General features: G+C 73.9%; 39 protein-coding genes. 14 read left to right on the forward strand and 25 right to left on the reverse strand.

All coding sequences use genetic code 11. From position 1 onward, the window contains the following. Positions 1-42: 42 nt before the first annotated feature. The 7 genes from IE330_RS20870 to IE330_RS20900 form a co-directional block, all read right to left on the reverse strand. Entirely contained in the window at positions 43-1,809 is a 1,767-nt protein-coding gene (locus IE330_RS20870; RefSeq protein ID WP_190137630.1) for a DoxX family protein, read from the reverse strand. 135 nt (positions 1,810-1,944) lie between these two features. Further along, positions 1,945-2,886 (reverse strand): 23S rRNA (guanosine(2251)-2'-O)-methyltransferase RlmB, encoded by a 942-nt coding sequence (gene rlmB / locus IE330_RS20875; RefSeq protein ID WP_190137601.1) that lies wholly within the window; start codon positions 2,884-2,886, stop codon positions 1,945-1,947. A gap of 126 nt (positions 2,887-3,012) precedes the next feature. Continuing rightward, positions 3,013-4,416 (reverse strand): cysteine--tRNA ligase, encoded by a 1,404-nt coding sequence (gene cysS / locus IE330_RS20880; RefSeq protein ID WP_190137602.1) that lies wholly within the window; start codon positions 4,414-4,416, stop codon positions 3,013-3,015. A 107-nt stretch (positions 4,417-4,523) separates the two neighbouring features. After that, the gene (locus IE330_RS20885) at positions 4,524-4,928 is read right to left on the reverse strand and encodes a PPOX class F420-dependent oxidoreductase (protein WP_190137603.1); all 405 of its coding nucleotides are present in this window, start codon (positions 4,926-4,928) and stop codon (positions 4,524-4,526) included. Positions 4,929-5,267: 339 nt separating this feature from the next. Further along, complete coding sequence (gene ispF, locus IE330_RS20890) at positions 5,268-5,777, reverse strand: 2-C-methyl-D-erythritol 2,4-cyclodiphosphate synthase (RefSeq protein ID WP_190137604.1); 510 nt, start codon at positions 5,775-5,777, stop codon at positions 5,268-5,270. Continuing rightward, positions 5,767-6,504 (reverse strand): 2-C-methyl-D-erythritol 4-phosphate cytidylyltransferase, encoded by a 738-nt coding sequence (gene ispD, locus IE330_RS20895; protein ID WP_190137605.1) that lies wholly within the window; start codon positions 6,502-6,504, stop codon positions 5,767-5,769. Before ispD ends, ispF begins: the two co-directional genes overlap by 11 nt. A 405-nt stretch (positions 6,505-6,909) precedes the next feature. Next, positions 6,910-7,392: a CarD family transcriptional regulator gene (locus tag IE330_RS20900; protein ID WP_003953493.1), complete on the reverse strand. Its 483-nt coding sequence runs from the start codon at positions 7,390-7,392 to the stop codon at positions 6,910-6,912. Between the two features lie 720 nt (positions 7,393-8,112). On the opposite strand from IE330_RS20900, the gene IE330_RS20905 reads away from it, so the two are divergent. Next, positions 8,113-8,862 carry a copper chaperone PCu(A)C domain-containing protein gene (locus tag IE330_RS20905; RefSeq protein WP_190137606.1) on the forward strand — a complete coding sequence of 250 codons (750 nt, stop codon included), beginning with the start codon at positions 8,113-8,115 and terminating at the stop codon, positions 8,860-8,862. A 165-nt stretch (positions 8,863-9,027) separates the two neighbouring features. Here the strand turns inward: IE330_RS20905 and phoP are convergent, their stop codons facing one another. Together phoP and phoR are read right to left on the reverse strand one after the other, a co-directional pair. Then, the gene (phoP, locus tag IE330_RS20910) at positions 9,028-9,708 is read right to left on the reverse strand and encodes a two-component system response regulator PhoP (RefSeq protein WP_030682312.1); all 681 of its coding nucleotides are present in this window, start codon (positions 9,706-9,708) and stop codon (positions 9,028-9,030) included. After that, positions 9,705-11,018 carry a two-component system sensor histidine kinase PhoR gene (gene phoR / locus IE330_RS20915; protein ID WP_190137607.1) on the reverse strand — a complete coding sequence of 438 codons (1,314 nt, stop codon included), beginning with the start codon at positions 11,016-11,018 and terminating at the stop codon, positions 9,705-9,707. Before phoR ends, phoP begins: the two co-directional genes overlap by 4 nt. A gap of 297 nt (positions 11,019-11,315) precedes the next feature. Here phoR and phoU point away from each other — a divergent pair, with 297 nt between their 5' ends. After that, positions 11,316-11,996 carry a phosphate signaling complex protein PhoU gene (phoU, locus tag IE330_RS20920; protein ID WP_190137608.1) on the forward strand — a complete coding sequence of 227 codons (681 nt, stop codon included), beginning with the start codon at positions 11,316-11,318 and terminating at the stop codon, positions 11,994-11,996. A gap of 657 nt (positions 11,997-12,653) precedes the next feature. Continuing rightward, on the forward strand, positions 12,654-14,465 hold the full coding sequence (locus tag IE330_RS20925; protein WP_190137609.1) for a glycosyl hydrolase family 28-related protein: 1,812 nt from the start codon (positions 12,654-12,656) through the stop codon (positions 14,463-14,465). A gap of 75 nt (positions 14,466-14,540) precedes the next feature. Here IE330_RS20925 and IE330_RS20930 read toward each other — a convergent pair whose 3' ends face one another. The 3 genes from IE330_RS20930 to IE330_RS20940 form a co-directional block, all read right to left on the reverse strand. Beyond that, positions 14,541-14,732 (reverse strand): hypothetical protein, encoded by a 192-nt coding sequence (locus IE330_RS20930; RefSeq protein ID WP_190137631.1) that lies wholly within the window; start codon positions 14,730-14,732, stop codon positions 14,541-14,543. Between the two features lie 65 nt (positions 14,733-14,797). Further along, on the reverse strand, positions 14,798-15,046 hold the full coding sequence (locus IE330_RS20935; RefSeq protein ID WP_190137610.1) for a hypothetical protein: 249 nt from the start codon (positions 15,044-15,046) through the stop codon (positions 14,798-14,800). A 101-nt stretch (positions 15,047-15,147) separates the two neighbouring features. Further along, positions 15,148-16,503, reverse strand: a complete 1,356-nt coding sequence (locus IE330_RS20940; protein ID WP_190137611.1) for an MDR family MFS transporter — start codon at positions 16,501-16,503, stop codon at positions 15,148-15,150. Between the two features lie 222 nt (positions 16,504-16,725). On the opposite strand from IE330_RS20940, the gene IE330_RS20945 reads away from it, so the two are divergent. Next, positions 16,726-17,487 carry a phosphoglyceromutase gene (locus IE330_RS20945; protein WP_190137612.1) on the forward strand — a complete coding sequence of 254 codons (762 nt, stop codon included), beginning with the start codon at positions 16,726-16,728 and terminating at the stop codon, positions 17,485-17,487. Between the two features lie 575 nt (positions 17,488-18,062). On the opposite strand, the gene IE330_RS20950 is transcribed toward IE330_RS20945, so the two are convergent. The 3 genes from IE330_RS20950 to mshA all read right to left on the reverse strand — a co-directional run bounded on the left by IE330_RS20950 (position 18,063) and on the right by mshA (position 20,263). Then, positions 18,063-18,278, reverse strand: coding sequence for a hypothetical protein (locus IE330_RS20950; RefSeq protein WP_229925800.1), 216 nt, complete (start codon positions 18,276-18,278; stop codon positions 18,063-18,065). A gap of 136 nt (positions 18,279-18,414) precedes the next feature. Then, positions 18,415-18,915, reverse strand: a complete 501-nt coding sequence (locus IE330_RS20955; RefSeq protein WP_190137613.1) for a type III secretion system chaperone family protein — start codon at positions 18,913-18,915, stop codon at positions 18,415-18,417. Continuing rightward, positions 18,908-20,263 carry a D-inositol-3-phosphate glycosyltransferase gene (gene mshA, locus IE330_RS20960; RefSeq protein ID WP_190137614.1) on the reverse strand — a complete coding sequence of 452 codons (1,356 nt, stop codon included), beginning with the start codon at positions 20,261-20,263 and terminating at the stop codon, positions 18,908-18,910. The genes IE330_RS20955 and mshA overlap by 8 nt, the downstream gene beginning before the upstream one ends. A 286-nt stretch (positions 20,264-20,549) precedes the next feature. Here mshA and IE330_RS20965 point away from each other — a divergent pair, with 286 nt between their 5' ends. The 3 genes from IE330_RS20965 to IE330_RS20975 all read left to right on the forward strand — a co-directional run bounded on the left by IE330_RS20965 (position 20,550) and on the right by IE330_RS20975 (position 25,081). Beyond that, positions 20,550-21,278 carry a class I SAM-dependent methyltransferase gene (locus IE330_RS20965; protein ID WP_190137633.1) on the forward strand — a complete coding sequence of 243 codons (729 nt, stop codon included), beginning with the start codon at positions 20,550-20,552 and terminating at the stop codon, positions 21,276-21,278. Positions 21,279-21,589: 311 nt separating this feature from the next. Next, complete coding sequence (locus tag IE330_RS20970; protein ID WP_190137615.1) at positions 21,590-22,678, forward strand: C40 family peptidase; 1,089 nt, start codon at positions 21,590-21,592, stop codon at positions 22,676-22,678. Positions 22,679-23,557: 879 nt separating this feature from the next. Next, a complete protein-coding gene (locus IE330_RS20975; protein WP_190137616.1) occupies positions 23,558-25,081 on the forward strand; it encodes a PP2C family protein-serine/threonine phosphatase in 1,524 nt (507 codons plus the stop codon). Between the two features lie 200 nt (positions 25,082-25,281). Here the strand turns inward: IE330_RS20975 and IE330_RS20980 are convergent, their stop codons facing one another. The 3 genes from IE330_RS20980 to IE330_RS20990 form a co-directional block, all read right to left on the reverse strand. Continuing rightward, positions 25,282-25,614 (reverse strand): DUF2516 family protein, encoded by a 333-nt coding sequence (locus IE330_RS20980; protein ID WP_190137634.1) that lies wholly within the window; start codon positions 25,612-25,614, stop codon positions 25,282-25,284. A 165-nt stretch (positions 25,615-25,779) separates the two neighbouring features. Further along, positions 25,780-26,523, reverse strand: a complete 744-nt coding sequence (locus IE330_RS20985; protein WP_229925801.1) for a hypothetical protein — start codon at positions 26,521-26,523, stop codon at positions 25,780-25,782. A gap of 25 nt (positions 26,524-26,548) precedes the next feature. Beyond that, a complete protein-coding gene (locus IE330_RS20990) occupies positions 26,549-27,118 on the reverse strand; it encodes a helix-turn-helix domain-containing protein (protein ID WP_190137617.1) in 570 nt (189 codons plus the stop codon). Positions 27,119-27,351: 233 nt separating this feature from the next. Between IE330_RS20990 and IE330_RS20995 the strand changes: the two genes are divergently transcribed. From IE330_RS20995 to IE330_RS21015, 5 genes are all read left to right on the forward strand, one after another. Further along, complete coding sequence (locus IE330_RS20995; RefSeq protein ID WP_190137618.1) at positions 27,352-27,747, forward strand: MerR family transcriptional regulator; 396 nt, start codon at positions 27,352-27,354, stop codon at positions 27,745-27,747. A gap of 106 nt (positions 27,748-27,853) precedes the next feature. Then, the gene (locus IE330_RS21000) at positions 27,854-28,777 is read left to right on the forward strand and encodes an NADP-dependent oxidoreductase (RefSeq protein WP_190137619.1); all 924 of its coding nucleotides are present in this window, start codon (positions 27,854-27,856) and stop codon (positions 28,775-28,777) included. Positions 28,778-28,906: 129 nt separating this feature from the next. Further along, positions 28,907-29,530: a histidine phosphatase family protein gene (locus tag IE330_RS21005; protein WP_190137620.1), complete on the forward strand. Its 624-nt coding sequence runs from the start codon at positions 28,907-28,909 to the stop codon at positions 29,528-29,530. 116 nt (positions 29,531-29,646) lie between these two features. After that, positions 29,647-30,021 (forward strand): helix-turn-helix transcriptional regulator, encoded by a 375-nt coding sequence (locus tag IE330_RS21010; protein ID WP_190137635.1) that lies wholly within the window; start codon positions 29,647-29,649, stop codon positions 30,019-30,021. A gap of 9 nt (positions 30,022-30,030) precedes the next feature. Then, a complete protein-coding gene (locus IE330_RS21015; protein WP_190137621.1) occupies positions 30,031-30,447 on the forward strand; it encodes a VOC family protein in 417 nt (138 codons plus the stop codon). Here IE330_RS21015 and yczE read toward each other — a convergent pair. After that, positions 30,422-31,018: a membrane protein YczE gene (yczE, locus tag IE330_RS21020; protein WP_308439032.1), complete on the reverse strand. Its 597-nt coding sequence runs from the start codon at positions 31,016-31,018 to the stop codon at positions 30,422-30,424. The two genes, IE330_RS21015 and yczE, sit on opposite strands and share 26 nt — an antisense overlap. A gap of 309 nt (positions 31,019-31,327) precedes the next feature. On the opposite strand from yczE, the gene yczR reads away from it, so the two are divergent. Continuing rightward, positions 31,328-32,773 (forward strand): MocR-like transcription factor YczR, encoded by a 1,446-nt coding sequence (gene yczR, locus IE330_RS21025; RefSeq protein ID WP_190137622.1) that lies wholly within the window; start codon positions 31,328-31,330, stop codon positions 32,771-32,773. A gap of 215 nt (positions 32,774-32,988) precedes the next feature. On the opposite strand, the gene IE330_RS21030 is transcribed toward yczR, so the two are convergent. The 4 genes from IE330_RS21030 to IE330_RS21045 all read right to left on the reverse strand — a co-directional run bounded on the left by IE330_RS21030 (position 32,989) and on the right by IE330_RS21045 (position 38,430). Continuing rightward, positions 32,989-33,786 carry an ABC transporter permease gene (locus IE330_RS21030; protein ID WP_190137623.1) on the reverse strand — a complete coding sequence of 266 codons (798 nt, stop codon included), beginning with the start codon at positions 33,784-33,786 and terminating at the stop codon, positions 32,989-32,991. Further along, complete coding sequence (locus tag IE330_RS21035; RefSeq protein ID WP_190137624.1) at positions 33,783-34,862, reverse strand: ATP-binding cassette domain-containing protein; 1,080 nt, start codon at positions 34,860-34,862, stop codon at positions 33,783-33,785. Before IE330_RS21035 ends, IE330_RS21030 begins: the two co-directional genes overlap by 4 nt. Positions 34,863-35,136: 274 nt before the next feature. Further along, entirely contained in the window at positions 35,137-35,919 is a 783-nt protein-coding gene (locus IE330_RS21040) for a DUF4097 family beta strand repeat-containing protein (RefSeq protein WP_190137625.1), read from the reverse strand. Positions 35,920-36,336: 417 nt separating this feature from the next. Then, positions 36,337-38,430, reverse strand: a complete 2,094-nt coding sequence (locus tag IE330_RS21045) for a HelD family protein (protein WP_190137626.1) — start codon at positions 38,428-38,430, stop codon at positions 36,337-36,339. A gap of 256 nt (positions 38,431-38,686) precedes the next feature. Between IE330_RS21045 and IE330_RS21050 the strand changes: the two genes are divergently transcribed. Then, positions 38,687-39,262 (forward strand): TetR family transcriptional regulator, encoded by a 576-nt coding sequence (locus tag IE330_RS21050; RefSeq protein ID WP_229925802.1) that lies wholly within the window; start codon positions 38,687-38,689, stop codon positions 39,260-39,262. Here IE330_RS21050 and IE330_RS21055 read toward each other — a convergent pair. Both IE330_RS21055 and IE330_RS21060 read right to left on the reverse strand, forming a co-directional pair. Beyond that, entirely contained in the window at positions 39,246-39,986 is a 741-nt protein-coding gene (locus tag IE330_RS21055; protein WP_190137628.1) for a hypothetical protein, read from the reverse strand. The two genes, IE330_RS21050 and IE330_RS21055, sit on opposite strands and share 17 nt — an antisense overlap. Before the next feature lie 171 nt (positions 39,987-40,157). Continuing rightward, a complete protein-coding gene (locus IE330_RS21060) occupies positions 40,158-41,312 on the reverse strand; it encodes a phosphotransferase family protein (RefSeq protein WP_190137629.1) in 1,155 nt (384 codons plus the stop codon). Positions 41,313-41,471 lie beyond the last annotated feature (159 nt).

A 41,471-nucleotide genomic window follows, 5' to 3' on the forward strand; every position in this document is an offset into this window, starting at 1 on the left:
GCGGGGGGGGGGGCCCCTCCCCTCTTGCCTCCGTACGCGCCGTCAGCCCAGGACGCCGCCGAGCAGGCCCGGGCGTCCGCCGCTGCCGCCGGAGCTGTCGCCGCCACCGGTCGTGCCGCCGCCGGAGCCGCCGCCGGTCGTGCCGCCCGAGCCCCCGGTGGTGCCGCCACCGCCGGTCGTGCCGCCGCTGGAGGTGGGCCCGCTGGTGGCGGCCGGCGGGCGCTCCTGGGTCGGCGCGGGCTGCTGCTGCGCCGGGGCCTGGTCGCCGCCCGTGGTGCCCTGGGTGGCGCTCGGCCGGGTGCCTGTGCCGCTGACGCTGCCGGTCTCGGGGGTGGTGCCCGGGGTGCCGGTGGCGGCGCCGCCCTGCGAGGGGCTCGCGCTGCTGCCCTGCGTCGGCGTGCCCGCGGGCGCCGACGGGTCGCGGGGGTCGGCGCCGCCCCGCTCCCGCTTGCGCTCCGGGTCGTCCGGCAGCGGCGAGCCGGTCAGCTCGTTGCGCGGCGCCTCGCCCGGCCCGGGCACGGTCACGCGGTCCGCGTCCCGTACGGCGCCGCCGAGCAGCGAGCCGACCAGCAGCGTCAGACCGACGACGACGGCGCCGACGAGACCGCCCCGGCGCAGCACGCGGCGGCGCAGCTCCCACAGCGCCGCGCGCGGCCCCAGCGTGCGCCACGCCTCCCCGGCGAGCCGGGCGTCGACGGAGTACACCGGGGCGCCCGCGATGATGAGCGGCGACCAGGCGGCGAGGTAGATGATGTCCGGCGCGTCGTAGGCGGGCACGGTCTTCCAGCTCACCGTCACGAGCAGCGCGACGGACAGCAGCATGCCGACCCCGGCGGCCACCCGCTGCCAGAGCCCGAGCACGGTCAGCACGCCCACGATCACCTGGAGGAAGGCGATCACGAGCCCGGCGCCGACGGGGTGCTGGAGCGCCCAGTCGCGCATCGGCTCGGCCAGCGCCCAGGGGTGCAGCGAGTTGAGCCACTTGACCATGGAGCCGCGCTCGCCGCCGTCGAAGTAGACGGGGTCGCAGAGCTTGCCCATCCCGGCGTAGATGGAGATGAAACCGAGGAAGACGCGCAGCGGCAGCAGCACGACGCCGAGGTTGAGGCGGCGCCCGGGGTAGTAGCCGTGCCGCATCCGCGACCTGGCGCCGTGCCGCCCGCCCTCGCGCCCGCCGCCGGTCCCGTCGTCGGCCCCGTCGTCGGCGTCGTCGAAACCGTCGATGCCGTCGTCGTAGGGCGGTTCGTCGAAGTGGTGCTGGTGCTCGTCGTCGGCGCTGCCGGGCATGCGCATCTGCGGGAGCAGCCGGGTGGGCCCGTGCTCGTCGCCGCGCGGTGCGACCACGGCCGGGGTGGCCACGGTGTCGCCGTACGGATCGTCCACGTCGACGCGCGGGATGACCTGCGTGGCACCGCCGTCGTCGTAGCCGGGGCGGGGGCCCTGCGGGGCACGGCCCGTGTCGTCCGCCGTCCGGCGCACCCCGCCGGCGCGCACGGCCTGGAGGAGCTCCCCCGCGCCCGGGTCGCCCGGCGCGGACTTCCCGCTCCAGACGACGGGCGCGCGCCGGCGCGCGGTGGCGCCAGCCGCGCCGACGGCCGGCATGCGCACGGTGTCCTCGGCGGCGCTCACGTGCCGGGCGACGCGGGGCGAGGGGGCCCGCCCGGCCGGTGGGAGCTGGACGCGGAAGCTCGCGTGATTGACGATGACCTGCGCGGGGTCGCAGGGCACCTTCACCATGCTCAGCGCGGGAGCGTCGTCGAACCCTGACGAGCGTCCCCCCGTGGGTGTGCGGGGTGTTCTGGTGTCCACACTCATCTAACCGAGTGACGCGAGGTTAGGACACTGCCTTGACTCCCCCGGATCTGTCCGGACCCCGTCAACCCAGCCCAGGGGCCGCGTCGACGGGGCGCGCCCCGCGTACGGAGCGCGGCGTACCGCCCGGACTCAGCGGCGCCGGCGAGCCGCCTCGTACAGCACGACGCCCGCGGCCACACCGGCGTTGAGCGACTCCGCCCCGCCCGGCATGGGGATCCGCACGCGGAAGTCGCAGGTCTCGCCCACCAGGCGGGACAGTCCCTTGCCCTCGCTGCCGACGACGATGACGACGGGACCGCCGAGCGCGTCGAGGTCGCCGACCTCGTGCTCGCCGTCGGCGGCGAGGCCGACGACCGCGATCCCGGCCTTCTTGTACGCCTCCAGGGCCCGGGTCAGGTTGGTCGCCCGGGCCACCGGCGTCCGCGCGGCCGTACCGGCGGACGTCTTCCAGGCGCCCGCCGACATCCCGGCGGCCCGCCGCTCGGGCACGACGACGCCGTGGCCGCCGAAGGCGGACACGGACCGCACCACGGCGCCCAGGTTCCGCGGGTCGGTCACGCCGTCGAGGGCGACGATCAGCGGGTCCTCGCCGTCGTCGTACGCGGCGGCGGCGAGGTCCTCCGGGTGCGCGTACTCGTACGGCGGCACCTGGAGCACGAGCCCCTGGTGGTTGAGGCCGTTGGTCATGCGGTCGAGCTCGGGGCGCGGCGCCTCCATGAGGTTGATGCCGCCGCGGTCGGCGGCCAGCTTCAGCGCCTCGCGCACCCGCTCGTCGTTGTCGATGAACTGCTGGACGTAGAGCGTCGTCGCGGGTACGCCGTCCCGCAGCGCCTCGAAGACCGGGTTGCGCCCGACGACCAGCTCGGCGGGCGACTTGCCGCCCCGGCCCTTGGCCTGCGTGCGGCCCTGCGCGCGCCGCGCCTTGGCCTGCGCGGCCCGCTGCTTGACGTGTCCCTTGCGCATCTCGGCGGGCGGCGTCGGGCCCTTGCCTTCCAGGCCCCGGCGCCGCTTGCCGCCGCTGCCGACCTGCGCGCCCTTCTTGCCGGACATGCGGCGGTTGTTAGCGGCCATGACCTACCCGTCTGTGTGAAGCGTGGCCCCGTACGCGGTCGGCGTACGCGGCGTGAAGTCTCGTACTGATGTCCTGCATGCAGTGTGCCGCCCGGCGACCCGGGCGGCACATCAGCGGGGTCGCGGCTAGCGCGACCCGAGCGTCCAGCGCGGCCCCGAGGGGCCGTCCTCGATGGTGAGGCCCGCCTGGGCGAGCTGGTCGCGGATGGCGTCGGCGGTGGCCCAGTCCTTGCGGCCGCGCGCAGCCTCGCGCTGGTCGAGCACCAGCCGGACCAGGGAGTCGACGACGGCGCCCAGGTCGTCGCCGGACTGGCCCTCGGTGCCCGCCCACCGCGGGTCGAGCGGGTCGAGGCCGAGGACGCCCAGCATGGCCCGCACCTCAGCGAGGCGCGCCACGGCGGCCTCCTTGTCGTCGGCGGCGAGCGCGGAGTTGCCCTGCCGGACGGTGGTGTGGACGATCGCGAGCGCCTGCGGGACGCCCAGGTCGTCGTCCATCGCGTCGGCGAACGCGGGCGGCACCTCGGCCGCCGGCTCGACGACGCCCCCGGCGAGTTCCACCACGCGCTGCGCGAAGCCCTCGATGCGGGCGAACGCCGCCTCGGCCTCGCGCAGGGCCTCCTCGCTGTACTCGATGGTCGAGCGGTAGTGCGGGGTGCCCAGGTAGTAGCGCAGGACGATGGGGCGCCAGTGCTTGACCATCTCGGAGACCAGCACCGAGTTGCCGAGCGACTTCGACATCTTCTCGCCGCTCATGGTGACCCAGGCGTTGTGCACCCAGTACCGCGCGAACGTGTCGCCGAAGGCCTTGGCCTGGGCGATCTCGTTCTCGTGGTGCGGGAAGACCAGGTCGAGGCCGCCGCCGTGGATGTCGAAGGCACTGCCCAGGTACTTGTGCGCCATGGCCGAGCACTCCAGGTGCCAGCCGGGGCGGCCGGGGCCGAAGGGCGTCTCCCAGGACGGCTCGCCCGGCTTGACGGCCTTCCACATGGCGAAGTCGCGCGAGTCGCGCTTGCCGGTGATGCCCTCCTCGGCGGGCTGCTGCATCTTGTCCAGGTCCTGGCGCGACAGCTCCAGGTACCCGGGCCAGGAGCGCACGTCGAAGTAGACGCTGCCGTCGGCCTCGTACGCGTGGCCGCGCTCGATCAGGCCGCGCATCATCGCGACCATCTCGGTGACGTGGCCGGTGGCGCGCGGCTCGTAGGTGGGCGGCAGGCAGCCGAGGGCGTCGTAGCCGTCGTTGAAGGCGCGCTCGTTCTCGTAGCCGATGGCCCACCAGGGGCGGCCCTGGTCCGCCGACTTCGCGATGATCTTGTCGTCGATGTCCGTGACGTTGCGGATGAACGTCACGTCGTAGCCGCGGTACGTGAACCAGCGGCGCATGATGTCGAAGTTGAGGCCCGAGCGGATGTGCCCGATGTGCGGCGCGGCCTGCACCGTGGCACCACAGAGGTAGATCGAGACACAGCCCTCGGTGAGGGGCTGGAAGTCACGGATCTGCCGGGCGCTGGTGTCGTACAGGCGAATCGTCACCACTCCAGGGTAGTGGGCGCCGGGCAGTGCCCCGCGCCCCTGGGGGATACGGGGCGTCCGGCCGTGCCCGGGCCCCGGCCGGAGCCGCGCCCGGGCCCGGGCCCGGGTCAGAGCCGGCCGACGACCTTGCGGGCGCGGACGCGGACGACGACGCGCGGGCCGTCGTCCTTGGCCGCCGGGTTGAAGTCGGCGTACCTCTTGCCGGTGTACTTCATCGACAGCTCGTCGATGAGCTCCTGGCCGCCCTCGGTGGTGATCTCGGCGGTGCCGCGGATCTCGGCGTAGGTGTAGGGGGCGTCGAAGGGCTGGAGGAGCACGGTCACGCGGGGGTCGCGGCGGAGGTTCTTCTCCTTCTGCCGCCCGACGGTCGTGGAGAAGACGACGTCGTCGCCGTCGCGCTTCACCCAGACCGGGGAGAGCTGGGGGCTGCCGTCGGGCTGGACGGTCGCCACGGTGATGAAGACCGGGGTGTCGAGCAGGGACTTGAGGTCGTCGGAGAGTGTGGCGGTCATGGGGGTCGCTCCTGTGGCTGGTGGTTCCGGTGGGGGGGGTGGTCGTCCCGTGGTCTCCGTCCGCACTGCCGGTCCTGCCGGAAGGCGCCCGGCGGCCCCGACGGCCGGGCGCCTTCCGGCAGGACGCGCGGGCCTGGCTGGCCGTGCGGTTCCGGTGTACCCGGGGGACCGCGCGTCCCCCGTACGTGGCTGACCGCGCGGCCCCGGTCGACCACTGGACGATGCGTACCCCTACCTGATCGCGGGGCCCCGCACCACGGGGCGGGCGGATGTCCGCCCGCCCGCACCCCGTACGGACCACCCGGGCGCCCCCGGCCCCGAACGGGGCCCCGCCCGTCGTCAGCCCGTACGGACCACCAGCGCGGTGGCGATGCCCATGAGGCCCTCGTCGCGGCCGGGGAAGCCGAGGCCGTCCGTGGTGGCGCCGGAGACGCTGACCGGGGCGCCGACCGCCTCCGAGAGGAGCTTCTGGGCCTCGTCGCGGCGCTTGCCGATCTTCGGGCGGGGGCCGACGACCTGGACGGCGACGTTGCCGATGGTGAAGCCGGCCTCGCGGACGATCCGGGCGGCCTCCGTCAGGAGCGTGAGCCCGGACGCCCCGGCCCACTCGGGCCGGCCGGTGCCGAAGTGCGCGCCCAGGTCGCCGAGCCCGGCCGCGGAGAACAGCGCGTTGCAGGCGGCGTGGGCGACGACGTCCGCGTCGGAGTGGCCGGCGAGCCCGGGCCCCTCCCCCTCCCACTTCAGGCCCGCGCACCACAGCTCGCGGCCCTCCTCGAAGGCGTGGACGTCGGTGCCGACGCCGACGCGCGGCAGCGGGTACGGCGGTGCGGGAGCCGGTTCAGAAGCCATCGTTGGCCCTCCTGCGGGCGAGCACGGCCTCGGCGAGCACGAGGTCCAGCGGCCGGGTCACCTTGAACGCCTCCTCGTGCCCGGGCACGAGCACAACCGGCTCGCCCAGGCGCTCGACCAGGCCCGCGTCGTCCGTGGCGCCCTCGCCGACGACGTCCGCCTCGTGGGCGCGCACCAGCGTGGCCCGGTCGAAGCCCTGCGGCGTCTGCACGGCGCGCAGCCGTGCGCGCTCGGGCGTGGCGACGACGGGTTCGGGCTCCCCGGGCGCCCCCGGCTCGACCTCCTTGACGGTGTCCGCCAGCGGCAGCGCGGGCACGACGGCGCGTGCCCCGTCGCGTACCGCCTCGATGACGCCGTCGACGGTGTCCACGGGCACCAGCGGGCGGGCCGCGTCGTGCACAAGGACGATGTCGACGCCGGGCGGCAGGGCGTCGAGGCCGAGCTTCACGGACTCCTGGCGGGTGGCGCCGCCGGGCACGACCAGGAAGTCCGTGCGCTCGGGCAGCGCGTGGTCGGCGAGCAGCGTCTTGACCTCGGCGGCGCCGTCCGGCGGGGCCACGACCACGACGAGCGAGACGGCGCGCGAGGCGGCCAGCGCGCGCACGGCGTGGACGAGCATGGGGGTGCCGCTGAGGGCGCGCAGGGCCTTGGGGGCGCCGGGGCCGAGGCGTACGCCGCGTCCGGCGGCGGGGATCACGGCCGCGGTGCGAGAGGTTACGTCAGACATCGGTTCCGTTCAGGTTTGTGCGCTCGGTTGACATGGGTATGGCCACACCGTGCCGGGCGCGACGCCTTGACCGGACCCTTCCGTGACATCTGGTCGAGCCAGAACTGCCCGAGCCCGGCACGCCAACGTACCGGGGGATCTTTCCTTACCCGCGAACCGCCGGTGAAGACCGGGGGACGCCGCCGGAGAGGACCGGGGGGCGTGCGGGCCCCCGCCCCCGAGCGCCGTCCGGGCGGGCCGCCGCCGCGTTCCGGAGGGGACATGTCGTACACGTGAACATGCCGCAGTGCCCGGCGACACCCTCAGGGGTCGGCGGGCACTGCGGCATGGTGGTTGTACACCTGGTATCCCGGACGCGGGCCCACGCGGGGCACCCGTGTCCGCGCGCGGCGGGGCCGCGGGCGGTCAGGACGCGAGAACCTCGTCGAGCAGGGCCTCGGCCTTGTCCTCGTTCGTGTTCTCCGCGAGTGCGAGCTCGCTCACCAGGATCTGACGGGCCTTGGCGAGCATGCGCTTCTCTCCGGCGGACAGTCCGCGCTCGCGCTCGCGGCGCCACAGGTCACGGACGACTTCCGCGACCTTGATGACGTCGCCGGAGGCGAGCTTCTCGAGATTTGCCTTGTAGCGACGCGACCAGTTCGTGGGCTCCTCGGCGTACGGCGCGCGCAGTACTTCGAAGACCCGGTCCAGGCCGTCCTGGCCGACCACATCACGCACACCGACGAACTCCGCATTGTCCGCTGGCACACGCACCGTCAAGTCGCCCTGGGCGACCTTCAGCACCAAGTAGGTCTTGTCCACGCCTTTGATCTGACGAGTTTCGATGGCCTCGATCAGCGCGGCCCCGTGATGGGGATAGACCACGGTGTCGCCAACCTTGAACGTCATGTGACAGGTACCCCTTCCGTGGCTATCCAGGGTAACACGGATACGGCGTCTTCTGAATGGCGTTTTCGCAGGTCAGGGCATATCTCGGGGCTTGACAACAACGACACGAACGTGCTGCGGACGGGGTGCGGAAGGGGGTATTCGCAGGTCGGAGCCGCTGTCCGGGGAAGGTGAAACGCCCACGTTACACACTCCACGAAGGTGCTCCAAGGTGACGTACGTCCCGTTTTGCCGGGTTCCCCGAGGTGAACTTCCGCTACTCCGTTCGGTGACCGGGGACACGTGCGGCGTCACCGGGCGGGCGAAGTGCGGGCACCCCGGAGTGAATCCGGAATTGATCAAGAAGCGCGAGCCCCGATGCGCCGGAAGCGCGCTCCGACGCGCTTGCGTTGCACACCGTGACCCCTGCACTGATCAATTTCCCGGGCGGCCCCGCATTCCTTACGGGAAATCCTCCGCGACACCACCGCCGGAGATATGCGAATGGGGAAACCTGAGGCCATGGGGAAGCCCGGGGCGCGGGAGGCGTCGCAGGCTCGTGGTCCCCAGGGGCGGGTCGGGTGCGGGCGCGCGGGAACGGCTCGGTAACCTAAGCGCGCTGACACACCCTTAGGGCGGCTTTACGGCCGCCCGCCCGGCTCGACCCGGCCCGGCCCGTCCGCGCCTGCTCGGCCTTGCTCGACCCTCCGTATCGCCCACGTTCAAGGAGTTGCCGCCGCCGTGAGCCGCAGCCTTCGACGCGGCGCCATCGCCGCCACCGCCCTCGCGTTCTCGCTCGCCTCGCTCACCGCCTGCGGTGCCGGAAACAACGCCCAGACGATCGAGATCAAGCCGGACAACGCGGCGACCGCCGTCGGCGACATCAAGATCCAGAACGCCATGATCATCACCCAGCCGGACCGCGAGTCGACGGGTCCCGCCGTGGTCTCCGCCACCGTGTTCAACGGCGGCCGCACCGCCCAGACCCTGGAGTCGATCACGGTCGACGGCACCGGCAAGAAGGCCCAGCTTCGCCCCGCCAAGGGCGACCGGCCGGGCAAGAAGGGCAAGGGCGGCGGCCTGGTCATCCCGGCCGGCGGCTCCGTCGTGATCGGCGGCGAGGACAACGCCGTGGCCCTGCTGCCCAGCAGCCGCGAGTCCGTCAAGGACGGCAACGCGCAGCCGGTCACCTTCGGCTTCAGCAAGACCGGTGACGTCAAGCTGAAGACGTTCGTGGTCCCGGCCGAGAGCTACTTCGAGGAGTGGGGCCCGACCGAGGTCCCGCAGTCCCCCGACGCCAAGCCGTCCGGCAAGCCCTCGGGCAAGCCGTCCGGGAAGCCGTCCGGCGGCCCCTCCGGCTCGCCGTCGGGCTCCCCGTCCGGTTCCCCGTCGGGCTCGCCGGAGTCGCAGCGGTCCGGTGAGGCCCCGGCCAACGGCGCGGAGGCTGATGGTGCCGAGGCCGGCGCCTCGCACGAGGCCGCCGGGCACTGACGCCTCTGCACAGCCGCCGAAGGGCGGGACCCCTCCCGGGGTCCCGCCCTTCGGCGTTCGTCGACACGAGTGCCGCGTCAGCGGGTGGGCTGTGGCTGGTCGCGCAGTTCCCCGCGCCCCTTCGGGGCGCTTCCGCGCGCGCCCCCGCCGTCGGACCGGTCCGGTCTACGGCTCGAACTTGTAGCCGAGGCCCCGCACCGTCACCAGGTAGCGCGGCGCGCCGGGGTCCGGCTCGATCTTGGCGCGGAGGCGCTTGACGTGGACGTCGAGGGTCTTGGTGTCACCGACGTAGTCCGCGCCCCAGACGCGGTCGATGAGCTGCATGCGGGTCAGCACGCGGCCCGCGTTGCGCAGCAGCATCTCCAGGAGGTCGAACTCCTTCAGCGGCAGGTCGACCTTGGAGCCGGAGACCGTGACCACGTGCCGGTCGACGTCCATCCGGACCGGTCCTGCCTCCAGGGCCTGCGGGGTGACCTCCTCCGGCTCGCCGCGGCGGCGCAGCACGGCGCGGATGCGGGCGACCAGCTCGCGCGAGGAGAACGGCTTGGTGACGTAGTCGTCGGCTCCTATCTCCAGGCCGACGACCTTGTCGATCTCGCTGTCCTTCGCGGTCACCATGATAACGGGGACGTTCGAGCGGCTCCGGAGCTGGCGGCAGACCTCGGTGCCGGGCAGGCCCGGCAGCATCAGGTCGAGCAGGACGAGGTCGGCGCCATTGCGTTCGAATTCGTCGAGTCCGTCCGGGCCGGTGGCCGCGATCGCGACCTCGAAGCCCTCCTTGCGGAGCATGTACGACAGGGCGTCGCTGAAGGATTCCTCGTCCTCGACGACGAGCACTCGGGTCACGGAAGGACCTCCGGGGCGGCAGGAATGGGTTCGTATGCGGTGGTGTCGGGCCTGATGCCCTGGTGCGCGTCCTCGTCGCCGAGACCGTGCCCGGATCCGCGGTCGCGGGTCGCGCCCGCCTCCGGCAGGCGCAGGGTGAAGGTGGAGCCCTGTCCCTCGGAGCTCCACACCGTGACCTCCCCGCCGTGCGAGGCGGCCACGTGCTTGACGATGGCGAGACCGAGGCCGGTGCCGCCGGTGGCGCGGGAGCGGGCCGGGTCGACGCGGTAGAAGCGCTCGAAGATGCGCTCCTTGTCCTTGTCGGAGATGCCGATGCCCTGGTCCGTGACGGCGATCTCGATGAGGTCGCCGCCGGGGGCGTTGACGCGGCGTGCGGCGATCCCCACGCGGGTGCGGGCGGGCGAGTAGTTCACGGCGTTCTCGACGAGGTTGCCGAGCGCGGCCGCGAGCTGGCCCCGGTTGCCCCACACGTGCAGGTCGGCGATGCCCTCCCGGCTCCCACCGCCACCCTCGAACGAGAGGCTTCCGGCCCCCCCGATCGCTGCGGCCATGGTGATCTGCTTCGTGCCCGCCTGGTGGCGGCAGCGGTCGATGGCCTCGCCGACGAGCTCGTCCACGCGGACCGGCTCGGCGTCCTCCAGCGGGTCGTCGTTCTGCACCCGGGAGAGGTCGATCAGCTCCTGTACGAGGTTGGTGAGCCGCGTCGCCTCGTTCTGCATGCGGCCCGCGAAGCGCTCCACGGCCTCGGGGTCGTCGGAGGCGTCCATGACGGCCTCCGAGAGCAGGCTGAGGGCGCCCACCGGGGTCTTCAGCTCGTGGCTCACGTTCGCCACGAAGTCGCGGCGCACGGCCTCGATCCGGCGCGCCTCGGTGAGGTCCTCGACGAGCAGCAGCACAAGGCGGGAGCCGAGCGGGGCCACCCGCGCGGAGACGGCGAGGGCGTCGCCGCGGCCGGTGCCGCGGCGCGGCAGGTCCAGCTCGACCTGGCGTATCTCGCCGTCGCGCCGGGTGTCACGGGCCATCTGGAGCATCGGCTCGACGGCGAGTTTGCCGCCGCGTACGAGGCCGAGCGCGTACGCCGCCGAGCTGGCCTTGACCACGCCGTCCGACTCGTCGAGCACGACGGCGGAGGAGCGCAGTACGGAGAGCACGGTGTCGACGCCGGGCGGGAGCACCGGGTCGGTGTGCAGGGAGGTCCGGGTGGGGCGCTTCTGGTCGCGTTCGCTCCAGCGGAACGCCAGCATGGCGATGACACCGGTGCACACTCCGGCGATCGCTGCCGCTGCGGCGACCGCCGCGTTCACGTCCATGCCTCCAGGTTATGCGGGGGCGGAGCACTGCCCACAGCCATCCGAGTGGTCGCTCGAACAGTCGTCGCTCAGAGTTCACCGAGGGGACAGCGATGGTTCATTTCGGACGCCCGGATCGGCGGAGTGATCGCTTCCGGGGTGACGGGGGCGTCGCCCACCGTTCACCTGGAGGACGGCGCCGGTTCACATGGGATGCCGGTAACGGACGCGTCCGCGCCACACCGTGGGAGCGTAGGGGACAACCCCTGATGGACGTAGGGGGCAGCCCCCTGTGACGTACGAGAGAGGGACAGCCAGATGCGTGACGCGTACCACGAGGAACTTGACTCGATCGGCGAGGGCCTGGTCGAGATGGCCCGTCTCGTCGGGTCGGCGATCGGGCGCGCCACCACGGCCATGCTCGACGCGGACCTGAAGCTGGCGGAGAGCGTGATCGCCGCCGACCAGAAGGTCGACGACCTCCAGCACGACCTGGAGGCCCGCGCGATAGCCCTGCTGGCCCGGCAGCAGCCGGTCGCCACCGACCTGCGGATCGTCGTGACCTCGCTGCGGATGAGCGCCGACCTGGAGCGCTCCGGCGACCTCGCCCAGCACGTGGCGAAGCTCGCGCGGCTGCGCTTCCCGGACTCGCCGGTGCCGCGCGACCTGCACGCGACGATCCTGGAGATGGGCCAGCTCGCGCAGCGTCTGATGGCCAAGGCGGCGGAGGTCATCATCACCAAGGACGTCGACCTGGCGCTCCAGTTGGAGCAGGACGACGACGAGATGGACCTGCTGCACCGCACGCTCTTCCAGCACCTGATGGACGACCGCTGGAAGCACGGCATCGAGACCGCGGTCGACGTGACGCTCCTCGGCCGCTACTACGAGCGCTTCGCGGACCACGCGGTGTCGGTGGCGAAGCGGGTCGTGTACCTGGTGACGGGCGAGCACGCCGACGAGATCCAGCCGGGCACCGCCTCGGTCGAGGGGGCCTGACCTCAGGCCCCGGCCTCGCGCACAGGAGTGGGCGCCGCCCCCCCCCCGGGGGTGCGGCGCCCGTTCTTTCACCGGCTGACGCGGCTGTTCACCGGCCGACTCGGCTCTTTCGCCGGCTGACGCGGTTCTTTCACCGGCTGACGCGGCCGGGCCTCAGCCGCAGCCGCCACCGCACTGACAGGGACCGCCGGACTGGCAGCCGCAACTGCATCCGGGACCGCACTGACAGCCGTCGGCACAGGTGTCGCGCTCGGGGGATTCGGCCATGGTCTCCTCCTCGAAGGCGTGAGACGTACTGCTTGCCCTCCATTCCATGCAGCGACCAACGGGGCGCGTCAACGGCGCACGTGTGCGCGCTCGCCACCGGATGCGCCGTGCGGTGCCTCCCGTGTCACCCCCTCCTCGGACGTCGTGGGGGTGGCTTGTTCTGCGCTGTACGGCGGGGGCGCCCGCGTGCGGTGGGGCCGGTCCGCGGCGCGGGACGGCCGGTGCGGGCGGGGCGGCCGGGACGCCCGGCGCGGCGGCGGCCCCGTGCAGCCCGGCCGGAGCCTCCGCCGGACGTCTTCCGCGCGGCTGCGGGTCGTGGCATGCTCCGCCCAACGCGGACGTGAACACCATTCACGTACATAAACGCGACAACGCGAGAGGTGGAGCGTCATGGCCGACCTCAGCAGACGCCGAGTCCTGGGCGCGGCCGTGGCCGTCGCCGCCGGGGGGGCGAGCGGGCCCGCCGCCGCGGCAGCGGGGGCGCGGGCGCGGGCGAGCGGGCGTACAGCCGCGGGGGTGCGGGCGGCCGGGTCCACCACCGCCGGGGTGGGGACGGCCACGGCCGGGTCGCGCGGCGCCGCCCTGTGGCGCGAGTACGCCCGGGCCCCCTACACCCACCCGCAGATCCCCTACGTGGCCCGGGCCGGATGCCGACGGGGAGCGCACCGCCTCCCCCGTCCCGGGCCCGTCGTCGCGGCCCGCCGCTACGGGGTCAGGCCCGGCACCGGCGAGGACGCCGCGCCCGCCCTCAACCGCGCCCTCGCCGCCGCGGGACGGGCCGGTGGCGGCACCGTCCAGCTCGAACCCGGGACGTACCGCGTCGACGGAGTCGTCCGGATCGCCCACGACGACGTCGTCCTGCGCGGCGCGGGCAGCGGGCGCACCACGCTCCTCGCCACCCGCCACCTCACCGACCTCATCGGCCCCTACGGGAGCCGCTACGGCGGGGACAAGTCGAGCTGGTCCTGGGCCGGCGGGCTCATCTGGCTCTGCCCCGAGGCCCGTTGGTACTCCCTCGTCGACGCGGTCAAGGACCGCGACTGGCCCTTCGAGGGGTGGACCGGGAACAGGCGCGACGCGTGGCGCACCCTGGCCACCCTCGCCCCCGCCGCCCGGGGCGACCGGTCCGTCCGCGTCACCGGACCTTTCCCGGGTCCCCGGTCCCGCCCGACCGGGGGAGATCCCGTACGGGTGCGCCGCGGCGACCTCGTCCTGCTGCGCCTGGCCGACGACCGCGACCACACCCTCCTGGAGCACATGGCGGGCGGCGGCCCCGGCCCCCAGGCGTACGCCTGGGACGACAAGACGAAGCTGACCTCGTACGTCCCCTACGAGTGGCCCGTACGGGTCACGCGGGTGGAGGGGCGCCGGATCACCCTGGAACGGCCGCTCCCGCTCGACCTCCGGCCCGCGTGGGATCCCCGCCTCACCACCTGCGTCACACCCCTGACCGGCTCCGGCGTCGAGGGCCTCACCCTGGAGGCCGTCGAGACCCCGCAGGCCCCGCACCTGCGCGACCTCGGGTACAACGGCGTCACCTTCCAGTGCGCGTACGACTGCTGGGCCGACGACGTGCGCGTGCGCCACGTGGACAACGGCTTCGGGCTCGTCGCCGCCTCCGCCTGCACCCTGCGGCGCACCGCCGTCGGCGGGCGGGGCGCGCACCACCCGTACTTCTGCCGCGAGGGGTCGCACGACAACCTCGTCGAGGACTTCCGCGTCGAGCGGCTGGCCGTGCCCCCGCCCGCCGGGACGCAGCTCCACGGCATCAACGTGGAGGGGCTGTCCTCGTACAACGTCTGGTCGCGCGGGCACATGGAGACGGGCACGTTCGACACCCACCGGGGGATGCCGTTCGCGAACGTGCGCACGGAGATCACCGTCCACAACGACGGACGGCACGGCGGCGACGCCGGTGCCGGGCCGCTGTACGGCGCCCGGTTCACCCACTGGAACATCACGGTCACCAACCAGCGGGCCGGACTCGTCAGGATCGACGGCGTCGCGCCGTACAGCGCCACGGTCGGCATCTCCCGCGTACGCGAGTTCGACCAGATCGACGTACCGGACTTCCCGGGGCCGCTGCACGCGCGCGTCGAGGCGTACGGCGCGCCCGGCGCGGTACGGCCGCGGAACCTGTACGAGGCGCAGCGGGCGCTGGAGCGGCGGCGGCCGGGCGCCGGGGACCGGTCGGTGTCCTAGCCGCCCGTGTCCTGGCCGGTCCGTGCCCTGGCCGGTCCGTGCCCTGGTCGGCCCGTGTCCTGGTCGGCCCGTGTCCTAGCCGAAGGGGACGAGGCGGACCACCGTCACCGTCAGGACCGAACCCGACACGTAGTAGAGGACGATGGCGCCGCCGACCGTCGCCTCGCGGCGGTCGCGCTCCGCGTCCACCGCCGCCGAGCCGTGCCCGTACGGGTCGCGGCCGAGCGTGCGGGCCATCGCCGACCGGAACGCGTCGGCGCCGTCCATCTTGGCGAGGGTGTCGTCGGCGGGCGGCGCGTAGGTGATGCGGTAGCTGCGCCTCCGGTGCCGGCTCACGCGATGCTCCGCCTCTCGGCCTCGTCGGCCGCGAGGCGGTCGAGCAGCGCCTCGGCCTCGGGGTCGGGCACGGCCTGAAGCATCCAGTGGCGCATGACCGCGTGGATCTCGTCGACGCCCGCCTGGTTGATGGCCCGGTCGAAGTCCGCGCGTCTGTCCTCGGGGAGGGCGGCGCGGATGTCCGGGATGGTGTTGGGCACCTCGACCTCCTCGCCGCCGATGAAGGTCTTCAGTGGTTCGGCCATGTGCGGGTCACTCTCCCTGGGGTCCCTGGACGGTCCCGGCACCGGGCTCACGGTCCCGGCGCTGCGCTCACGGTAGCGGCCGGGGCCGGAGCCGGGGGAGTTCAGCCGGTGGCCTCGGCCTTCGGGGCGTGGCCGGGCCGGCTCGCGACTGGGTCCAGCGGTTCGGTACGGGGCTTCGCGTCCGGGTCCAGCGGTTCCGTACGGGGCAGCGCGTCCAGGTCCAGCGGTTCCGTACGGGGCTTCGCGTCCGGGGCGGGTTCCGAGAGGCCCCGCATCAGGCCCCAGTACCCGAGCGCCGCGATCGTGCCTATGACCGCGCAGAGGCCCCACAGCCACTCCTGGCCCAGGCGGTCGATGAAGAAGCCGGAGATCAGCGGGGCCGCGAGCGCCGCCACCGACCACGACATGGCGTACATGCCCTGGTAGCGGCCGCGGGCGTGCGCCGGGGAGAGGCGGACCACCAGGGTGGACTGCGTGGGGGCGTTGACGATCTCGGCGAGCGTCCACACGCACACCGTGAGGGCGATGAAGCCGACCGACCCGGCGAACGCGGTGAGGCCGAAGCCGTACCCCGCCACGAGCGCGGAGACCACCAGCAGGCGCTGGGGGTCCCGGTGCTCGATGAAGCGGGTCACCGGGATCTGCAGCAGCACGATCATGACGCCGTTGCAGGCGATGGCCACGCCGTAGTCGCTCGGTGTGAACCCGGCCTCGCCCATCGCCACCGGCAGGCCCACGTACGCCTGTTGGAAGACCAGCGCGACCAGGAAGGAGAGCCCGACGACACCCATGAAGCGGCGGTCCCGCAGCACCGTGCCGAGGCCCGCGTCCGGCGCGTGCGCCGCCGCTCCGTCCGGGCGCTCGGGGCGCGACTCGGGCAGCTTGATGTACACGAGCACCGCGCAGACCAGCGTCATCACGGCTTCGATGAGGAAGCCCGCGAGGTAGCTGTACGCGGCGATGAACCCGGCGCCGGCCGAGGAGATGGCGAAGCCGAGGTTGATGGCCCAGAAGTTGAGCGAGAACGCGCGGACCCGGTCCTCGGGCCGGACGATGTCGGCCATCATCGCCTGCACGGCGGGGCGGGAGGCGTTGCTGGCCATGCCCACCGCGAAGGCCACCGCGGCGATGGCCAACGGGTGCGTCATGAACCCGAGCAGCGCCACGGAGGCCGCCGTGGAGGTCTGCGCGACCAGCAGCGTGGGCCGCCGCCCGAGCCGGTCGGTCAGGACGCCCGCGCCGAGGGAGGAGATGACGCCGCCGAGCCCGTGCAGGGCGGCGACGAGCCCCGCGTAGGTGGCGGAGTAGCCGAGCTCCAGGGTGAGGTAGATGGCCATGAAGGTGGACACGAAGGCGCCCAGGCGGTTCACCAGGGTGCTGGTCCACAGCCACCAGAAGGCAGGGGGCAGCCCCGACACGGATTCCTTGACGGCACGTCTGGCGGCGGTGAGCGGCATTCGGGTCCCCCGGGCGGTACGGATGAGCGAGCTGGCCCTGCTCCGGGCATGTAAGTGCCCAAAACAGTGATCAGACCTTACGAAGCCGTGGTCCGCCCCACCACTCATTTGACGACACCCGTCAATCGTCGGAGCGCACGGCGGGCGGCTCCGCACCCGGCCCCGGCGGCCCCTCCGGCTCCCGGGCGCGACCCCTACGGGGATTCCATTACGCTCGTGGGCATGGCCGACGCACCGTACAAGCTGATCCTCCTCCGCCACGGCGAGAGCGAGTGGAACGCGAAGAACCTGTTCACCGGCTGGGTGGACGTCAACCTGAACGAGAAGGGCGAGAAGGAGGCGGTCCGGGGCGGCGAGCTGCTCAAGGACGCGGGTCTGCTGCCCGACGTCGTGCACACCTCCCTCCAGAAGCGCGCCATCCGCACCGCGCAGCTCGCGCTCGAGGCCGCCGACCGGCACTGGATCCCGGTGCACCGCTCCTGGCGCCTGAACGAGCGCCACTACGGCGCGCTGCAGGGCAAGGACAAGGCGCAGACCCTCGCCGAGTTCGGCGAGGAGCAGTTCATGCTGTGGCGCCGCTCGTACGACACCCCGCCGCCGGCGCTCGAGGACGGCGCGGAGTTCTCCCAGTCGGACGACCCGCGCTACGCGACCATCCCGCCGGAGCTGCGCCCCCGCACGGAGTGCCTCAAGGACGTCGTCGTCCGCATGCTCCCCTACTGGTACGACGGCATCGTCCCCGACCTCCTGACGGGCCGCACCGTCCTGGTCGCCGCCCACGGCAACAGCCTCCGCGCCCTGGTCAAGCACCTGGACGGCATCTCCGACGCCGACATCGCGGGCCTGAACATCCCCACCGGCATCCCGCTCGCCTACGACCTGGACGCCGACTTCAAGCCCCTGAACCCGGGCGGCACCTACCTCGACCCGGCCGCGGCGAAGGCCGCCATCGAGGCGGTCAAGAACCAGGGCAAGAAGAAGTAGACCCACGGGTTCAAAGCCCCCACCCGCGGTTTCCCCGCCGGTGGGGGCCTTGCTGCTGCACCGGGGCCCTGGCTGAGCCCCTGGGCGCTGCGACGCATGCGCCGGACCCGGGCGTCGGGCACGGTCGGCAGCGCCACAGGAAGAGTCAGTTCCTCCGTCGACGCCCCTGCGCATAGGGACCGCGGCGATCATGCTCCCGCCATTCCTCGTCATGAGGGTCGCGGTCTTCGCCACCCGCGTTGTCTCCAGGAGTCGCGATGCGCTCCCCCTCGTTGACCTTGGCCAGCAGCGAGGCGAGGGGATCAGGGGGACCGTCGCTGAAGCGATCGCAGCCGCGCTCGGGCGGCGGCCCCGCCTCTGCCCTGTCGTGACGCGACCCAGATGTATCGCTCATGAGCAGCCCCCTCCGACTCACTGAGATGCGCTGGAGACCCTTCCCTGGAAGGTCGCGGAACAATCGACTCCGACCTTGCCACGATGTGCATGCCGGCGGCCTGGAAGAGTTCGACGAGCGGGGCAGAGCGCCGCGAGGTGCGGCCGTCTTCCCCGTGCTCGGTGGGGCCGTGCGCCGTCCCTCAGGGAGCCCCCGCGTCCGAGATGGTTCTGGCCAGGTCGCCCGTCGTGTCGAGGATTCCCTGGCCCAGGTCCGTGGGGGCTATCAGGACTCCGAAGATGACGGCCACCGCCAGGGTCATCGTCTGGTCGGCCCGGCTTCGGGCCTGGACCTTGCGGCGGATCAGGAGGACGAGGACGACGGCCAGCAGGACCGCCATGTTGATCGTCAGTTTCACGGGGTCGGCCCTCCCCCCGGGCGGAGACGTCCCAGCTTTTCTCTGTAGCAGGGAGCGGGGAGGCGCAGTGAGTCAGTTGGCCGGGGTTGGCGGCAAAGTGCTCAAAGGGGGCCGGATCGGTGCGGGGCCGGCGGGGTCAGCGGGGCTGTGTGAGGTGGGCGAAGGCTTCCAGGTTGCGGGTCGACTCGCCGCGCGAGACGCGCCAGGCGTACTCCTTGCGGATCGCGGTCGCGAAGCCCAGCTCCAGGAGGGTGTTGAAGGAGCCGTCCGAGGCCTCCAGGACGGAGCCGAGGAGGCGGTCCAGTTCGTCGGGGGTGACGGCGGCCAGGGGGAGCTTGGCGGTGACGTAGATGTCGCCGAGGGGGTCGATCGCGTAACTCACGCCGTACAGGCGCAGGTTGCGTTCCAGGAGCCAGCGGTGGACGGCCTCGTGGTTCTCGTCGGGGTGGCGGATGACGAACGCGTTGAGGGAGAGGGAGTGCTTGCCCACGATCAGCGACAGGGTCGTGGAGAGCTTGCGGGTGCCGGGGAGGGTGATCACGTACGAGCCGGGGTCGGGGGACTCCCAGGTCAGCTCGGCGTCGTCGAGGAATCGTTCGATCACCGCGTCAGGCGTTCCGCCGGCAACGTCACCCATGGTGCGAGGGTACGCGACGCCGGTGGTCGTGCATGGCGGCGGTGTACACGTCGGCCGTGGTGGACGCCGCCGTCCCCCAGCCGAAGGACTGCGCGTGCCGCGCGGCCGCCGCGCCCATGCTGTCCGTGAGGTGGGGGCTGTCGGCGAAGTCGCGGAGCACGCGCGCGTAGAGGGCCGGTTCGTGGCCGTGGACGAGGAAGCCCGTCGTACCGTCGCGGACCGCGACCGGCAGGCCGCCGACCGCGGCCGCGAGCACCGGGGTGCCCGCCGCCTGCGCCTCTATCGCGACCAGGCCGAAGGACTCGCTGTACGAGGGCATGACGAGCACGGACGCCGCGCGGAACCAGTCGGCCAGTTGCTCCTGCCCGACCGGCGGCTGGAAGCGGACGACGTCGGCGATGCCCAGGCGGGCCGCCAGCTTCTGCAGGCCCTCCGGCTTCGCCAGGCCGCTGCCGCTCGGCCCGCCCACGACCGGCACGACCATGCGGCGGCGCAGCTCCGGGCGTTCGTCGAGGAGTACGGCGACCGCGCGCAGCAGGATGTCGGGTGCCTTCAGGGGCTGGATGCGGCCCGCGAAGAGGGGGATCAGGGCGTCCTGGGGCAGGCCGAGGCGGTGCCGGGCGGCGGCGCGGCCGTCGGCGGGGCGGAAGCGGTCGAGGTTGACGCCGGGGTGGACGACGGCGACCTTGCCGGGGTCGGCGTCGTAGTGGTGGACCAGCTCGCCGGCCTCCTCGGAGGTGTTGGCGATCAGGCGGTCGGCCGCGCGCACGATCTGCGTCTCGCCGATGACGCGCGCTGCGGGCTCGGGGGTGTCGCCCTCGGCGAGCGCCGCGTTCTTGACCTTCGCCATGGTGTGCATGGCGTGCACGAGGGGGGCGCCCCAGCGCTCGGCGGCGAGCCAGCCGACGTGGCCGCTGAGCCAGTAGTGCGAGTGGACGAGGTCGTAGTGGCCGGGCCGGTGGCCGGCCCAGGCCAGCATGACGCCGTGCGTGAAGGCGCAGAGCTGCGCGGGCAGCTCCTCCTTGGCCAGACCCTCGTACGGGCCCGCGTCCACGTGACGGACGAGGACGCCGGGGGCGAGCTCGACGGCGGGCGGCAGGGCGGCCGTGGTGGCACGCGTGAAGATCTCCACCTCGATGTTGATCTCGGCGAGGCGCTTGGCGAGCTCCACGATGTAGACGTTCATGCCGCCCGCGTCGCCCGTGCCGGGCTGGTGCAGCGGTGAGGTGTGCACGCTGAGCATGGCCACGCGGCGGGGGCGGCGCGGCGAGCCGGACAGGCGGAGCCGGGCCGGTGCCGAGGGGGCCGCTGGGAAACGACGCCCGAGCCTGGTCACGTAGTGGCTCACGTGGCGATCCTCCTTGGCCTCGGCGGCGTCCTGGACCTCGTACGGCGGGCATGGCGATGCGGAGGACGTACGGGGCCTCTGGAGCGGGAACACCGGAACACTCGACTCCATTTCGCTCTTTGCCAAAGCATTACCTTGGAGGTTCGGGGCGGGGGCCTTGCTTACGCTTGCCCTCATGGCCCCCCGCGCCCCCCGAACCCCTCGCACCTCGCCCACCTCGGCCTCCCCGGCCCGCCCCCGGGGGACCGTGACGCGCGGGACCACCAACCCCAACCGGCTGCGGCGCATGGACCGCTGGATCGCCGCCGTCCACGGCGCCGCGCTGCGCCGCGCCGCCGACCCGCTCGCCGTGGACCTCGGCTACGGTGCCGCGCCCTGGACCGCCGTCGAGCTGCTGCTCCGGCTGCGGACCGCCGCCCCACGCGCGCGCGTGGTGGGCATCGAGATCGACCCGGCGCGGGTCGAGGCGGCCCGGCCGTACGAACGGGAGGGGCTCTCCTTCCTGCACGGCGGCTTCGAAGTACCGCTGCCCGCTCGCCCGGTTCTCATCCGCGCCGCGAACGTGCTGCGCCAGTACGACGAGGGCGAGGTCGCCGCCGCCTGGGAGCTGCTGTGCGCGCGGCTGGCGCCCGGCGGGCTGCTCGTCGAGGGGACCTGTGACGAGATCGGGCGGCGGCACGTGTGGGTCGCGCTCGGCGCGCAGGGCCCGCGCACGGTGACGTTCGCGGCGCGCCTCGCCTCCCTCGAGCGCCCCTCCGACCTGGCCGAGCGGCTGCCGAAGGCGCTCATCCACCGGAACGTGCCGGGCGAGCCGGTGCACGCGTTCCTGCGCGACTTCGACCGCGCGTGGGCGGCGGCGGCCCCGTACGCGTCGTACGGGGCGCGGCAGCGGTGGATCCGGGCGGTACGGGAGCTGCGGGCGGACTGGCCGGTGGTGGACGGCGCCACGCGGTGGCGGCAGGGGGAAGTGACGGTGGAGTGGGGGGCGTTGGCGCCGCGCGGGGGCGGGGGCTGAGGGGGCCTGTCGAGGGGCTCTGTCGAGGGGTCCTGCTGAGGGGCTCTGGCGAGAGGGCCTGCCGAGGGGCCCTGCTGAGGGGTCCTGGCGAGAGGGCCTGCGAGAGGTCCTCCTTGCGGGCGCCGGCTGAGGCCAGGGCTTCGCCGTGGGCGAACCCTTGTGCGAGGGGAACGATCACCGCGTGCCGCTCGTCACACGAGTCGGGAGGGGATCGTCCGTCGCCGTGTGGCTCTGTCGTCACGGGCGCGGACGTGGCACCATCCCGGGGAGCCCAGGCGTTACTGACGGTATATCAGGGATCGGTTGTGGGGGTGGCGAGCGTGTCCGGCAAGCGGTGTTCGACGGCGACAGCCGTGGCTCTGGTGTGCGCGGCGGTGCTGGCCGCGCCCGGCACGGCGTTCGCGAGCCCCACCGACCCCGCGCCGCCCGCCCCGCCGAGACCGCCGGCGTCCGTGACGCCCGCCGGGGACACCGCCCTGGAGCATGTCCGCAAGGAGATCGAGCGGCTCTACCGCGAGGCGGGCGCGGCCACGGACGCGTACAACGCGGCGGAGGAGCGGGCCAAGAGACAGTCCAAGGAGATCGCCCGCCTCTCCCGTGACATCGACAGCGGCCAGAAGAAGCTCGACCGGCTCAAGGCCCAGGCGGGCGCCGCGGCCCGCGCGCAGTACCGCGGCGGGAGCATCCCGGACCAGGCCCGCCTGATGCTGAGCCGGAGCCCGGAGCGGTTCCTGGACGGCGCGGGCCGCCTGCGCCAGGGCCACCACGGCGCGAAGTCCCTGCTCACGGAGGTGAGCCGGACCCAGGACGACCTGAAGACGTACGCCAAGGACGCCTCGGCGCAGTGGCGGAAGCTGGAGGCCAACAGGCGGGCCAAGGCCGAGGCGCGCAAGAAGGTCACGAAGAAGATCGCCGCCGCCGAGAAGCTGGAGTCGCGCCTGGAGAAGAGGGAGCGCGACCGGCTGCGCCGGCTGGAGGAGGAGGCCGCCCGCAAGCAGCAGTCGGCCTGGGTGAGCACGGGGATACTGGACGACCTCAAGGGCGGCGCCACCGCCCGCGGCAAGAAGGCCGTCGCCTTCGCCACGGCCCAGCTCGGCAAGCCGTACGTCTGGGGCGCGGAGGGCCCGAAGTCGTACGACTGCTCGGGGCTGACGTCCCAGGCCTGGGCGGCGGCGGGGCGCGGCATCCCGCGCACGTCGCAGGAGCAGTGGAAGCGGCTGCCGCACGTGGACGTGAAGAACATGCGCCCCGGGGACCTGATCATCTACCACAAGGACGCCAGCCACGTCGGGCTGTACGTGGGCAACGGCACCATCGTGCACGCTCCCCGGCCGGGGCGGGACGTGACGATGGCGGGCGCGGGCTCGATGGAGATCCTCGGGGTGGTGCGGCCGGGGTAGGGGGCTTCGGGCTGGGCTGGAGTGGCTTGTGCGGGTGGCGGGGGCCCTGTGGGCATGGCGGGCCCGTGGCACGGCCTGGCGTGTTCCGGCGGGCCCTTGGTACGGCCCGGCGCATTCCGACGGGCCCTCGGCATGGCCCGGCGCATTCCGGCGGGCCCTCGCGCAGGGCAGGCCCGCGCGGCGCGGGGTGCGGCGGGTGCGCCCCGTGCCCGGGCGGGCCGCGCCCTGCGGCGGAGCGGCCCAGCACCTCGAGCCCTAGCGGCCCGTGTCCTGCGGCGGAGCGGCCCGGCACCCCGAGCCCCCAGCGACCCGCTTCCTGCGCGGAGGGACCCGACGCCCCCGAGCCCCGGTGATCCACCCACCACGGCAAAGCCCCTTCGCACCCCAAGCCCCAGCAACCCACGCCCTGCGCCAGAGCCACCCCGCACCTGCAAGCCCCGGCGAACTCCAGGCCCGGGCCCCGGCGACCACCCCACGCCCAGACGTGCCCAGACGTGCCCCTCAAGCGGGACCCGCCCAGGCGCGCCGCACCCGCACGGAAGGGGACGACGCACCCCGGATGAGGCCTCCCCCGCGCCCCGCCCGATAGGGAACGACGCACCCCGGTGGAGGCACGCCCGCACCCCGCAGGGGGAAGGGGCGACAGGGGTGTGACCCAGTGCACCGGGGGCCGGGGCGCTCAACCTTCCGGGCGTGATGTTCGTCATCCCAGGAAGACCCGGTTCGTGCCCTCTTGCGGTTCAGGACACGGCATATGCCGTCTGCCGGGTGCCGCGCCGCGTTCCCCAGGGGGACCGGCTACCGCTATGGTCCCCGTCTGGTGTGGGGCGTGCGACCGTCGCCCCACCGTGCCCTCGGGGGGAGGGAAGGATTCCACGCATGTCCGCACGCATACCGCGGCAGAGGGCGATCCCGGCCGCGGAAGGCGGTCAGGCTCCGCCGACCTCCGCGCCGCACCGCCCCCCTGGCGGCTCCGACGGCCCTCTCGGCCCCGGCGACCGGGGTGGCCGTGACGGCTACAGCCGTACCCGGGACCCCCGCGGCCCCGGCCCGGCCCACGGCGCCGGGCTCACCCTGCTGGTGATCGAGGACGACCCGGGCGGCGCCCTGCGGCTCCCCGAGCTGCTGGCCGCCGACGGCAAGCCCATGCGCATCCGCACCGCCCGCAACCTCACCGAGGCCGAGCGGCTGCTCACGGACGACGTGCACTGCATCCTGCTCGACCTCGCCCTGCCCGACGGCTCCCCCGCGAACGGCGGCACGGGCCCGACGGGCACCCCGCCGCCCACCGGGCCGGGCCCCGTGTACGACGGCTCCCCGCGAACCACCACCGACGGCACCGGCGCCCAGGGCACCGGCACCGGCACCGGCAACAGCACCGACGTCGACGCCGACGAGCTGGCCCCCCTGCGGCACGTGCTGCGCCTCGCGCCCCGCCAGGCCGTCCTCGCGCTCACCACGTCCGGCGACGCCGAGCGCGGCGCGCGGGCGGTGCGGGTCGGCGCCCAGGACTACCTGCTCCGCGACGAGCTGGACAGCCGCGTGCTGAGCCGCGCGATCCAGTACGCGGTCGAGCGCAAGCGGGCCGACGCCGCGCAGCGGCAGCTCCACGAGTCCCGGCTGCGCGCGCAGGAGAACGCCCGCCTGGAGCGGGGGCTGCTGCCGACGCCGCTGCTCGAAGGATCGCCGCTGCGGTTCTCCTCCCGGTACCGGCCGGGGCGGTCGCGCGCCCTGCTCGGCGGCGACTTCTACGACACGGTGCGCACGCCGGACGGCTCGGTGCACGTGATGATCGGCGACGTCTGCGGGCACGGCCCGGACGAGGCCGCGCTCGGGGTGGAGCTGCGCATCGCCTGGCGGGCCCTGACGTTCGCGGGCCTCGTCGGCGACGAACTCCTCGGCACCCTGCAGAAGGTCCTGGAGCACGAGCGGCCCAACGACGAGATCTTCGCGACGCTGTGCACGGTCGACATCGCGCCGGACGGCCGCCGGGCGGGCCTGTGCCTGGCCGGTCACCCGTCGCCGCTGATCGTCCGCCACGGACCCGCGACCACCGCCGGTGCCGCGCGGGAGCAGTCGGCGCCCCGGGCCGAGCTGTTGCCGTACGACAACGGCGGCCCGGCGCTCGGCCTGCTCCCGCGCGCCCGCTGGCCGCGTCGGCAGGTGGAGCTGGGTGGCCGCTGGAGCCTGATGCTGTACACGGACGGCCTGATCGAGGGCCGGGTCGGCGAGGGCAACCAGCGGCTGGGGCAGGACGGCATGGTGGAGATGGTGCGCCGCCAGCTCGCCACGGGCCTGCGCGGCGACGCACTGCTGGAGGCGGCCGTGACCGAGGTGCGGGAGCTGAACGGCGGCGAGCTGACGGACGACGTGGCGGTACTCCTCCTCGACCGCGAACGCTGAGGGGCTCCCCCTCGAACGCTGAGGCTCGCCCACGAACGCTGGGGCTCGCCCACGAACGCCGAGGCGGAGCACCGGACGCCGTCGCCGCCGTGACCGTGACTGTGCTCGGCGGAGCGGTCGGCCACCTGCCCCGGGCCCGAGCAGGGCGGTTCCCGGCGCCCGCCACCGCAGTCGGGAAGGCGCCGGGGGAAGGCTCCTCGCTAGCGCCCGCCGTTGTACGGCCCGTACGGACCGTCGCTGCTGGAGCCGCGGCGGCCGCCGCCCTTGCCCATGACCTGCCGCAGCGCGGGCCGTACGTCGACCATGTACACGATCGTGGCGATGAGGCCGATGATGGGCAGGAACGACAGGATGTTGAAGATCAGGTTCACCACGAAGGCGAGCCCGAGGATGATGAGCCAGAACGGCTTGGTCTTCTTGTCGGCCGCGCGATAGGCGTCCTCACGCCGGACGGCGGCGTCGAGGAGCGCGAATCCGCTGAACAGGATCAGGGCCAGCGACAGCAGCCACATGAAGTTCGCGAACCCCTGCATCAGCACAACGTCCACCACCAGTCTCGGCGTATCCAACGCGACGCACGCGTCCTGCGTACAAAGTCACGGTACCGCTACCCGTACAACGGGCCGGGCACTCCGAGAGTGCCCGGCCGCGTGTACGAACGCCAGCCGGTCCGCGGCTCCCGTCCGTACGTCCCTCGGCTACTTGGTGGACGCCGGGGACGACCCGGACGACGCGGACGAGTCCGTGGAGTCCGACGAGCCGGAGGAAGCCGTGGACGACGTGGACGACGTAGAAGACGTAGAAGACGTAGAAGACGTGGACGCCGCGGACGACTCGGACGCCGGGGTCGACGACGCCGCGGGCTTCTTCGCGGTCGTCTTCTTGGCCGGGGCCTTCTTCGCGGCGGGCTTGCGCGCCGCGGCGCCCTGCTCGGTGCCGGTGTCCCCGGCGGCGGTGGCGCTCGCGGCCCCGTCCGCGGGCTGCTCCGGGTCGGGCTCCACGGTGTCCGCCAGCTCGACGAGCTCGTCGGCGGCCTCGCCGCGCAGGTGGCGCACGGTCTGCTCGCCGTGCTCGGCGACCTTCTCGTACGTCTCGCGCGCCTGGACGGCGTACTCGACGGCGACGCCGACCCCGCGCAGGGCGAAGTCCTGGGCGTTCTCGCCGAGCCGCTTCAGGTCGGTGTCGAGCACGCCGAAGAACTCGTTGACCTTGGACCGGATGACCTGCCGCGCCTCCTTGGCCCGGGCGGTCGCGCGGTCCTGGACCTCCTTGGGGTCGGTGTTGCGGACCGCGTCCAGGCGGGCCGGCGCCTCGGCGGCGAACTGCTCGAGGACGGTCGGCACCTTCTTCGCCTGCTGGTACGCCAGGTCGGCGCCGCCGACGACGAAGTAGAAGGGGGTCGGGTTGGTGACGGCCTTGCGTACCTCATCGGAGATGGGCATGACGATGGTCCTCCCGGAAATCGCGTCAGCTTGAGGGCTGTTGGTCCGTGGGCTCGCCGCCCGCGGGGTCGGCGTCGCCGCCGTCGGCCGTGCGGGGTGCGTCAGCGGTGGGGGCCGGTGCGCCGTTCTCCCGGGCGGTGGCCGCCGCGCTCCCGGGAGCGGCGCCGTTGGTGCTCGGGGACGCGTACGCCGAGGACGGCGCGTCTGCGGGGGACTGCGCGTCCGCCGAGGGCGGCGCCGGCGGTGACGTGAAGCCGTTCTCCTTGCGGAACGACTCGTAGATCTGGAGCAGTACCTGCTTCTGCCGTTCGTTGATGGAGGGGTCGGCGAGGATGACGGCGCGCGTCTCCAGCTCGTCCCGCTCCTTCTCGTCGAGGATGCCGGCCCGGACGTACAGGGTCTCGGCGGAGATCCGCAGCGCCTTGGCCACCTGCTGGAGCACCTCGGCGCTCGGCTTGCGGAGCCCGCGCTCGATCTGGCTCAGGTACGGGTTGGACACCCCGGCGGCGTCGGCGAGCTGCCGCAGCGACAGTTGCGCGTTTCGCCGCTGCTCGCGCAGGTACTCGCCGAGATTGCCGACGTTGAGCGATGCCATGCCTCGATACTGCACAGCTCTCGCTAACTTTTGCAAGCACCTGCTTGCAAAAGTGCGCCACACCACGCCACCCCTTCGCCCGCCGCCAACTGCATACCGATCACGTCGGCCGCGCCAGTGAAACGTGCTCAGCCGTGGAACCGGGAGGACAACCCTGCGGCCGTGGGATGGCCGCGAGCATCCACGACTTGAGGGCGGCCTGGGCCTGGAGGCGCGGGCGTAGGCTCTCCGGGATGCGGATAGGCGAGTTGTCCAGGCGCACGGGCGTGAGTCCGCGCTCGCTGCGGTACTACGAGGAGCAGGGCCTGCTGCGCAGCTCACGCTCCGGCGCCGGCCAGCGCCACTATTCCGACGCCGCGGTCCAGCGTGTGTCACTCATCCGGCAACTGTTCGACGCGGGTCTGTCCAGCCGGGTGATCGCGACTGTGCTGCCGTGTGTGGACTTCCCGGGTGACCTGGGCGTCGCCGAGGAGACGTTCACGGCGATGATGCGCGAGCGCGACCGGATCGACGCCGACATCGCGCACCTGGTCGAGACCCGGGACGCACTCGACGTGCTGCTCAGGGCCAACAGCCGGCACCGGGCGGAGCTGTCCGCGGCCCCGGAACCGGTGGCGCGGTCGGCCTGATGCTGTGATCCGCGTCTCAGCCGGTTGCCCCTCACATCAATGTCAGAGGTGAGGATGGCGACAACGCCCGGGATCACCGGGCCGGTCGTACGAGAGGCGGCGGCAGATGGGGCAGGCGTGGGGTTTCGGCAGGTACGGCGGGCCCGAGGTGCAGGAGTTCTTCGACCGTCCCGATCCCGTCCCCGGTCGCGGCGAGGTGCTGATCCAGGTCGACGTCGCCGGCGTGAACCCCCTCGACCACCTTCTGCGCTCAGGTCTGGTCGACGGGCTCGACGGCGGGCGTCCGTTTCCCCGCGTGCTGGGCATGGAGGCAGCCGGAACCATTCTCGCCCGGGGCGAGGACGTCAACGGGCTCAAGGTGGGTGACGCGGTCTTCGGCTTCGCGCTCACCGGTGGCGGCACCTACGCCGAGACGACGGTGCTGTCCGCGCCGAACACCGCGCGCATCCCGGAGGGTCTGTCCGCGACCGTGGCGGCAACGCTGCCGGTGGCCGGGACGACCGCGGTGGACGCGCTCGACCAGCTCGGCCTCCCGGCCGGTGCCACGGTCCTGGTCAACGGAGTCGGGGGCGGGGTCGGCCTCGCCGTCGCCCGGCTGGCCACCGGGCGCGGGCTGCGTGTGATCGGCACCGGGAGCACGGCCAAACGCGAGCACGCCGAGGCCATGGGGGTGCGGTTCATCGACTACACCGCCGAGGACGTCGCCGCCGCGGCACGCGAGCTGGTTCCGGACGGCTTCGACGGGATCGTCGACCTGGCCGGAGGCACCTCGCTGCGGACGGTCGCTCCGCTGGCCCAGGATCCCCGCAACGTCATCGCTGTGGGTGATATGTCCGTGTCCGATCTCGGTGGGCGTTTCGTCGAGCGTCGCGTCGGCCGCGAGAACCTGGAGCGGTCGGCCCGGCTGGCCCTCGACGGACTCCTCGCCCCCGTCATCACCGCGGTCCATCCGCTCTCCGACGCCCCGGCCGCCCTCGCCACCGTCGAGCACGGTCACGCCTCGGGCAAGGTCCTCATCAAGGTGGCGTGAGAAGTGCCCGGCCGTCCGCCGCGCCTCCCCCGCCGCGCCCCGCCGGGCCCTCGCCGTGGAACCGCGTACGGCCAAGCCCGCGTCCCCTGGTGTTCTGGAAGATCACGCATGGTGGCGGAGGGCCGGGACATGACCGGGGCAGGTACGCGTTATCTCTATCTCGCTCGGCACGGGGAGGCGTCGGCGGACGGGGCGGGGCTGACGGAGAGCGGCAGGCGGCAGGCCCTGCTGCTCGGGGAGCGGTTGCGGGGCGTGCCGTTGTCGGTGGTCCACCACGGGCCGCTGCCGCGGGCGCGGGAGACGGCGCGGCTGATCGGTTCGCGGCTCGACGCCGTGCCCCTGCGCGAGTCGGAACCGGCCGGTGACTACGTCCCCCACGTGCCCGCGCGGGATGAGCTGCCCCCGGACGCGGCCGACGCCGTGCTCCGCTTCCTCGCCCAGGTGCCGGAGGAGGAGCGCGCCCGTGGTCCGGAGCTGGCCCGGGAGGCGCTCGCGATGTTCACCGGGCCGATCGGCGGGGACAGCGCCCGGCACGAACTGGTCGTCACCCACAACTTCCTCATCGGCTGGCTGGTACGCGCCGCACTCGACGCGCCCGCGTGGCGCTGGGTGGGCGTCAACCAGGGCAACACCGCCCTGACGGTCATCCGTTACGCCCCGGGCAGGCCCTCGTCGGTGCTGGTCCACAACGACGTGCGCCACCTGCCCCCGGAGCTGCGCTGGACCGGCTTCCCGCCCGAGCTCCATGTCTGACGGGCAGCGGAGGGGCGCGGGGACTGTCACACCCCCTCGGTAGCGTGGGGTGCGTGACCTCCTCCGGCCGTGTTCCCCTCGACGACCTCGTACGGCTGCGCCGGGCCCGGGACCGGATGGACCGGGACTACGCGCAGCCCCTCGACGTGCCGGCGCTCGCGCGGGAGGCCCTGATGTCGTCGGGCCACTTCTCGCGCAGCTTCCGCGCCGCCTACGGCGAGACGCCGTACAGCTACCTCATGACCCGCCGCATCGAGCGCGCCAAGGCGCTGCTGCGGCGCGGCGACATGTCGGTGACGGAGGTGTGCATGGCGGTCGGCTGTACGTCGCTGGGGTCGTTCAGCACCCGCTTCACCGAGCTGGTCGGGGAGACGCCGAGCGCGTACCGGGCCCGCGACCACGGGGACGGTGCCGCCGTCCCCGCCTGCATCGCCAAGATCCACACCAGACCGGTCAGGAACGGAGAAGCGAAGCCCGCGCCCGGTGCCTAGCGTGGGGGCATGGACATCAGCCTCTCTCAGTGTTTCATCGCCGTGGACGACCACGACAAGGCGCTCGCCTTCTACCGCGACGTGCTCGGCCTCGAAGTACGCAACGACGTCGGCTTCGAGAACATGCGGTGGGTGACCGTCGCGTCGCCGTCGCAGGACGTGGAGATCGTCCTGGAGCCGCCGCTCGCGGACCCCAACGCCTCGGACGCCGACCGGCAGGCGGTGGCCGAACTCATGGCCAAGGGCATGCTGCGCGGCGTGATCTTCCGGACCGACGACTGCGACGCCACGTTCGAACGCATCCGCGCCGCGGGCGCCGAGGTGCTCCAGGAGCCGATGGACCAGCCGTACGGCGTGCGCGACTGCGCCTTCCGCGACCCGGCCGGGAACATGCTGCGCTTCAACCAGCCGCGCGAGCCGAAGTAGCCCCGCCGCTCGGGTCGTACGCCCACCGCGGCAGGAAGTACTGCGCCACGGGCCCGACCGCGACGGCGTACAGGACCGTGCCCACGCCCACCGTCCCGCCGAGGAGCCAGCCCCCGGCGAGGACGGCGAGCTCGATGCCGGTGCGGACGGTCCGCAGCGAGCGGCCGGTGACGGCGGCCAAGCCCGTCATCAGGCCGTCGCGCGGGCCGGGGCCGAAGCGGGCGCCGACGTAGACGGCCACGGCGAAGCCGTTGAGCGCGATGCCCACCGCCAGGAGCGCCGCCCTGGCCGGGAGGCCGGACGGTTCCGGGACGAGCCACAGCCCCGCGTCCGCCGCGCCGCCCACGAGCGCGAGGTTGGCGAACGTACCGAGGGCCGGTCTCTGCCGCAGCGGTATCCACAGGGTGAGGACGGCCGCGCCCACCAGCGCGGTCAGCGTCCCGAAGCTGAAGGGGGTGCGCAGTTCCAGGCCCTGGTTGAGGACGGCCCACGGGTTGACGCCGAGGGCGGCCCGGACGGTGAGCGCGATGCTGACGCCGTACAGGGCAAGGCCGGCGAGGAGTTGAGGCACGCGGCGCAGGGGGCGCTCCGCGAGGGGGAGGTGGGTGAGGGCCGGTGGCTGCCGCCGCCGCTTGCCCGCCGCTTGCCCGTCCGGGGCTGGTTCCCTGTCCGGGGCTGCTCGCCTGTCCAGGCCTGCTCGCCTGTCCGGGGTTGTCCACCTGCCCGAAGCTGTTCGCCTGCCCGAAGCTGTTCGCCTTGCCACCCGCGTTCCTCCTGCTCAGGCGCCCCCCAGCCCCGCCGGAGCCGCGCCACCTTGTCCAGGTGCCGGAGTCTGTACAGTCATTGGCCTGGAAAGCATGGCCAATCTTCGAGGAGTGGCATGGTCGAGCGGAGCCTCGGCGGGGGGCGGCTCGCCGCGCTGCTGCCGGCCGCGTCCGGGGCCCGGCCCGCCTACCGGCACCTGGCGCAGGCCATCGGCGACCTGGTCCTCGACGGCCGGATCGCGCTGCACGTGCGGCTGCCCGCCGAGCGGGAGCTCGCCACGGCGCTCGGCGTGAGCAGGCCCACCGTCACGGCCGCCTACGACCTGCTGCGCGAGAGCGGCTACGCGCACAGCCGCCGGGGCGCCGGCACCTGGACCGCCCTGCCCGAGGGCCGCGCGCCGCACGGGGTCGCCCGCGTGCTCGCGCCACCGGAGTCCGCCATCGACCTGGCCAGGGCCTCGCCGGGGCTGCCGGAGCGCGTCCTCGCCGAGGCCCTCGCACAGACGGCGCCCCGGATCGCCGCGCACACGCACACGCCGGGCTACCACCCGTACGGGCTCCCGGAGTTGCGGGCCGCCGTCGCCGAGCGGTTCACCCGGCGCGGCCTCGCCACCGTGCCGGAGCAGATCCTGGTGACCTCGGGCGCGCAGCACGCGCTGACGCTGGTCCTCGGGCTCCTGTCAGGACCGGGCGACCGGGTCCTGGTGGAGAGCCCCTCGTACCCGAACGCCCTGGAGGCCCTGCGCCGCGCCCGGCTGCGCCCGGTGTCGGTGCCGGTGACCGACGACGGCTGGGACGCGGAGATCGTCGAGTCGACGCTGCGGCAGGCCGTGCCCCACCTCGCCTACCTCGTCCCCGACTTCCACAACCCGACCGGGCTGCTCATGCCGGACGACACCCGGGCCCGCGTGCTGCGGGCGGCCCGCCGCTCCGGCACCTGGGTGGTCGTCGACGAGTCCCTGGCCGATCTCGCCCTCGACGTGCCCGCGCCCCTCCCGAGCGCCGCGCACGCCGCCCCCGGCGGGTCCGGGCAGGTCGTCACCGTGGGCTCGATGAGCAAGAGCTACTGGGGCGGCCTGCGCGTCGGCTGGCTGCGGGCGCCCGCGCGCCTGGTGACGGAGTTCGCCGCCCAGCGGATCGCCACCGACCTCGGCGGTTCGGTCGTGGACCAGCTCCTCGCCCTGCACCTCCTGGGCAGGGAGGCCGAGTTGGTGCCGGCTCGGCTCGCCCTGCTGCGCGAGCGGCGGGACGCGCTTTCCGCCGCGCTCGCCGAGCGGCTGCCGGGGTGGACCTGGCGGCTGCCGCCCGGCGGCCTCTCGCTCTGGGTGGACCTGGGCGCGCCGGTCGCGGCCGCGCTGGCGGAGCGGGCCCTCGGCCACGGCGTACGGATCGAGGGCGGCTCCTGCTTCGCCGCCGACCCGGGCGTCTTCGAGCAGCGGCTGCGGATCCCGTACACCACTCCCCCGGAGACGCTGCGGGAGGCCGTGCGCCGCCTGGCCGCCGCGCTCGCCGACACCCGCCCGCCGCCACCGTCCGGCCACCGGCCGCGGTGGGTCGTCTGAGGCGTACGGGACCAGCGTTCCGGGAGCGGTCCGGCGTACGGAGACAGCGGGCGCGGACGTACAGCGGACGTACGCGGAAGGAGCGGACGTACGCGGAAGGAGCGGCGGCGCCCCGGAGCACGACGGACACACGAAGCGGGCGGCCCCCCGGTGCCGTGCCGGGGAGCCGCCCGCTTCGTGTGCCGCGGGGCCGTCGTACGGCCGCCGCCCGCCGGTCAGCGCTTGACCGCCTTCTTGAACGCGGCCATCGACCACAGGTAGCCGAGGACGGAGATGCCCGCCAGCCAGGCCAGCGCGATCCAGCCGTTGTTGCCGATCTCCGAGCCGCTCAGCAGCCCCCGCACCGTCTCGGTGAGCGGTGTGAACGGCTGGTACTCGGCGAACCAGCGGATCCCGGCGGGCATCGAGTCCGGGGTGACGATCGCGGAGCCGAGGAAGGGCAGGAGGGTCAGCGGCATCGGCGCGTTCGACGCGGTCTCCACCGAGTCGGAGCTCAGGCCCATCGCGGCCGAAAGCCAGGCCAGCGCGAAGGCGAGGAGGAGCAGGAGGCCGCCCGCCGCGGCCCACTCCACGACCGAGGCCTCGGGCCGGAAGCCGACGGCCAGGGCGACGCCCAGGGTGAGGAGCAGGGCGAGCACGGTCTGGATCATGTTGCCCAGGACGTGGCCCACGAGCACCGAGGACCGCGAGATCGCCATGGTGCGGAAGCGGTTGATGATGCCCTCGGTCATGTCGGTGCACACCGAGATGGCCGTGGCGATCGAGCTGCTGGCGACGGTCATCAGCAGGATGCCGGGGGCGAGGTAGTTGGTGTACGCGTCGCGGCCCGAGCCGCCGCCGGGGATCTCGATGCCCTCGCCGAGCGCGCCGCCGAAGAAGTAGACGAACATCAGCAGCATCACGATCGGCATGATCACGACGGTGACGGTCATCGACGGGTAGCGCTGGGCGTGCTTGAGGTTGCGGCGCAGCATGGTCATGGCGTCGCGTACGGGGTACGTGGTGGCGCTCATCGCCGGATCTCCTTCACAGCGGTCGCGTTCACGGCGGTCGGGTCGGCAGCGGTCGGGTGCGCGGCGGTCGAGCCGTACACGGTGGCGGCCGGGGTGCCGTGCGCGTCGGTGGGGGCGGCCCCGGACCCGTGTCCGGTCAGGGCCAGGAACACGTCGTCCAGGTCGGGGGTGTGCACGGTGAGCGCCTCGGCGTGGATGGCGGAGCTCTCCAGGATGTCGAGGACGGAGCGCACGGCGGAGACGCTGCCGTCGCTCGGGACGTGGAGCGTGAGCTCGTCGTCGTGGCGCGTGGCGGTGGAGAGCGCGAGGCGCGAGGCGGCGGAGTGCAGGCTGTCGACGTCGTTGAAGCGCAGCCGGATGTGGCCGCCGGGGATGCGGCGCTTGAGCTCGTCGGCGGTGCCCTCGGCGACGATCCTGCCCCCGTCGAGGACGGCGATGCGGTCGGCGAGCTGGTCGGCCTCCTCCAGGTACTGCGTCGTCAGCAGGATGGTGGTGCCGCCGGCGACCAGGTCGCGGATGAGGTCCCACATCGTGCGGCGGCTGCGCGGGTCGAGGCCCGTCGTCGGCTCGTCCAGGAAGATGACGCGGGGGCGGCCGACGAGCGTCATGGCCAGGTCCAGCTTGCGGCGCATGCCGCCGGAGAAGGACGCCGCGGGCTTGCGCGCGGCCTCCGTGAGCTCGAAGCGCTCCAGGAGCTCGGCGGTGCGGCGCCTGCCCTCGGCGCGGTCGAGGTGCAGCAGGTCCGCGATGAGGAGCATGTTCTCCTCGGCGGTGAGCAGGCCGTCCACGGCGGCGAACTGGCCGGTGACGCCGATGGCCCGGCGGATCGCGTCCGGCTCCGCGGCCAGGTCGTGCCCGGCGACTTCGGCCGTGCCGCCGTCGTGCGCGATGAGGGTGGAGAGGATCTGCACGGTGGTGGTCTTGCCGGCGCCGTTCGGGCCGAGCAGGGAGAAGATCGTGCCGGGGGCGACGCGCAGGTCGACCCCGTCCAGGACGGTCTTGTCGCCGTACGCCTTGCGCAGCCCCTGGGCGGTGATCCCCGCGGCCGCGGCGGTTGAACCGGTGGTGGCAGTCATCGTGCCGCCTCCTTGCTTCGTCGTTCGCTTCGTCGTTCGCTTCGTCGGTGCGTGACCGGGGGCGCGGTCGGGGCGCGCGGTCGGGGTGCTTGGCGGGGGCGCGTGACCGGTCCCGGGGCCCGGGGGCCGTAGCCCGGGGGCTGTGGCCCGGGGGGCTGTGGCCCGGGGGGGGCGTGGCCGGTCCCGTGACCCGAGGTCTGTCCCGTCGCCCGTACGAGGGGTGCCGCGGGGAGGGGGGCGTGGGCCGGGTCGCGGCAGGCGCCGGGAGGGGGCGTCAGGCGCGGCGGATCACGATGTCGCCGTAGCCGGTGTGGGCCCGGACCTCGACGGTCTCGGTGTGGGCGACGGGGTCGCCGACCTGGTCGAGCGCGTTGTGCACGGTGCCGTACTGGGTGTTGACCTCCAGGCGGACCGCGCTCGACTCGCGCACGGCCACCTCCAGGTCACCGGCGCTGGACTCGACCGAGACGCGCCCGCAGGCCACGTCCGCGAGCCGGACGGCGCCCTTGCCGGCCTTCGCCTCGACCCCGGCGTGCGCGACGGCCACGCGGATGTCGCCCTCCTGGGAGTTGGCGCGCAGGGTGCCGTTGATCTCGCCGAGGTCGACCGGCCCCGCGGTCTCCACCTCGACGTCGCCGTCGGCGCGCTCCAGGCGGATGGTGCCGTAGCCGCTCTTGAGGACCGCGGCGTCGGTCTCGGCGAGGAGGATGTCGCCGGCGCTGGTCTCCAGGCGGCAGGTCCCGAGGCGGCCCTCGGCCTGGAAGCTGCCCGCGGCGGTCACGCCCTGCACGTCGGCCCCGGCCGGGAGCTCGACGGTGATGGACACCGAGCCGTTCTTGCCGAACATGGAGCGCTGCTTGGGGCCCCGCACGACCAGTCGCCCGTCGGCGCAGGTGACCTGCACCTGCTCGGCCACCTTCACGTCGGCCTGCGCCCCGGGGTCGCTCGGCTCGACGGTGACGACGGTGTCCAGGCGCTTGCTCGCCACGAAGCGGGCGGTGCCCACCTCGAACTCGACGAGGGCGGAGACGGACTCGGGGGTGTCGAAGGCGGGCATGGCCGTCCTTTCAGTCGGTCGTGCAGCCGGTGCGGCTCCGGGCGTCGCCGCGGGTCGTGTGCCGTGCTGCTCTTCGGTGGTGTCGCTGCCGCGGTGCGGCGTGACGCCAGCATGGCATCACCGTGGCACCAATGCAAGCCCCCTTTGGCGCAGGGGCGGCACCACGGAGCCTTCTCACGGCGGCACGCCCCTCCGCTCGACCGACCCGAACCCAATGTGACCTGTCGAAACAGGAATGATCCTCTGACCGGAAGGCGTGGCACATCAGAGAGCCAGACCAGCCCGACTCCGTTCCCGACCGCAGCCCTCAGAACGCCCGGGTTACACGTGATGCCACCCACGGAGCCACCACGGCACCACCCGGCGCCCCGGACAGGCCACGCACCCGGGCCAGGGACATCACCCCGGCCAGGGACATCACCCCGGCCCGGACCCGGACCCGAGCGCCGACGTCGGCGCGGCGGGGGCCGCACCCCACGGCACCCCCCTGCCGTGCAGCACCTCCAGGCTCGTCACCGCGCGCGTGAGCACCACGTAGAGGCGGTGCGGGCCGCGGGGCTCGGCCTCCGCGATCGCGGCGGGCTCGACGACCACCACGTGGTCGTACTCCAGGCCCTTCGCCAGCGACGCGGGCACGACCGCGACCCGCGCGCCGAGATCGTCCGGTCCGGCCGCGGGCACGTCCGCCCCGGCGAGCGCGGCCCGTACCGCGGGCACCGTCGCGTCGGCGGCGATGACGCCGACGGACCCCTCGCGGGCGAGCGCGCGCCGCACGGCGGCCGGGACGGCGGCCACCGCGTCCGGCACCTCGCGGACCACCAGGTCGCCGTCCTGGCGTAGGGAGCGCGCGGGCGGCACGTCGACGTCGAGCTCGGCGAGCAGGGCGTTGGCCAGCGACACGATGGCCTCCGGGACGCGGAAGCCGGTGGTGAGCGGGGTGACCGCCGCGTCAGGGCGGCCCAGGTGGGCGAGCAGCTCCGGCCAGGAGCGGGCGGCCCACGGCGTGGTGCCCTGTGCCAGGTCGCCGAGGACGGTCAGCGAGGCGGAACCGGCGCGCCGCGCGACGGCCCGGCACTCCATCGGCGAGAGGTCCTGCGCCTCGTCCACGACGATGTGGCCGTAGCTCTCCGGGCGTTCGAGGAGGCCCGCCACCTCGTCGAGCAGGACGAGGTCGGCGGCCGACCACTTCGCCGACCGGTACGAGCGCGGCGGCCGCGGCCAGCGGATCGCCCGCTGCTCCTCGGCGGTGAGCAGACCGTCGGCGGCGGCCGCCAGCGCGCCCTCGTCCGCGAGGAGCCCGTACAGCACCTCCTCCGGCCGGACCCTGGGCCAGGCCGCGTCGACGAAGGCGGAGACGGGCCGGGCCCGCGAGATCTTCTGCACCCAGGCGTTCGTCACCGGCCCGGCGCGCCGCTCGGCCTGGTCCTGGACGTACCGCACGGCGCGGCTGCGGACGCGCTCCCGGCCGGTGTCGTACGGGGGCCGCTCCGCGAGGACGTCGGTGACGATCCGCTCCAGCGCGTCGGCGGGCACCCGCCAGCGGTACGAGCCGTCCGGCACGGCCAGGGAGTCGGCGACGGGCCGCACGCGCGCGTACAGGGCGCGGCGCAGCACCTCCGCCATGCGGGCGTCGTGCTTGACGGCGGCGGCCCGCTCGTCGTCGTACGCGGTCACGGGCTGCCGGGCGATCTCGTCCTGGACCGTGGACTGGCGCACCCCGGTCTCGCCGAGCGAGGGCAGCACCTCGGCGATGTACCGCAGGAAGGTGCGGTTGGGGCCGAGGATCAGCAGGCCGGAGCGGCGCACGCGCCCCGGGTGGGTGTAGAGGAGGTAGGCGGCGCGGTGCAGGCCGACGGCGGTCTTGCCGGTGCCGGGGGCGCCCTGCACGCACACGGTGTCGGTGAGCGGGGCGCGGACGAGGTCGTCCTGCTCGGGCTGGATGGTGGCGGCGATGTCGCGCATCGGGCCGACGCGGGGCCGTTCGATCTCCCCGGCGACGATGCGGCTCGGCCCGCCGGCCGTGCCCGCGGTCAGGTGCTCGTCCTCCAGGCCGGTCAGGTCCGCGGCGTCGCCCTTGCTGCCGGGCGCCCAGCCGAAGCGGCGGCGTACGGACACGCCCTGCGGGTCGCGGGCGCCCGCCTGGTAGAAGGCGCGGGACACCGGGGCCCGCCAGTCGACGACGAGCGGCGGGGCCGCCGGGTGCTCCGTGATGCGCAGCCTGCCGATGTGGTAGCGCTGCCCGCGGTGGTCGCCGGCCTCGGGCGCGTCCGGGTCGAAGTCGAGCCGCCCGAAGAAGAGCGGCGCCTCGGGCAGTTCGCGCATCTCCTTGGCCCTGCTGCGCAGCGCGTAGCCGAGCACTTCGGCGTCCGCGCCGGAGGCGGAGACGTGCTCGCCGCTGATCACGTGCTCCTCGGCGCCCTCGACCATGGCGGCGAGGGCGGCGCGGCAGAGGTCGTGGTAGCGGCGCTCCTCGGTCAGGGCGTCCGTCAGGGTCTCGTGGGGTGGCGTCATGCCGTCGAGCGTAACAAAAAGCGTTACCGAGTTAACTTTCTTACCGTGACTCAACTTGCGGTACGCTGCCCGCATGACCGGTACGACGGACGCGCCCACGACCGGCGCGGCAGGCCCAGGCAGCACGGCGGGCCCTGACGGCGCCGCAGGCCCCGGAAGCACGGCCGACCCCGGGCGCACGGCGGGCTCAGGCAACGCTGCGGGCTCCGGCGGCACTGCGGGCTCCGGCGGGCTGCGGGAGCGCAAGCGGCGGCGGATGTACGCGGCGATCTCCGAGGCGGCCATCGCCCTCTTCCTGGAGCGCGGCTTCGACAAGGTGTCGGTCGCGGAGGTGGCCGCCGCCGCCGAGGTCTCCAAGCCGACGCTGTTCCGCTACTTCCCGGCCAAGGAGGACCTGGTCCTGCACCGGTTCGCCGACCACGAGGACGAGGCGGCCCGCGTGGTCGCCGCCCGTGGCGACCGCTCCCCGCTGCGGGCGCTGCGCGACCACTTCCTCGCCGGCCTCGACCGCCACGACCCGGTGACCGGCCTCAGCGACCACCCGGCCGTGCTCGCCTTCCACCGGCTGCTCTACGGCACCCCGTCGCTGGTCGGCGGCCTGTACGCGTACCAGGAGCGGGCCGAGGCCGCCCTCGCGGACGCGCTCGGCGAGGCCTCGCTCGACGCCCGCCTGGCCGCCGCCCAGATCCTGGCCGCCCAGCGGGTCCTGGCCCTGGAGAACTGGCGCCGCATCGCCGCGGGCGAGACCGCGGCCGCCCTGCTGCCGCGGGCCCGGGACGAGGCGGAGCGGGCCTTCGACCACTTGGGCGCGGGCCTCACCCGGTACGCGTGAGCGGCCGCGCCACGCTCCACAGCGCGTCGAAGAGCAGCCCGCGGGTCCGGATGCGCTCCCGGGCGGCGGCCCCGGCGTCGACGTGCCACCGCGTCAGCACGGCGTCGCGGCCCGCCGCCGGGCGCGGCCGGGGCGCGGCCCTCCCCTCCCCCCGGTCGCGGGCCTCGTCGAAGAGCTGGCTGCGGTCGATGAGGCAGAACGTCACGACCGGCGTCAGGTGCAGGACGCGGAACTCCACGTCGAGCCGGGCCCGGCGCCCGCTGTGCAGCCTGCGGTCGAGCGCGGCCATGTCGTGCGCCAGGCCGACGACCTCGCGCCACAGCTCCCGCCGCAGCTCCGCGTCGTCCCCGGGGCCGTGGAAGGGCCCGGCGTTCCCGGCCCCCGGAGCCCCTGGGTTCCCGGCCCCCGGGGTCCCTGCGTTCCCGGGGTACTCAGGGTCCACGGCGTTCACGGCGTTCACGGCGTCCTCCGTGCCGCTCCCGTCCCTCCGGCAGAGCCCGCTCAGCGGCTGCGTGAAGTCCGGCACGATGACCCGGAGGCGGACGTGCGGGCGGCCGGTCAGGTCACCGCGCTCCAGGCACCGCCTGAGCTGGTCGACGACGGTCCCGCCGGTGCACCCGACGGCGTCGATGCCGGGGTCGCCGGGCAGCGCCTCCCGGAAGTAGCGGCCCAGCTCGCCCGCCACCACCTCCTGCCGCTCCCCCGGCCGCATGGAGTCCGTCACGCCACGCACCTCGCTCCAGGCCCATGGCAGCCGTGTCGGCCCCCGGCAAGCACGTGCAGAGCCATGGTGCCCGCGTACCGGACGCTCAGGAAGGGAGTGGCACCGGGCCGCGCGGGGGCCGGGGCGGGCCGGGGCGGGCACCGCAGCCGCCACGCGGCCCGACCGCGCCGCTCACCGCCCGTCGTCCGCCACCAGGTCGCGCGGCGAGGCGCCGCGGACGTCCGCGTCCCACTCCCGCAGGGCGGCCGCCACCTCGGCCCGGTCCGGCGCCCGGTCGAGCCGCAGCGGCTCGGCGGCGCGGCGCAGCGCCCGGCACACCCGGTCGGCCGCCGCGCCGTAGGCGTCGTCCGTGGCCGCGCCGGGCAGGGCCAGGGCCGCGCGCATGATGTCGGGGAAGACGGACTGGGCGTACTCGAAGTCGACGTACACCCGCAGGTCGGTGTCGAGGCCCGCGGTGAGGTCGCCGAGGCCCGCGCGGCACATCGCCTCCCGCCACAGGGCGCACATCCGCGACCGCTCCTCCTTGTCGTAGCCCATGCGCACCAGGTGCGTGGCGAGGTCGTGCAGCGGGTCGCCGTACAGGGCGAGTTCCCAGTCGATGACGGCGAACGAGCGGTGATCGACGATGACGTTGGCGCGGTGCACGTCGGTGTGCAGCAGGCAGAACGGGCGCGGCGTCAGCCGGGGGCTCGCGCGTTTGAACTCCGTCATGACGTGGGGCCGGATGCCGACGGCCTCGAAGAGGGTGTCGAAGCGGGCCCGGTTCGGGCGGTGCACCCGGCGTTCGGTGAAGTCGATGAGCCAGTCGAGGAACCCCCGGGTGTCGCCGTCGGCGGGCCAGTCGGCGGGCAGCGGCGGCAGCTCGCCGGCCGGTACGGCGGCGGTCCGGGCGAAGAACTCCGCGAGCGCCGCCATCAGTTCGTACGTGACCGGCCCTTCGGGGTTGACCTCCGACAGGGGGCTGCCCGCGTGGTAGGTGTGCATCTGCCAGTCGCCCAGGTCGACCAGGCAGCGCGGGGTCTCCTTGAGGTGCCGGGTGACGACCTTGAGGATCTCGTTCTCGCTCGGCCAGACGCGCGGCACCACCTCGACGGCCTGGAGGGGCGTGCGGCACTTGACCCGCGCGCGGAACGGCATGGTCCGCAGCAGCAGGGCCAGCGTCCAGCCGAGCGGCACGACGTAGTTGCTGTTGTGGTAGCCGGTCACCACTTCGCCGTCGGTGCGGGCGCGGTGCTGCTCGGCGAGGCGGCGTACCCACCGGGCGTGCCGGGCGGCCACGCGGCTCGGCAGGTCCCGGGCGCCGCGCGACAGCGGAGGTGGCGACATGGGCGCAGATGCTACCGATCGCGCAGTACCGTTCCTGCCCCGTGCCAGGATGTGGACACCTGGCTCGTGCGTACGTCGCTCACCTGCGCGTTCCGGCCGCGGGCGCCCCCCGGGCGCGGGGCGGCGCCCGCCCGCCCGGGCCCGCCCTGGCCGGTTCCC

This window comes from Streptomyces longispororuber (genome assembly GCF_014656095.1).
Lineage (GTDB): Bacteria > Actinomycetota > Actinomycetes > Streptomycetales > Streptomycetaceae > Streptomyces > Streptomyces longispororuber.

Coding starts and splice junctions, on each gene's coding strand:
- IE330_RS21040 (WP_190137625.1), bottom strand. CDS start 35,919: ATGCCCGCCTTCGACACCCCCGAGTCCGTCTCCGCCCTCGTCGAGTTC.
- IE330_RS21035 (WP_190137624.1), bottom strand. CDS start 34,862: ATGACTGCCACCACCGGTTCAACCGCCGCGGCCGCGGGGATCACCGCC.
- IE330_RS20945 (WP_190137612.1), top strand. CDS start 16,726: ATGGCCGACGCACCGTACAAGCTGATCCTCCTCCGCCACGGCGAGAGC.
- ispD (WP_190137605.1), bottom strand. CDS start 6,504: ATGTCTGACGTAACCTCTCGCACCGCGGCCGTGATCCCCGCCGCCGGA.
- IE330_RS20930 (WP_190137631.1), bottom strand. CDS start 14,732: ATGGACGGCGCCGACGCGTTCCGGTCGGCGATGGCCCGCACGCTCGGC.
- IE330_RS20965 (WP_190137633.1), top strand. CDS start 20,550: ATGGACCGCTGGATCGCCGCCGTCCACGGCGCCGCGCTGCGCCGCGCC.
- IE330_RS21030 (WP_190137623.1), bottom strand. CDS start 33,786: ATGAGCGCCACCACGTACCCCGTACGCGACGCCATGACCATGCTGCGC.
- IE330_RS20955 (WP_190137613.1), bottom strand. CDS start 18,915: ATGGGTGACGTTGCCGGCGGAACGCCTGACGCGGTGATCGAACGATTC.
- rlmB (WP_190137601.1), bottom strand. CDS start 2,886: ATGGCCGCTAACAACCGCCGCATGTCCGGCAAGAAGGGCGCGCAGGTC.
- phoR (WP_190137607.1), bottom strand. CDS start 11,018: ATGGACGTGAACGCGGCGGTCGCCGCAGCGGCAGCGATCGCCGGAGTG.
- IE330_RS21005 (WP_190137620.1), top strand. CDS start 28,907: ATGACCGGGGCAGGTACGCGTTATCTCTATCTCGCTCGGCACGGGGAG.
- IE330_RS21015 (WP_190137621.1), top strand. CDS start 30,031: ATGGACATCAGCCTCTCTCAGTGTTTCATCGCCGTGGACGACCACGAC.
- IE330_RS21060 (WP_190137629.1), bottom strand. CDS start 41,312: ATGTCGCCACCTCCGCTGTCGCGCGGCGCCCGGGACCTGCCGAGCCGC.
- ispF (WP_190137604.1), bottom strand. CDS start 5,777: ATGGCTTCTGAACCGGCTCCCGCACCGCCGTACCCGCTGCCGCGCGTC.
- IE330_RS21000 (WP_190137619.1), top strand. CDS start 27,854: ATGGGGCAGGCGTGGGGTTTCGGCAGGTACGGCGGGCCCGAGGTGCAG.
- IE330_RS20985 (WP_229925801.1), bottom strand. CDS start 26,523: ATGCCCATCTCCGATGAGGTACGCAAGGCCGTCACCAACCCGACCCCC.
- IE330_RS21010 (WP_190137635.1), top strand. CDS start 29,647: ATGGACCGGGACTACGCGCAGCCCCTCGACGTGCCGGCGCTCGCGCGG.
- IE330_RS20940 (WP_190137611.1), bottom strand. CDS start 16,503: ATGCCGCTCACCGCCGCCAGACGTGCCGTCAAGGAATCCGTGTCGGGG.
- IE330_RS20925 (WP_190137609.1), top strand. CDS start 12,654: ATGGCCGACCTCAGCAGACGCCGAGTCCTGGGCGCGGCCGTGGCCGTC.
- IE330_RS20980 (WP_190137634.1), bottom strand. CDS start 25,614: ATGCAGGGGTTCGCGAACTTCATGTGGCTGCTGTCGCTGGCCCTGATC.
- IE330_RS20900 (WP_003953493.1), bottom strand. CDS start 7,392: ATGACGTTCAAGGTTGGCGACACCGTGGTCTATCCCCATCACGGGGCC.
- yczR (WP_190137622.1), top strand. CDS start 31,328: ATGGTCGAGCGGAGCCTCGGCGGGGGGCGGCTCGCCGCGCTGCTGCCG.
- IE330_RS20995 (WP_190137618.1), top strand. CDS start 27,352: ATGCGGATAGGCGAGTTGTCCAGGCGCACGGGCGTGAGTCCGCGCTCG.
- IE330_RS21045 (WP_190137626.1), bottom strand. CDS start 38,430: ATGACGCCACCCCACGAGACCCTGACGGACGCCCTGACCGAGGAGCGC.
- IE330_RS20975 (WP_190137616.1), top strand. CDS start 23,558: ATGTCCGCACGCATACCGCGGCAGAGGGCGATCCCGGCCGCGGAAGGC.
- IE330_RS20935 (WP_190137610.1), bottom strand. CDS start 15,046: ATGGCCGAACCACTGAAGACCTTCATCGGCGGCGAGGAGGTCGAGGTG.
- IE330_RS20990 (WP_190137617.1), bottom strand. CDS start 27,118: ATGGCATCGCTCAACGTCGGCAATCTCGGCGAGTACCTGCGCGAGCAG.
- IE330_RS20885 (WP_190137603.1), bottom strand. CDS start 4,928: ATGACCGCCACACTCTCCGACGACCTCAAGTCCCTGCTCGACACCCCG.
- IE330_RS21050 (WP_229925802.1), top strand. CDS start 38,687: ATGTACGCGGCGATCTCCGAGGCGGCCATCGCCCTCTTCCTGGAGCGC.
- phoU (WP_190137608.1), top strand. CDS start 11,316: ATGCGTGACGCGTACCACGAGGAACTTGACTCGATCGGCGAGGGCCTG.